Annotated in this window: 42 protein-coding genes and 1 rRNA gene (1 of these 43 cut by a window edge); 26 read left to right on the top strand and 17 right to left on the bottom strand. The window is 68.4% G+C overall.

Annotated elements, in window-relative coordinates; genetic code table 11:
- Positions 1-97: ribosomal RNA gene (rrf, locus tag AC04ME_RS15625) — 5S ribosomal RNA — on the top strand; the annotation flags it as partial.
- A gap of 109 nt (positions 98-206) precedes the next feature.
- On the opposite strand, the gene AC04ME_RS15620 is transcribed toward rrf, so the two are convergent.
- The gene (locus tag AC04ME_RS15620; protein ID WP_311879926.1) at positions 207-983 is read right to left on the bottom strand and encodes an IclR family transcriptional regulator; all 777 of its coding nucleotides are present in this window, start codon (positions 981-983) and stop codon (positions 207-209) included.
- Between the two features lie 52 nt (positions 984-1035).
- Here AC04ME_RS15620 and hutH point away from each other — a divergent pair, with 52 nt between their 5' ends.
- The 4 genes from hutH to AC04ME_RS15600 are packed head-to-tail and all read left to right on the top strand — an operon-like array spanning position 1036 to position 6379.
- Positions 1036-2577, top strand: a complete 1542-nt coding sequence (hutH, locus tag AC04ME_RS15615; protein WP_475435908.1) for a histidine ammonia-lyase — start codon at positions 1036-1038, stop codon at positions 2575-2577.
- Positions 2570-4288 (top strand): urocanate hydratase, encoded by a 1719-nt coding sequence (gene hutU / locus AC04ME_RS15610; RefSeq protein ID WP_475435906.1) that lies wholly within the window; start codon positions 2570-2572, stop codon positions 4286-4288. Before hutH ends, hutU begins: the two co-directional genes overlap by 8 nt.
- Positions 4285-5493 carry an imidazolonepropionase gene (gene hutI, locus AC04ME_RS15605; protein ID WP_475435904.1) on the top strand — a complete coding sequence of 403 codons (1209 nt, stop codon included), beginning with the start codon at positions 4285-4287 and terminating at the stop codon, positions 5491-5493. The genes hutU and hutI overlap by 4 nt, the downstream gene beginning before the upstream one ends.
- Positions 5474-6379, top strand: coding sequence for an arginase family protein (locus AC04ME_RS15600; protein WP_475435902.1), 906 nt, complete (start codon positions 5474-5476; stop codon positions 6377-6379). The genes hutI and AC04ME_RS15600 overlap by 20 nt, the downstream gene beginning before the upstream one ends.
- 60 nt (positions 6380-6439) lie before the next feature.
- Here the strand turns inward: AC04ME_RS15600 and AC04ME_RS15595 are convergent, their stop codons facing one another.
- Together AC04ME_RS15595 and AC04ME_RS15590 are read right to left on the bottom strand one after the other, a co-directional pair.
- Positions 6440-6973 carry a DEAD/DEAH box helicase family protein gene (locus tag AC04ME_RS15595; RefSeq protein WP_475435900.1) on the bottom strand — a complete coding sequence of 178 codons (534 nt, stop codon included), beginning with the start codon at positions 6971-6973 and terminating at the stop codon, positions 6440-6442.
- A 3-nt stretch (positions 6974-6976) separates the two neighbouring features.
- On the bottom strand, positions 6977-8254 hold the full coding sequence (locus AC04ME_RS15590) for a DUF445 domain-containing protein (protein ID WP_475435898.1): 1278 nt from the start codon (positions 8252-8254) through the stop codon (positions 6977-6979).
- 127 nt (positions 8255-8381) lie between these two features.
- Between AC04ME_RS15590 and AC04ME_RS15585 the strand changes: the two genes are divergently transcribed.
- The 3 genes from AC04ME_RS15585 to AC04ME_RS15575 are packed head-to-tail and all read left to right on the top strand — an operon-like array spanning position 8382 to position 9373.
- Positions 8382-8657 (top strand): type II toxin-antitoxin system prevent-host-death family antitoxin, encoded by a 276-nt coding sequence (locus tag AC04ME_RS15585; RefSeq protein ID WP_052492856.1) that lies wholly within the window; start codon positions 8382-8384, stop codon positions 8655-8657.
- A 3-nt stretch (positions 8658-8660) separates the two neighbouring features.
- Positions 8661-9071 carry a type II toxin-antitoxin system VapC family toxin gene (locus AC04ME_RS15580; protein ID WP_079113593.1) on the top strand — a complete coding sequence of 137 codons (411 nt, stop codon included), beginning with the start codon at positions 8661-8663 and terminating at the stop codon, positions 9069-9071.
- A gap of 29 nt (positions 9072-9100) precedes the next feature.
- Positions 9101-9373, top strand: coding sequence for a metal-sensitive transcriptional regulator (locus tag AC04ME_RS15575; RefSeq protein ID WP_042537810.1), 273 nt, complete (start codon positions 9101-9103; stop codon positions 9371-9373).
- Positions 9374-9393: 20 nt separating this feature from the next.
- Here AC04ME_RS15575 and AC04ME_RS15570 read toward each other — a convergent pair whose 3' ends face one another.
- Positions 9394-10941: an amino acid permease gene (locus AC04ME_RS15570; protein WP_042537812.1), complete on the bottom strand. Its 1548-nt coding sequence runs from the start codon at positions 10939-10941 to the stop codon at positions 9394-9396.
- A 156-nt stretch (positions 10942-11097) separates the two neighbouring features.
- On the opposite strand from AC04ME_RS15570, the gene AC04ME_RS15565 reads away from it, so the two are divergent.
- Genes AC04ME_RS15565 through AC04ME_RS15545 form a run of 5 tightly spaced genes read left to right on the top strand, consistent with a single transcriptional unit; the run spans position 11098 to position 16132 of the window.
- Complete coding sequence (locus tag AC04ME_RS15565; RefSeq protein WP_042537814.1) at positions 11098-12453, top strand: glutamine synthetase family protein; 1356 nt, start codon at positions 11098-11100, stop codon at positions 12451-12453.
- Positions 12434-13186: a gamma-glutamyl-gamma-aminobutyrate hydrolase family protein gene (locus AC04ME_RS15560; RefSeq protein WP_082041033.1), complete on the top strand. Its 753-nt coding sequence runs from the start codon at positions 12434-12436 to the stop codon at positions 13184-13186. The genes AC04ME_RS15565 and AC04ME_RS15560 overlap by 20 nt, the downstream gene beginning before the upstream one ends.
- Positions 13183-14544 (top strand): aldehyde dehydrogenase family protein, encoded by a 1362-nt coding sequence (locus tag AC04ME_RS15555; RefSeq protein WP_042537818.1) that lies wholly within the window; start codon positions 13183-13185, stop codon positions 14542-14544. Before AC04ME_RS15560 ends, AC04ME_RS15555 begins: the two co-directional genes overlap by 4 nt.
- A 45-nt stretch (positions 14545-14589) precedes the next feature.
- Positions 14590-15369 carry a 3-oxoacyl-ACP reductase gene (locus AC04ME_RS15550; protein ID WP_042537821.1) on the top strand — a complete coding sequence of 260 codons (780 nt, stop codon included), beginning with the start codon at positions 14590-14592 and terminating at the stop codon, positions 15367-15369.
- A 34-nt stretch (positions 15370-15403) separates the two neighbouring features.
- Positions 15404-16132: a FadR/GntR family transcriptional regulator gene (locus tag AC04ME_RS15545; RefSeq protein WP_042537823.1), complete on the top strand. Its 729-nt coding sequence runs from the start codon at positions 15404-15406 to the stop codon at positions 16130-16132.
- 50 nt (positions 16133-16182) lie between these two features.
- Here AC04ME_RS15545 and AC04ME_RS15540 read toward each other — a convergent pair whose 3' ends face one another.
- Together AC04ME_RS15540 and AC04ME_RS15535 are read right to left on the bottom strand one after the other, a co-directional pair.
- Positions 16183-17571: an aminotransferase class III-fold pyridoxal phosphate-dependent enzyme gene (locus tag AC04ME_RS15540; protein WP_475435894.1), complete on the bottom strand. Its 1389-nt coding sequence runs from the start codon at positions 17569-17571 to the stop codon at positions 16183-16185.
- Positions 17572-17604: 33 nt separating this feature from the next.
- Positions 17605-19089, bottom strand: a complete 1485-nt coding sequence (locus AC04ME_RS15535) for a CoA-acylating methylmalonate-semialdehyde dehydrogenase (RefSeq protein ID WP_475435893.1) — start codon at positions 19087-19089, stop codon at positions 17605-17607.
- 95 nt (positions 19090-19184) lie between these two features.
- On the opposite strand from AC04ME_RS15535, the gene AC04ME_RS15530 reads away from it, so the two are divergent.
- The gene (locus AC04ME_RS15530) at positions 19185-20726 is read left to right on the top strand and encodes a PucR family transcriptional regulator (RefSeq protein ID WP_475435891.1); all 1542 of its coding nucleotides are present in this window, start codon (positions 19185-19187) and stop codon (positions 20724-20726) included.
- A 28-nt stretch (positions 20727-20754) separates the two neighbouring features.
- On the opposite strand, the gene AC04ME_RS15525 is transcribed toward AC04ME_RS15530, so the two are convergent.
- From AC04ME_RS15525 to AC04ME_RS15500, 6 genes are all read right to left on the bottom strand, one after another.
- The gene (locus tag AC04ME_RS15525) at positions 20755-22149 is read right to left on the bottom strand and encodes an aspartate aminotransferase family protein (protein ID WP_475435889.1); all 1395 of its coding nucleotides are present in this window, start codon (positions 22147-22149) and stop codon (positions 20755-20757) included.
- Positions 22146-22613, bottom strand: coding sequence for an Lrp/AsnC family transcriptional regulator (locus AC04ME_RS15520; protein WP_153302254.1), 468 nt, complete (start codon positions 22611-22613; stop codon positions 22146-22148). The genes AC04ME_RS15525 and AC04ME_RS15520 overlap by 4 nt, the downstream gene beginning before the upstream one ends.
- Before the next feature lie 88 nt (positions 22614-22701).
- Positions 22702-23862 carry an acyl-CoA dehydrogenase family protein gene (locus AC04ME_RS15515; protein WP_079113587.1) on the bottom strand — a complete coding sequence of 387 codons (1161 nt, stop codon included), beginning with the start codon at positions 23860-23862 and terminating at the stop codon, positions 22702-22704.
- Positions 23859-24617 (bottom strand): alpha/beta fold hydrolase, encoded by a 759-nt coding sequence (locus tag AC04ME_RS15510; RefSeq protein ID WP_367823924.1) that lies wholly within the window; start codon positions 24615-24617, stop codon positions 23859-23861. The genes AC04ME_RS15515 and AC04ME_RS15510 overlap by 4 nt, the downstream gene beginning before the upstream one ends.
- Positions 24618-24661: 44 nt before the next feature.
- Entirely contained in the window at positions 24662-25576 is a 915-nt protein-coding gene (locus AC04ME_RS15505) for a sugar kinase (protein WP_367823926.1), read from the bottom strand.
- Complete coding sequence (locus AC04ME_RS15500) at positions 25573-26781, bottom strand: MFS transporter (protein ID WP_194285963.1); 1209 nt, start codon at positions 26779-26781, stop codon at positions 25573-25575. Before AC04ME_RS15500 ends, AC04ME_RS15505 begins: the two co-directional genes overlap by 4 nt.
- 389 nt (positions 26782-27170) lie before the next feature.
- Between AC04ME_RS15500 and nrdH the strand changes: the two genes are divergently transcribed.
- The 4 genes from nrdH to nrdF are packed head-to-tail and all read left to right on the top strand — an operon-like array spanning position 27171 to position 31027.
- Entirely contained in the window at positions 27171-27404 is a 234-nt protein-coding gene (gene nrdH, locus AC04ME_RS15495; protein WP_042537838.1) for a glutaredoxin-like protein NrdH, read from the top strand.
- Between the two features lie 6 nt (positions 27405-27410).
- On the top strand, positions 27411-27872 hold the full coding sequence (gene nrdI / locus AC04ME_RS15490; protein WP_475435885.1) for a class Ib ribonucleoside-diphosphate reductase assembly flavoprotein NrdI: 462 nt from the start codon (positions 27411-27413) through the stop codon (positions 27870-27872).
- Positions 27873-27892: 20 nt separating this feature from the next.
- Positions 27893-30013: a class 1b ribonucleoside-diphosphate reductase subunit alpha gene (gene nrdE / locus AC04ME_RS15485; RefSeq protein WP_042537901.1), complete on the top strand. Its 2121-nt coding sequence runs from the start codon at positions 27893-27895 to the stop codon at positions 30011-30013.
- A 33-nt stretch (positions 30014-30046) separates the two neighbouring features.
- Entirely contained in the window at positions 30047-31027 is a 981-nt protein-coding gene (nrdF, locus tag AC04ME_RS15480; RefSeq protein WP_042537843.1) for a class 1b ribonucleoside-diphosphate reductase subunit beta, read from the top strand.
- Positions 31028-31095: 68 nt separating this feature from the next.
- Here the strand turns inward: nrdF and AC04ME_RS15475 are convergent, their stop codons facing one another.
- From AC04ME_RS15475 to AC04ME_RS15460, 4 genes are all read right to left on the bottom strand, one after another.
- Positions 31096-32094: a hypothetical protein gene (locus tag AC04ME_RS15475; RefSeq protein WP_194285962.1), complete on the bottom strand. Its 999-nt coding sequence runs from the start codon at positions 32092-32094 to the stop codon at positions 31096-31098.
- Between the two features lie 113 nt (positions 32095-32207).
- Positions 32208-32636 carry a hypothetical protein gene (locus tag AC04ME_RS15470; protein ID WP_475435882.1) on the bottom strand — a complete coding sequence of 143 codons (429 nt, stop codon included), beginning with the start codon at positions 32634-32636 and terminating at the stop codon, positions 32208-32210.
- Between the two features lie 62 nt (positions 32637-32698).
- Positions 32699-34054: an MFS transporter gene (locus AC04ME_RS15465; protein WP_082041035.1), complete on the bottom strand. Its 1356-nt coding sequence runs from the start codon at positions 34052-34054 to the stop codon at positions 32699-32701.
- Between the two features lie 5 nt (positions 34055-34059).
- The gene (locus AC04ME_RS15460) at positions 34060-34500 is read right to left on the bottom strand and encodes a MarR family winged helix-turn-helix transcriptional regulator (protein WP_042537858.1); all 441 of its coding nucleotides are present in this window, start codon (positions 34498-34500) and stop codon (positions 34060-34062) included.
- 81 nt (positions 34501-34581) lie between these two features.
- Between AC04ME_RS15460 and AC04ME_RS15455 the strand changes: the two genes are divergently transcribed.
- The 8 genes from AC04ME_RS15455 to AC04ME_RS15420 all read left to right on the top strand — a co-directional run bounded on the left by AC04ME_RS15455 (position 34582) and on the right by AC04ME_RS15420 (position 42372).
- Positions 34582-35319: a copper homeostasis protein CutC gene (locus AC04ME_RS15455; RefSeq protein ID WP_042537860.1), complete on the top strand. Its 738-nt coding sequence runs from the start codon at positions 34582-34584 to the stop codon at positions 35317-35319.
- A 78-nt stretch (positions 35320-35397) separates the two neighbouring features.
- Positions 35398-36252, top strand: a complete 855-nt coding sequence (locus AC04ME_RS15450; protein WP_042537862.1) for an alpha/beta fold hydrolase — start codon at positions 35398-35400, stop codon at positions 36250-36252.
- Positions 36253-36521: 269 nt separating this feature from the next.
- On the top strand, positions 36522-37259 hold the full coding sequence (locus AC04ME_RS15445; RefSeq protein ID WP_475435879.1) for a DUF1684 domain-containing protein: 738 nt from the start codon (positions 36522-36524) through the stop codon (positions 37257-37259).
- 49 nt (positions 37260-37308) lie between these two features.
- Positions 37309-38358: a lipoyl protein ligase domain-containing protein gene (locus tag AC04ME_RS15440; protein ID WP_475435877.1), complete on the top strand. Its 1050-nt coding sequence runs from the start codon at positions 37309-37311 to the stop codon at positions 38356-38358.
- Entirely contained in the window at positions 38355-39356 is a 1002-nt protein-coding gene (locus AC04ME_RS15435; RefSeq protein WP_475435875.1) for a DNA-methyltransferase, read from the top strand. The genes AC04ME_RS15440 and AC04ME_RS15435 overlap by 4 nt, the downstream gene beginning before the upstream one ends.
- Before the next feature lie 63 nt (positions 39357-39419).
- Positions 39420-40271: a hypothetical protein gene (locus AC04ME_RS15430; RefSeq protein ID WP_475435873.1), complete on the top strand. Its 852-nt coding sequence runs from the start codon at positions 39420-39422 to the stop codon at positions 40269-40271.
- The gene (locus tag AC04ME_RS15425) at positions 40268-40867 is read left to right on the top strand and encodes a hypothetical protein (RefSeq protein WP_475435871.1); all 600 of its coding nucleotides are present in this window, start codon (positions 40268-40270) and stop codon (positions 40865-40867) included. The genes AC04ME_RS15430 and AC04ME_RS15425 overlap by 4 nt, the downstream gene beginning before the upstream one ends.
- Before the next feature lie 38 nt (positions 40868-40905).
- Positions 40906-42372, top strand: coding sequence for a carboxylesterase/lipase family protein (locus tag AC04ME_RS15420; protein WP_475435869.1), 1467 nt, complete (start codon positions 40906-40908; stop codon positions 42370-42372).
- A gap of 85 nt (positions 42373-42457) precedes the next feature.
- Here AC04ME_RS15420 and AC04ME_RS15415 read toward each other — a convergent pair whose 3' ends face one another.
- Positions 42458-42518, bottom strand: partial view of a hypothetical protein gene (locus tag AC04ME_RS15415; protein ID WP_475435867.1) — the final stretch only. 83 nt of this gene lie beyond the right edge of the window; only the last 61 of its 144 coding nucleotides appear in the window; its start codon lies beyond the right edge, outside the window — the gene reads right to left on this strand; its stop codon occupies positions 42458-42460.

Raw genomic sequence — 42518 nt, 5'->3', positions numbered from 1 at the left:
GGAAACGCCCGGTTACATTCCGAACCCGGAAGCTAAGCCTCACAGCGCCGATGGTACTGCAGGGGGGACCCTGTGGGAGAGTAGGACACCGCCGGACTTCTTTTATACAGAAAAGCCACCCAATGCTGGGTGGCTTTTCTGCGTTAACGTGCATTCGCGATGCGAGTGCCTCGACTGGCGCGGCAATCGCGGCCTTGCGAGATCCGCTATCGCTTGAGCCGTGACTCGAGCACGGATGCAGTCTCGCGGACAGCGGCTGCGAGCATGGTCTCGTCGAGATCCGTCCCGGCCCAGGTCACCGCGACAGCGGCTACGGGCCAGCCCGCGTGATCGCAGACGACCGCGCCGACGCTGCGCAGGCCCTCTGCCACCTCGCTGTCTTCGGTGGCATAACCTCGTGCACGCACCGTGCGCAGCAGCTCGCGCAGTTCGCTCGGCTTCCGAGGCCCGAGTCCGGTGCGGTCGGGAAACGCTGACGCACTCGGGTAGAGAGCTCGCACCTGCTCTCGGGGGAGCGCTGCCAGCATCGCGCGCCCCGACGCGGTCAGGTGGGCAGGGAGCCTCACTCCCACATCCGTGATGAGGGCCTGGCGTCGTGGGGCCCGCTCCTCGACGATGTACAGCACGTCGCCGCCGCTCATCACCGCGAGGTGCGCACTCTCGCCGAGGCGGTCGGAGAGGGCGGCGACGAGTGGGCGCCCCAGACGCGCGAGCGGCTGCTGTCGGGCATACCCGCCGGCGAGCTCGAACGCAGAGGTGCCGAGACCCCATCGTCGGTCCTCGCGGAGGTGAAGGACGAATCCGTGCTCGGCGAGGGTGGCCAGCAGGTGATAGACGGTCGAGCGCGGCAGCTCGAGCTCGCGAGCGATGGCTGATGCGGCGACCGGGGCCGGCCGTCCGGCGAGGTATCGCAGGATCCGCAGCGTGTTGTCGGCCGCCGGGACCTGTGGTGCGGCATCCGCTCTGTCTGGAATCACAGACAAAGGATGCCACGAACCGCTGTCGCCCGCGACCCTGCGGGTGTGGAATCGAGACATGACCGAACTGTCCTCCGTCCTCGTCGGCGATGCCCCACTGAGCCATGCCGATGTCGTCGCGGTCGCCCGCCACGGTGCGCCGGTGGCGATCAGCCCCGCAGCCCTCGCCCGAGTGGCGGACACACGGCGGGTGATCGACGGACTGGCCGCCGATCCGCACCCGCACTACGGCGTCTCCACCGGATTCGGCGCGCTCGCTACGACGTTCATCGCTCCGGATCGCCGGCTGCAGCTGCAGGCCAGTCTGATCCGCTCGCACGCGGCCGGCACCGGCGCGGAGGTCGAGCGCGAGGTCGTGCGCGGTCTGCAGCTGCTGCGCCTGCAGACCTTGACCTCTGGGCGGACGGGCGTTCGCCCGGTCGTCGTCGAAACCTACGCGGGGCTGTTGAACGCGGGCATCACACCCGTCGTTCGCGAGTACGGCTCACTCGGCTGCTCGGGCGACCTTGCTCCCCTCGCGCATATCGCCCTCGCTGCAATGGGCGAGGGCGACGTCCGCGTGGCGGATGGCGAACTCGTTGCGGCATCCGAGGCGCTCTCGGCTGTCGGCATCGAACCGCTCACCCTCGTCGAGAAGGAGGGGCTCGCGCTCATCAACGGCACCGACGGCATGCTCGGGATGCTCGTGCTGGCGCTGCACGACCTCGAGATCCTGCTGCTCACCGCCGACATGGCTGCGGCGATGTCGGTCGAATCGCAGATGGGCACGGATGCCGTGTTCGCGGCCGACCTCATGGCTCTTCGTCCGCAGTCGGGGCAGGCGGAATCGGCCTCGAATCTGCGGTCGTTCCTGCGGGACTCGCCGATCGTGCACAGCCACAAGGGGCCGGAGGACGGCCGCGTGCAGGACGCGTATTCGCTGCGCTGCTCGCCCCAGGTGCACGGGACCGCGCGCGACACGATGGGCTATGCCTCGATGATCGCCGAGCGAGAGCTCGCCAGCGTGATCGACAACCCGGTCATCACTGTCGACGGCCGCATCGAGTCGAACGGCAACTTCCACGGCGCACCCGTCGCTGCCGTCCTGGACTTCCTCGCGATCTCCGTGGCTGACGTCGCGTCGATCTCGGAGCGCCGTACAGACCGGGCGCTCGATCCGGCACGCAACCACGGCCTGCCCCCGTTCCTGGCCGACGAGGTCGGCGTCGACTCGGGACTGATGATCGCTCAGTACGCCTCCGCGGGCATCGTCTCGGAGCTCAAGCGCCTCGCCGTGCCGGCATCCGTCGATTCGATCCCTTCGTCGGCGATGCAGGAGGATCACGTGTCGATGGGATGGGCCGCGGCCCGCAAGCTCCGTCGGGCGATCGACGGGCTCGGCCGTGTCATCGCCATCGAGATCCTCACCGGCGCCCGCGCGCTCGACCTGCGCGCCCCGCTGCAGGCAGGCCCTGCGACCGGTGCCGTGCGCGATCTGGTGCGCACCGTCGCCGCAGGACCAGGACCCGACCGATTCCTCTCCCCAGACATGGAAGCCGTGACCGCACTCGTGCAGTCCGGCGCAATCGCCCGCATCGCAAAGGAGCACGCGCATGACTGACACCACGGCCCCCGACTCGACGACGACGACGAGCACCGCCCCCGACTCGAGGACGACGACCGCGACAGGACCGCGCGTCGTTCGCGCCGCCCGCGGCAACCAGCGCACGGCCAAGAGCTGGGGTGCCGAAGCCGCCAAGCGCATGCTGATGAACAACCTCGACGCCGAGGTGGCCGAGCATCCCGAAGACCTCGTCGTCTACGGCGGCACCGGCAAGGCGGCGCGCAGCTGGGAGGCGTACGACGCGATCGTCCGCACCCTCGACGAGCTCGAGCCGGACGAGACGCTGCTCGTGCAGTCGGGCAAGCCGGTCGGCGTCTTCCGCACGCACGAGTGGGCGCCGCGAGTGCTGATCGCGAACTCGAACCTCGTGGGCGACTGGGCGAACTGGCCCGAGTTCCGCCGGCTCGAGGAGCTGGGGCTGATCATGTACGGGCAGATGACCGCGGGGTCGTGGATCTACATCGGAACCCAGGGCATTCTGCAGGGGACCTACGAGACGTTCTCGGCCGTCGCCCGGTCGCTCGGCAGAGACTCGCTGAAGGGAACGCTGACTCTGACCGGCGGTGCCGGCGGAATGGGTGGCGCGCAGCCGCTGGCGGTCACCCTCAACGACGGTGCCGTGCTCATCGTCGACGTCGACGAATCGCGCCTCGCCCGTCGTGTCGAGCACGGCTACCTCGACGAGTACACGACCGACCTCGACGCGGCGATCGCCCGGGCCGTCGCGGCGAAGGACGCCGGCGAGGCTCTGTCGGTCGGCGTCGTCGGGAACGCGGCGGAGGTCTTCCCCGAGCTGCTGCGCCGCGGTGTGCCGATCGACATCGTCACCGACCAGACCAGTGCGCACGACCCGCTCGCCTACCTGCCCGTCGGCATCGCAGTCGCCGAGTGGAAGGCAGAGGCCGAGCGGGACGCCGAGGAGTTCACCCGCCGCTCGCGCGAATCGATGGCGCAGCACGTCGCCGCGATGGTGGCCTTCCAGGATGCGGGGGCTGCGGTCTTCGACTACGGCAATTCGATCCGGGCCGAGGCCCAGCTCGGTGGCTTCGACCGCGCCTTCGAGTTCCCCGGTTTCGTGCCGGCGTACATCCGCCCGCAGTTCGAAGAGGGCCGTGGGCCCTTCCGCTGGGCCGCTCTCTCGGGAGATCCCGAGGACATCTACAAGACCGATCGCGCGATCGCCGAGCTGTTCCCCGAAGACAAGGCTCTGCATCGCTGGCTCGAGAAGGCCGGTGAGAAGGTGCACTTCGAGGGCCTGCCCGCCCGCATCTGCTGGCTCGGCTACAAGGAGCGTCACCTGGCGGGCCTCAAGTTCAACGAGATGGTGGCCTCCGGCGAGCTCGCCGCCCCGATCGTGATCGGCCGCGACCACCTCGACTCGGGTTCCGTCGCCTCTCCCTATCGCGAGACCGAGGCCATGAAGGACGGGTCGGATGCCATCGCCGACTGGCCGCTGCTGAACGCGCTGCTCAACACGGCATCCGGCGCATCGTGGGTGTCGCTGCACCATGGCGGCGGCGTCGGGATCGGCCGCTCGATCCACGCCGGCCAGGTCACCGTGGCCGACGGCTCGGCGCTCGCGGCCGAGAAGCTCGAGCGCGTGCTCACCAACGACCCCGGCACGGGCGTCATGCGACACGTCGACGCGGGGTACGAGCACGCTCGCGACATCGCCCGCGAGCGCGGCCTGAAGGTGCCGATGCTGTGAGCACCTCGCTGATCACGAACATCGCTGAGCTGACGACCAACGTCGGCTCATCCGACGGCGACCGCTTCGGCACGCTGCACGATGCCGCTGTGCTCATCGACGGCGAGCGGATCGCCTGGGTCGGATCGGCGGATGCCGCACCTGTGGCCGATGAGATCATCGATGCCGGTGGTCGCGCGGTCATCCCCGGGTTCGTCGACAGCCACAGTCACCTCGTGTTCGGCGGAGACCGCGCGGCCGAGTTCGAGGCGCGGATGGCCGGGCAGAAGTACGCCGCGGGTGGCATCCGCTCGACCGTCGCCGCGACACGAGCGGCGAGTGACGATGAACTGCGCGTGCGACTGCAGGGATTCATCGCAGAGATGCGCGCCCAGGGGACCACGACGGTCGAGATCAAGAGCGGATACGGGCTCAGCGTCGCGGATGAAGAGCGGCTCGTGAGACTTGCCGCCGAGATCACGCCGGAGGTCACCTTCCTCGGGGCGCACGTCGTTCCTGCCGAATACACCGACAGCGCCGACGAGTACGTCGACCTGGTGACCGGGCCGATGCTCGACGCCTGTGCACCGCATTCGAAGTGGATCGACGTGTTCTGCGAGACCGGGGCGTTCTCGGTCGAGCAGTCGCGGCGGGTGCTCGACGCCGGCATCGCGAAGGGACTGATGCCGCGCGTGCACGCGAGCCAGCTCGGCCCGGGTGACGGAGTCCGTCTCGCAGTCGAGCTCGGCGCGGCATCCGTCGACCACGGCACCTACCTGACGGACGCCGACACCGCAGCGCTCGCCGGATCCGACACCGTGCTCACCCTGTTGCCCGGGGTGGAGTTCTCGACCAGGCAGCCGTATCCCGACGCCCGCCGACTCATCGACGCGGGAGTCACCGTGGCGATCGCCTGCGACACGAACCCGGGGTCGAGCTTCACCTCCTCCATGCCGTTCTGCATCGCGATCGCCGTGCGCGACATGGGGATGACACCCGCCGAGGCCGTGTGGGCGGCGACCGCCGGGGGAGCGCTGGCACTGCGGCGCGACGACGTCGGCGTCATCGCACCTGGGGCGCGGGCCGACCTCGTGCTGCTGAAGGCTCCCACCCGCATCCACCTGGCCTACCGCCCGGGGGTGCCGCTCGTCGAGCAGGTCTGGAAAGACGGTGTCGCGGTTTTCCACGCTCGCGGAACGGAGGATCATGGCCCTGTCGCACGATGACCTCTGGCCGCGTGCCGGGTCGTGGCCCGCGTTCGCCGCAGGGGATGATGCGGATGCCGTGCTGCTCGGTGTTCCTACGTGGCGCACCTCGCTGTCGCCGACCGGCGCGCACGCGACACCCGCCGCGATCCGGGAGGCGCTCACCCGCTACAGCGCCACCCTGATGGGTCCGCCGGTCGTCGACCTCACCGAGGCGCTGCGCGTGCTCGACGCGGGCGACATGGCCGAACCAGACGGAGAGGACGGCATCGCTGCGACGGTCGCGCGGGTGCGCGAGCTCGCCGATGCCACGCGCCTCGTCATCGCGCTCGGCGGCGACAACGCTCTGACCTACCCGGTCGCGCGGGGCGCTCGGGCCACCGGACTGATCACGATCGACGCCCACTTCGACCTGCGCGACGGGATCTCGAACGGCTCACCCGTGCGGCGGCTCGTCGAGGATGCGCCGGAGGGCGAGCGGATCGATCCGACGCGGATCGTCCAGATCGGCATCGCGGACTTCGCGAACTCCGCCGCGTACGCCGCGCGCGCCGCCGACTGGGGCATCCGCGTGATCACCCTCGACGAGGTGCGCCGAAGGGGCATCGCCGAGGTCATCGCCGAAGCCACGCGCATCGCGGGAGCGGGCGCCGGTGCCCGCATCCACCTCGATGTCGATGTCGACGCCGCCGACAGGGCCGCAGCGCCCGGTTGCCCGGCATCCGTCCCCGGCGGCTTCGCCGCGTGGGAGCTGCGCGCGCTCGTCCGCGCGCTCGTCGCGGATCCGCGGGTCGTCAGTGCGGACATCGCCGAGGTCGACGCGACGGCCGACGCCGATGACATGCGCACGGTGCGCCTCGCCGCGCTGTGCGTGCTCGAGATGCTCGCCGCCCTCGCCACCCGATGACTGCGAGTTCTCTCCGCGCAGCGTCGATGATGCTCGTTCGCGCGGGCGGCGTGCCGAACCTCAGAGGCCGGCAGCCCTCTCCAGCTGCGCGAGCCTCTCCTGCGGGTTCCCGGTGAGCGTCACGATCGGCGGCGCACCACCGGCGCGTTCGAGGTCGTCGAGCGCATCCATAAGAGCGCTCTCCATCGCCTCTCGGAGGGCCGGATCCTCGTCGTCGGGAATGTCGATCGGGTGCCGCAGGTCCAGCGGCACGACGGCGATCAGATCGATGTGGGCCATGGAGGTCTCGACCAGCTCCTGGGCTCGAGAGAGCAGGGCGCCGTCGCCGCGTCCCAGCATCTCCAGCGCGGTGAGGTAGGCGAGGAAGTCGACGGGACCACGTTCCGAGATGACGGAACTCTCTCGCGCCGACTCTCGCAACCGAGAGACCGTCACGCGGAGCTGCGCCACGAAGCTCGCCGCGCCAGTGGGCGCCCCCGACTCGACGTCGTCGAACGGATCGCCGAGCACCGTGTACTCGGGATGTGCCGCGCGGAAGTCTGAGATCAGGGTGCTCTTGCCGCTCGCGTGCGTGCCCGACACGACGATCCGCACGCCTCAGACTCCGGGGATGACCAGGTGCGCGATCGTGAAGATCGCGAGGCCCGCCAGCGCGCCGACGAAGGTGCCGTTCAGGCGGATGTACTGCAGGTCGCGGCCGACCATGAGCTCGATCTTCTCGGTGGTCTCGATCGGGTCCCAGCGCTCGACGGTGTCGGTGATGATCGACGCGATGTCGTGGCGGTAGCGGTCGACGAGGAACACCGCGGCATCCGACACCCACGTGTCGACGCGGTGCTGCAGTGCGGCATCCGTCGTCAGCCTGTCGCCGACTTCCCGCAGAGCCTGAGCCGCACGCACGCGCAGCCCGCTCTCGGGGTCGGCGAGGGCGGTGAGTAGTCCGTTCTTCGCCGTGTTCCACGCCTCGGCGGCGAGGGCGCCCACGCGGGGGCTGTCGAAGAGCGACGACTTGGCGTTCTCGAGCTTGGCGCGCGTCTCCGGGTCGTTCTGGAGGCTGTCGGCGAGGCGGGCGAGGTACCCGTCGACCGCGAGACGGGCCGGATGCTGCGGATCGGCCTGCACGGCGCGGACGAACTTCACGGCCTCGTTGTAGGCCGTGTCGTCGACGAACCGGTGCGCGAGCTTCGGCACCCATCCGGGCAGCCTGCGTGAGATGAGGCCCGAGAACGACTCGGCGTTCGCGTCCAGCCAGCGGCCGATGCTGTCGGCCGCGAGGTCGACGGCGCCGTGATGCGCGCCGGCCTCGACGATCTTCTCGAGCCAGGCGCCGGCGGGCGGGCCCCACTCGGGGGAGACGAGGTGCTCACGGGCCAGGTCTGTGATGAGGTCTCGCACGTCGTCGTCGCTCAGGGCGTTGAGCACGGCGGTCGCGATCGTCGCTCCCTCGGCGCCCACGCGCTCGGCGTGGGCAGGCTCTCGCAGCCACTCGCCCGCGCGCTTCGCGATCGCGGTGCTCGCGAGCTTGGTGCGCACGACGCTCGCCTCGAGGAAGTTCGTCTCGACGAACTCGCCGAGCGTGCGGCCGATCTCGTCCTTGCGGTTCGGGATGATCGCGGTGTGCGGGATCGGCAGGCCGAGTGGACGACGGAACAGCGCGGTCACGGCGAACCAGTCGGCCAGGGCGCCGACCATCCCGCCCTCTGCGGCTGCCCGGACGTAGCCCAGCCACGGCTGCCGTTCCTGGAACGCGAACGCGAAGACGAAGACGACGGCCATGAAGATCAGCGCGCCGAGCGCCACGGCCTTCATTCGTCGGAGAGCGCGAAGTCGCGCCTGGTCTGCGGGCGACAGGAGCGCCATCGGGGTTCGCGGCATGACGTCATCCTTTCACGGGGAGTTCGAGCCGAGTACGGCGTACCGCACCGAGTCCTGTCGTCCGTCGAGAGATCTGGGCTGTGTAGTACCATCACTACATTCGGAATCGAGGTACATCGTGTTCACCATGACCGCTCGAGAATTCAACCAGTCCGTCGCGCGCGCTCAGCGCGTCGCCGACGACCAGCCCGTGATGATCACGAAGCGCGGCGAGCCCGCGTACGTGCTCTTGAGCATCGACGAGTACGAACGGCTAGCCCCGGCCCGGCCCGGGTCGATTCTCGAGTTCCTCGCGATGCCGGAGGAGGACCTCGTGGACGACGACGGCGAGTTCGATCGCATCATCGACGAGATCGTCGCCGACCGGAAGACGGACTTCGGTCGTCCTCCGATCGAGTTCTGACCGATGTATCTGCTCGACACGAACACGTTCTCCGACGCGAGGCGCGGAATCGGAGCCGGCATCGCCGCTCGCACCTGGATGGAGAGCGGGGAGCCCGAGGCTCTTCACATGAGCGCCATCACCGACTACGAGCTGGAACTCGGTGTCCTCGGACTCCAGCGGCGCGACCCGCGTCAGGCGAGAGCACTCCGACGCTGGCTGGACGCGCTCCGACTCGGGCTCGGCTCCCGCATCCTCCCCGTCTCTCCGCAGATCGCGCGGACGTGCGCCGCTCTCAACGTGCCGGATCGTCGTCCGTGGGCTGACGCGCTGATCGCGGCCACAGCGTTGCATCACGGCCTGACTCTCGTGACGCGCAACACGAAGGACTTCGAGATCCCCGGCCTGTCGGTGCTGAACCCGTTCGAGGACTGACAGCGGCAGAGGCCGAGTACCCTCGAAACGTGATCGAAGACATCAAGAAGCGTGCACTGCACCGCACCAGCATCCTCGAAGGTCAGATGCGCGGAGTCGCGCGGATGATCGAGAACGAGGAGTACTGCATGGACATCATCACGCAGTCCCGCGCGATCCAGCGCTCTCTGGAGTCTCTCAACCGTCTGCTGCTCGAGAACCACCTGCGCACGCACGTGACGCACATGTTCGACGAGGGCGGGGAGGAGCGCGACAAGGCCGTCGACGAGCTGCTCAAGGCGTTCGACTTCGACCGCAAGTAGAGCCGCGCTCCTCCTCTCGATCAGCGTCCGCCGCCGAACACCTCGCCCTCCATGGCGTCGTAGCCCTCGGCCTGCGGGTCTCCGTGCGAACCGCCCGACAGCGCGTACTCCTCTTCGGGGGAGAGCACGAGACGGTGCCGGAAGAACAGGCCGAAGCCGAGCAGGATGATCGCATAGACGATCGCGATCGCGATGATCGCCGGGCCGAACGTGGGGTTCAGCAGGAAGCCCACGAAGATCAGTGCCGCGATCACGAGGGCGATGACCGCACCCGGGATGCCCCACGGGCTCACGTACGGGCGGTCGACGTTCGGGAACTTCTTGCGCAGGATGATGAACGACACGAGCTGCAGTCCGTATGCGACGACGGCTCCCCAGACGGCGATGTTCAGGACGATCGCACCGGCGACGGTGCCCGCGCCCTCGGAGTCGACCGCGGTGAGCACGTCGAGCACGATCAGCGCGACGAAGCCGATGGCTGCACCCACCGTGAGGGCGACCCACGGCGTCTGGCGCTTTCCGGTGAGGGAGAGGAAGCGCGGGTAGTACCCGGCGCGTGACAGCGAGTACATGTTGCGTCCGTAGGCGAACATGATGCCCTGCAGTGAGGCGAGCAGGCCGATGAGTGCGAACAGCGCGAGCACGGCGGCGAGCTGGTCGCCCACGATCGCGCGGAAGCCGTCGAGCAGCGGTTCGCCGGCGGTGCCTGTCGCTTCGGCACCGAGCACGCCGGTGTTGAGGAACAGCACCAGGAGGCCCGTGATGATGAGGGTGCCGCGAGCCCAGAACCCCGCCTTGGGGATGTCGCGCGTCGGGTTGTGCGATTCCTCCGCCGCGAGCGGCAGCTCCTCGATGCCGAGGAAGAACCACATCGCGAAGGGCAGTGCGAACAGGATCGGCAGGACGCCGTGGGGGAGGAACGCCGTCTGGCCCTCGTCGGGCACGATGTCCCACAGGGCATCCCACGAGAACGCGCCCGAGAAGAGCGCCATGGCGGAGAAGACCAGGATGATCCCGATCGAGATCACCGACACGATGATCGCGAAGCGGAACGAGATCGCCGCTCCCGCGGAGTTCAGGGCGATGAAGACGATGTAGAGGATGAGGTACCAGACCCATCCCGGCAGCTCGAGGCCCAGCAGCTCACTCGTGATGCCGTTCGCATACGACGCCGAGAAGTAGACGATCACCGCGGTGGTCGCGACGTACTCGATGGTCTCGGCCGCGCCGGTGACGAGGCCGCCCCACGGGCCCATGGCCGATCGGGCGAACGAGTAGGCGCCGCCGGTGTGCGGCATCGCGGCCGCCATCTCGCCGATCGCGAAGATCATGCCGTAGTACATCGCGACGAGGATCGCGAAGGCGATGAGCATCCCGCCGAAGCCCGCGAAGTCGATGCCGAAGTTCCACCCGGAGAAGTCGCCCGAGATCACGGCGGCGACCGCGAGGCCCCACAGGCCCCAGACTCCGGCAGACCTCTTCAGTGTGCGTTTCTCGAAATACTCACTCCCGGCGCGTGTATAGGTCGCTCCGGCGACCTTGCGGGATTCATTGCTCTGCTGGGACATCCGCTCTCCGTTCGCATGCGTGCAGGCGCCGGGTGCACCTTGCGGACGATTGTGACAGTCAATGGTGGTTTCGTCTACCTTTAAACGGCAAGGTGATCTACTCTGAGGGCGAAGCCGGTCGGCCGATCGCTTCACAGCACGAGAACGGAGCGTCAGATGGCGGGCAACCTGAGCATCGACCAGCTGGATGCCGGCATCGCCGCCGGCGAGATCGACACGGTGATCGTGGCCTTCGCCGACGCGCAGGGCCGGCTGGTCGGCAAACGTGTGTCGGCGCGGCTGTTCCAGGAGGACATCCTGGCCCACGGTGCCGAGGCGTGCGACTATCTGCTCTCGGTCGACGTCGACATGAACACCGTCGACGGCTACGCGATGTCGGGCTGGGATCGCGGCTACGGCGACATGGTGCTCAAGCCCGACGTCGAGACGCTGCGCAACATCCCCTGGCTCGACGGCACTGCTCTCGTCATGGCCGACCTCGTCTGGCAGAACGGCGAGCCGGTCGGGCCCTCGCCCCGTGCGATTCTCGACCGTCAGCGCGACCGCCTCGCTGAGCGGGGATGGACCGCCTACTCCGGAACTGAGCTCGAGTTCATCGTCTTCGACAACACGTATCGCGATGCGTGGGCGCGCAAGTACGAAGGTCTGACGCCCGCGACCGATTACAACGTCGACTACAACCTGCTCGCCTCGACCCGTATGGAGCCGCTGCTGCGCGACATCCGCAACAGCATGGACGGGGCAGGGCTCTACTGCGAGGGCGTGAAGGGCGAGTGCAACTTCGGTCAGCAGGAGATCGCGTTCCGCTATGCGGAGGTGCGAGAGACCGCCGACCAGCACGCGATCTACAAGAACGGTGCGAAGGAGATCGCCGAGCAGCACGGGCAGGCGCTCACCTTCATGGCCAAGTTCAACGAGCGCGAGGGCAACAGTTGCCACATCCACCTGTCGCTGCGCGACGAGTCGGGCGCTCCGGTCATGGCGGGCGACGGCGAGCACGGCTTCAGCCCCGTGATGGAGCACTGGATCGCCGGCATCCTCGCCACGCTGCGCGAGTTCACCCTGCTGCTCGCGCCGAACATCAACTCGTACAAGCGCTTCGCGAAGGGCAGCTTCGCGCCGACCGGAGTCGCGTGGGGCATCGACAACCGCACGTGTGCCCTGCGCGTGGTCGGTTCAGGCTCGGGGCTCCGGGTGGAGAACCGGGTGCCCGGGGGAGACGTGAACCCGTACCTCGCGATCTCGGCGATCATCGCGGGCGGGCTGCACGGCATCGAGAACGAGCTGCCGTTGCCCGAGCGGTTCACCGGCAACGCCTATGAGGCCGGGGTCGATCATCTGCCGACGACCCTGCGCGAGGCCGCGAAGCTGTTCAGCGAGTCGACCATCGCGCGCGCGGCGTTCGGCGACGACGTGGTCGAGCACTACCTGAACCAGGCCCGCATCGAGGTGGAAGCCTATGACGCGGCCGTCACCGACTGGGAGCGCATCCGTGGCTTCGAGCGCCTCTGACCTCAGGCCGCTGATCGGCGTCACGACGTACCTGGAGCGCGCGCAGCAGGGGGTGTGGGATGTGCGGGCGGCGTTCCTGCCTGAGCAGTACCTCACGAGCGTGACCTCCGTCGGCGGCATCGCGCTGCTCCTGCCTCCGCAGGATCCGGATGCCGCGGATGCGGCCATCTCGGGCATGGACGGCCTCGTGCTCTCGGGCGGTGCCGATGTGGCACCCGAGCTGTACGGCGAGGACCGGCATCCGCTCACCGACCCCGCCCGCGTCGACCGTGATGCATGGGAGCTCGCCCTGTTCCGGGCGGCGGAGCGCCGTGGCATCCCGGTGCTCGCGATCTGCCGCGGTCTGCAGCTCGTGAACGTCGCCCGCGGCGGCACCCTGCAGCAGCATCTGCCCGAATCGCTCGGCACCGAGAAGTACCGCATCGGCGGCGGCGTCTTCGCCGAGAACGACGTCGAGGTGTCGACCGACACTCCGCTCGCCGAGATCATCGGCGAGACCGAGATGCGCGTGCACAGCTACCACCACCAGGGCGTCGGTCGACTCGGCGACGGTCTCGTGGCGGCTGCGCACTCCGACGACGGACTCGTGCAGGCCTTCGTCGACACCTCGGCCGGCCACATCGTCGGCGTCCAATGGCACCCCGAGGAGAACGCCGAGGATCGGCGGCTCTTCACCGATCTCGTCGCACAGGCCCGCGCGTTCGCCGCGCGGCGGAAGGAGGACGCCCGATGAGCGCGTTCACAGTCATCAACCCGTCGACCGGAGCGGCGATCCGCGAGATCGTTCGCGCCGACATCGGAGAGACGGATGCCGCGATCGCGCGCGCTGTCGTGGCGCAGCGCCGATGGGCCGCGCTCGCCCCGGTCGCTCGGGCCGATGCCCTCCGCGCGTTCGCTCGCACGGTCGAGGCCGCGGCCGAAGAGCTCGCCCAGCTCGAGGTGCTGAACTCCGGGCATCCGATCGGTTCCGCCCGATGGGAGGCGGGTCACGTCGCGCAGGTCCTCAACTACTACTCCGCCGACCCTGAGCGACTGTCCGGCCGGCAGATCCCGGTGGCAGGCGGACTCGATGTCACCTTCCACGACCCCTACGGCGTGGTCGGCGTCATCGTGCCGTGGAACTTCCCGATGACGATCGCCGCCTGGGCGTTCGCGCCGGCGCTCGCCGCAGGGAACGCCGTGGTGCTGAAGCCCGCCGAGCTCACCCCTCTCACGGCCATCCGCCTCGGCGAACTCGCTCTCGAAGCGGGTCTTCCCGAAGGGCTGTTCGAGGTCGTCACCGGGTCGGGTTCCGTCGTCGGGCAGCGGCTCGTCGAGCATCCGGATGTCCGCAAGGTCGTGTTCACCGGCTCGACCGAGGTCGGCATCGAGGTCGCGGCCGGATGCGCGCGAGCGCTCAAGCCCGTCACGCTGGAGCTCGGCGGCAAGAGCGCCAACATCGTCTTCGCCGACGCGGACCTCGAGAAGGCCGTCGCGGCGGTTCCGGGTTCGGTGTTCGACAACGCGGGTCAGGATTGCTGCGCCCGCAGCCGGTTGCTGGTGCAGAGATCGGTGTACGACCGATTCCTCGAACTGCTCGAGCCGGCTGTCGCTGCGTGGCGAGTGGGAGACCCGTCGAGCACCGACACCGACATGGGACCGCTCATCTCGGCCGCACACCGCGACACGGTCTCGGGATTCCTCGACGACGCGAACATCGCCTTCCGCGGCAGCGCACCCGAGGGCGACGGCTTCTGGTTCGCCCCGGCCGTGGTGCTCGCCGATCCGTCCGACCGCATCGCGCAGCAGGAGGTGTTCGGCCCGGTCGTCGCGGTCATGCCGTTCGATGACGAAGCCGATGCGATCCGGCTCGCGAACGACACCGCCTACGGACTCGCCGGCTCGATCTGGACCGAGAACCTCGGCCGCGCCGTGCGCGTCTCGCGGGGTGTTCAGAGCGGCGTGCTGTCGGTCAACTCGCACTCGTCGGTGCGATACGCGACGCCGTTCGGCGGCATGAAGGCCTCGGGTCTCGGGCGTGAGCTCGGGCCCGACGCCGCCGAGCACTTCACCGAGACCAAGAACGTCTTCTTCGCGACCGACGAATCCTGACAGCGACACCCGGCCCGACCCTTTCACTGCAACGGAGAAACACACATGAGCATCGATCTGACCCAGCGCCTCAAGGACCGCGTCGCCATCATCACGGGTGGCGCGAGCGGAATCGGCTTCGCCACAGCCCAGCGCTTCGCCGCCGAGGGCGCGTTCGTCGTCATCGCCGACGTCGACCCCGCCACGGGCGAAGCGGCAGCGGCCGAGGTGGGCGGAGCGTTCCGCATCGTCGACGTGGCCGACGAGGCCATGGTCAACACGCTCTTCGACGGGGTCGCCGCCGAGTTCGGGCGCATCGACATCGCGTTCAACAACGCCGGCATCTCGCCCGCGGACGACGACTCGATCGAGACGACCGAACTGCCGGCCTGGGATCGGGTGCAGGACGTGAACCTCAAGAGCGTGTACCTGTGCAGCCGCGCGGCGCTTCGCCACATGGTTCCGGCAGGTCGAGGCTCGATCATCAACACGGCCTCCTTCGTGGCGCTGCTGGGATCGGCCACCTCGCAGATCAGCTACACCGCATCGAAGGGCGGCGTGCTCGCGATGTCGCGCGAGCTCGGCGTGCAGTTCGCCCGGCAGGGAGTGCGCGTGAACGCCCTGTGCCCGGGACCGGTCAACACCCCGCTGCTGCAGGAGCTCTTCGCAAAAGACCCCGAGCGCGCTCAGCGCCGACTCGTGCATGTGCCGATGGGACGCTTCGCAGAGCCGTCCGAGCTCGCCGCCGCTGTTGCCTTCCTCGCCTCGGACGATTCGTCGTTCATCACCGCGAGCGCCTTCGTCGTCGACGGCGGCATCACCAACGCCTACGTCACCCCGCTGTGAAGCGGGATCATGTCGCTGTGACAGGCTGAGAAGCATGAGCGAGAACCCCTCCGACGGCGATCTCGTCGAGGTGCGCCGGGCGGTCTACCGGCCGCTGCGCCGAGGCAACGCCCTCGAGGATGCGGTCGCTCGCCTCGTGCAGACCATCCGTCTCGGCGTGGTCGCGCCGGGGGAGTCACTGCCGCCCGAGCGCGAGCTCGCGGCATCCTTCGGAGTGAGCCGCGACACCGTGCGCGACGCGATCCGCGAACTCGCGGACACGGGGTACCTGGTGCCGAAGCGCGGTCGATACGGCGGCACGTTCGTCGCGGATCCGCTGCCCCAGCCGTCGGATGCCGGGGCCGTGACCGCCGCCGAGCTCGACGACGTGCTGGGCCTGAGGCGGGTGCTCGAGACCGGGGCGGTGCGCGCGGCCGCGAGTCGTTCGCTGGATGCCGCGACGCGCGCCGACCTGTGGGCGCGGCATGAGGCGGCTCTCCCCGCCGGGCCCGAGGAGTATCGTCGGCTCGACACTTTGCTGCACCTCGCGATCGCCGAGGCCGCCGGCATCCCCTCGCTCGTCGCTCTGCTCGCCGAGAACAGGGCCGATGTCAACGCATGGCTCGACACGTTCCCGTTGATGCCGCGCAACATCCAGCACTCGGGCGAGCAGCACGAACGCATCGTCACCGCGATCCTGGCCGGGCGGCCGGATGTCGCTGAAGCCGCGATGCGCGATCACCTCGCGGGCTCTGAAGCGCTGCTGCGCGGCTTCCTGATCTGAACCCGCGCAGCAGCGGCTGCACCTCACGGCACTGTCAGCTCACGGCGCTGTCAGCTCGTGGCTGCTTCGTCGGCGACGGCGAGAGCCTCGTCGAGCACGGTCAGACCGCGCACCAGGTCTTCTTCGCTGATCACGRGCGGCGGGGCCACGTGCATGCGGTTGAAGTGCGTGAACGGCCAGACGCCGGCTTTCTTGGCGGCGGCGGCGAAGGCGGCGACCGGCGCAGCATCCGCTCCGCTGGCGTTGAACGGCACGAGTGGCTCGCGCGTCTCTTTGTCGCGCACCAGTTCGACGGCCCAGAACAGGCCGCGGCCGCGCACCTCTCCGACGCTCGGGTGGGTGTCGACCCAGCGGCGCAGGGTCGGCTCGACGATGCGCTCGCCGAGATCGCGCACGCGCTCGAGGATGCCGTCGCGACGGAACACCTCGAACGTCGCGACGCCCGCGGCACAGGCGAGCGGGTGGCCCGAGTAGGTGAGTCCGCCGGCGAAGGGCGTGGTGTCGAAGGCGCGCGCGATGCGCTCGGAGATGACGACGCCGCCGAGCGGCACGTAGCCCGAGTTCACACCCTTGGCGAAGGTGATCAGGTCGGGGCGGCCGTCGTACGCATCGATGCCGAACCACTCGCCGAGGCGTCCGAAGCCGACCATGACCTCATCGGCGATGTAGACGATGCCGTAGCGATCGCACAGCTCGCGCACGCCCTGCAGGTACCCGGGCGGCGGCACGAGCACGCCGTTGGTGCCGACGACGGTCTCGATGATGATCGCGGCGATGGTCTGCGGTCCCTCGAGCTGGATCGTCTGCTCGAGGTGGGCGAGTGCGCGCTCGGACTCCTGCTCCGGCGTCTCGGCGTGGAACGGCGAGCGATAGAGGTAGGGCCCGAAGAAGCGCACGGCGCCGGAGTCGGGAGTGCCGTTCGCCCACCGGCGAGGGTCGCCGGTCAGCGAGATCGCGGTCGACGTGGAGCCGTGATAGCTGCGGTACATCGAGAGGACCTTGTGGCGACCGGTCGACTGACGAGCCATGCGCACCGCGTACTCGTTGGCCTCGGCGCCGCCGTTCGTGAAGAACACCTTCTCGAAGCCCTCGGGTGCGACCTCGACGATGAGTCGGGCGAGCTCGCCCCGCACGTCGTTGGCCATCGCCGGCTGGATCGTCGAGAGACGCCCCGCCTGCTGCTGGATCGCCGCGACGAGGTCGGGATGCTGGTGCCCGAGGTTCAGGTTCACCAGCTGGCTCGAGAAGTCGAGGTAGACGTTGCCGGCGTAGTCCCAGAACGTCGAGCCCTCACCCGCAGCGACGGGGAGCGGGTCGATCAGGCCCTGCGCGCTCCACGAGTGGAACACGTGGCCGCGGTCATCCGCGCGCACCTGCGCCTCGGCCTCGGGGGCAGGCAGCGGGTGGGATGCACCATGGCGGTCGGTGAAGTTCGTCATGTCTCGTGTCTCAGTTCTCTGTCTGCTCGGAGCTCAGTGGTTGCTCGGGAAGCCCAGGTCGATCTGCGAGGGCGTGTGGTCGGGCCAGCGGGTGGTGACCACCTTCGACCGAGTGTAGAAGTGCACCGACTCGGGACCGTAGATGTGCGAGTCGCCGAACAGCGAGTCCTTCCAGCCGCCGAACGAGTAGGCGCCGATCGGCACGGGGATCGGCACGTTCACGCCGACCATGCCGACCTCGATGTCGAACTCGTACTGGCGGGCGGTGCCGCCGTCGCGCGTGAAGATCGCGGTGYCGTTGCCGTAGGCGTTCGCGTTGACGAGCTCGACGGCCTCGGCGTAGGTCTCGACGCGCACGACCGAGAGCACAGGACCGAAGATCTCGTCGTCGTACACCTTCATGCCGGGAGCGACCTGGTCGATCAGGCTGACCCCGATGAAGAAGCCCTCCGAGTCGAACTCCTTCGTGGTGCCGTCGACCACGACGGTCGCTCCTTCTGCAGCGGCTCCGGTGACGTAGGAGGCGACGCGGTCGCGGTGCTCGCGGGTGATGAGCGGGCCCATCTCGCTCGCGGCATCCGTGCCCGCACCGATCGTGAGGCCCTCGATGCGCGAGGCGATCGCGGCGACCAGGTCATCGGCGATGTCGCCGACCGCGACCAGCACCGAGACGGCCATGCAGCGCTCGCCGGCCGAGCCGTAGGCGGCCGAGACGGCGGCATCGGCTGCGGCGTCGATGTCGGCATCCGGCATGACGACCATGTGGTTCTTCGCGCCGCCCAGCGCCTGGACGCGCTTGCCCGCAGCCGAGGCGCGCTGGTAGATCGAGCGCGCGATCGGCGTCGAACCGACGAAGCTGATCGCGCTCACGCGTGGCGACTCGAGCAGCGCGTCGACCGCCTCCTTGTCGCCGTGCACGACATTGAGCACTCCATCCGGAAGACCCGCCTCCTGGAAGAGCTTGGCGAGCCAGACCGACGCGGACGGGTCCTTCTCGCTGGGCTTGAGCACGACCGTGTTGCCGCACGCGATCGCCGAGGCCACCATCCACAGCGGCACCATCACCGGGAAGTTGAACGGCGTGATCGCGGCGACGACGCCGACGGGCTGCTTGACCGAGTGCACGTCGACACCACGCGAGACCTGTTCGCTGCGCTCGCCCTTGAGCAGGTGCACGAGTCCGGCGGCGAACTCGACGTTCTCGATGCCGCGCGAGACCTCGCCCGCGGCATCCGAGAGCACCTTGCCGTGCTCCGACGTGACGATCGCGGCGAGCTCGGGCGTGCGCTCCTTGAGCAGCTGGCGCAGCCGGAAGAACACGTCGGCGCGCTTGATGAGGCTCGTCTCGCGCCACGCCGGAAGAGCGGATGCCGCGGCGGCGATCGCCCGGTCGACCTCCGCGGTCGAGGCGAAGGCGACCTGCTTCGAGACCTGTCCGGTGGCGGGATCGAAGACCTGACCCGTGCGCGCCGCCTCGGCGGTCTCTGCTCCATTGATGATGTGACGGACGATGTCCACGGGGCTCCCTCGCAGTGCGTGATCCGCATCGAACACTCTGACCGGGGTTCGATACGCTGGCTTCCTCCCATGATCACAGAGCACGGAGGGCAATCTTGGCGTCAGAACGTAGCGACATCAGGGTTATCCGGACAGACCGTCCGGCGCACAGTGTGTACCTCACGGTCGCCGACGTGCTGGCCGACCCCGCCGTGCAGGCGGGCGAGCCTGACGTGCTCGTCGGGGGTGCGGCGTTGGATGCTGCGGTGCGGTGGGTGCACGTCTCCGACAGCGTCGGCGTCGCGCGTCTGCTCGACGGAGGAGAGCTGCTGCTGACGACGGGTGCAGGGTGGCCGTTCGACGACGGAGAGCTGCGCGCCTTCGCGTCGAGGCTGCATCGAGCGGGCATCGCCGGAATCGTCTTCGAGCTCGGGACAGCCCGCGATGCCGTGCCGCAGCCGGTCGTGGATGTCTGCGCGACGGTGGGCCTCGCGCTCGTCGCCCTCACCCGCGAGGTGAAGTTCGTCGCCGTGACCGAGGCCGTGCACCACGCCCTGATCGCCGCGCAGACGCACGCGCTGCGGGAGCGGCAGCATCTGCACGAGCTCTTCACCGCGCTGAGCCTGCAGGGGGCGCCGGCCGACGTCGTGGTGGCCGAGACCGCCCGCGCCCTCGGCGCCCCGGTGGTGCTCGAGAACCTGGCACGCGAGGTGATCGCGGCCGAAGGGCTCGGGATGCCGATCGCCGAGGTGCTCGACGGTCGAGGGGGTGCCGAGCAGGTGCCCGTGCAGGCGAGAGGAGTGCGCTGGGGCACGCTTCTCGCGCTGCCCGGCCCGGCACACCCCGCCGGCCGCGTCACCGTGCTCGAACAGGGTGCGACGGCGCTCGCGTTCGGCTGCATCGCCGACGGCGGTGACGCGGAATGGTCGCTGCTGGCGCAGCGCGCCGTCATCGATGACCTCCTCGGTGCGCGGTTCGCCAGGGCGGACGACATCGATGCTCGGCTGCGCGCAGGGGGCTTCGCGCTCGCCGAACGCCAGTGTCACGGGATCGTCGCCCGCGGCTCGGCGTCCATCAGCGAGCTCGCCTATCGGGCGCGGCAGGCAGGCTTCGCGGTCGTGGCCGCCCGCGTCGACGACGACGATGTCGCGCTGCTCTCGCTGCCGGCATCCGCGGTGCTGTCCGACGAGGTGCTGCTGCGCATCGCCGGCCCCGACCGCGCCGTCTTCGTGGGGCCGGTCTCCGACGACGTGCTCGGTCTGCTCGGCTCTCTGCGCGCCGCGCGCGACCTCGCCGACAGCGACAGGGCTGAGGCCGGGGCGAGGGTGCGCCGCGTCGACGACCGCCCGCTCGAGCGGCTCGTCGCCACTCTGCGTGACGACCACCGGCTGCACGAGCACAGCGAGCGGATGCTGGCGCCGCTCATCCGTCACGATCAGGAGCGGAGAGGCGATCTGCTCGACGTGCTCGCCGCTCTCGTCGCGCACCCGGGAAACCGCTCGGCGGCCGCGGCGGCGAGCCACCTGTCGCGATCGGTGTTCTATCAGCGGATCACGCTGATCGGGGACCTCCTGGGCGCCGACCTCGACGACGGCGAGACGATCGCGGCGCTCCACCTCGCACTTCTCGCGAGGCGGCGCACCGCGGCATCGGCCTGAGCCGTCTCCGGAGCCCCTGAAGCGAGCGTCAGAGAACCGACTGCGCGTCGGTGAGCACGCTCCGCAGGATCTGCTCGATCTCACGGAACTCGGCCGGGCCGACCGTGAGCGGCGGCGCGAGCTGGATCACGGGGTCGCCGCGGTCATCGGCGCGGCAGTAGAGCCCGGCCTCGAACAGCGCGGGCGACAGGAAGCCGCGCAGCAGCCGCTCGGATTCGTCGTCGTCGAACGTCTCGCGCGTCGCCTTGTCCTTCACGAGCTCGATGCCGAAGAAGTAGCCGTCGCCGCGCACGTCGCCGACGATGGGCAGGTCGAGGAGCTTCTCGAGCTCGGCGCGGAACAGGGGCGAGTTCTCGCGCACCCGCTCGTTGAGCCCCTCCTCGTCGAAGATCGCGAGGTTCTCGAGCGCCACGGCTGCCGAGACGGGGTGGCCGCCGAACGTGTAGCCGTGCGGGAACGACACGTCGCCCTTCGAGAACGGCTCGTAGATCCGGTCGCTCACGATGGTGGCGCCGATCGGCGAGTAACCGCTCGTCATGCCCTTTGCACACGTGATCATGTCGGGCACGTAGCCGAGGCCGGTGCAGGCGAAGGTGTGTCCGAGGCGGCCGAACGCGCAGATGACCTCATCCGAGACGAGCAGCACGTCGTGGCGGTCGCAGATCTCGCGCACCCTGGCGAAGTAGCCGGGAGGGGGCGGGAAGCATCCGCCCGAGTTCTGCACCGGCTCGAGGAAGACGGCGGCGACGGTGTCTGCCCCCTCGAACAGGATCATCTCCTCGATGCGGTCGGCGGCCCAGCGTCCGAAGGCCTCGAGGTCGTCGCTCGGGCCGCCCATCTCGGCCGCTCGGTAGAAGTTGGTGTTGGGCACCCGGAAGCCACCGGGCGTGACGGGTTCGAACATCGACTTCATCGCCGGGATGCCGGTGATCGCGAGGGCGCCCTGCGGGGTGCCGTGGTAGGCGACCGAGCGCGAGATGACCTTGTGCTTGGTGGGCTTGCCCATCAGCTTCCAGTAGTGCTTCGCGAGCTTGAAGGCCGTCTCGACCGCCTCGCCGCCTCCGGTCGAGAAGAACACGCGATTGAGATCGCCGGGTGCCTCATCGGCCAGGCGATCGGCGAGCTCGATGGCCGCCGGGTGCGCATACGACCACAGCGGGAAGAATGACAGTTCGGATGCCTGCTTCGCCGCGGCCTCGGCGAGGCGGCGGCGTCCGTGCCCGGCGTTGACGACGAAGAGACCCGAGAGGCCGTCGAAGTAGTCCTTGCCCTTCGAGTCCCAGATGCGGTGGCCGTCGCCCTTGACGATGATCGGCACGCCGCTCTTGTCCATGGTCGACTGCCGTGTGAAGTGCATCCACAGGTGGTCTTTGGCCATGGCCTGGAGTTCGGCCTCGGACGGAGTCGTGCGTTGCGTGCTCATCTGGTCCCCCAGTTGTAGAGCTGCTTCTGCAGCTTGGCGTAGATGAAGGTCTCGGTCGACAGCACCCCGTCGATCGGGCGGATGTGGTCGTTGATCAGCGCGAGGAGGTCTTCGTCGTCCTCGCAGACGACCTCGGCGAGGATGTCGAAGGATCCGACCGTGATCACCACGTAGTCGATCGCGGCGATCTCGGCGATGGCCTCTGCGACGACGCGAGTGTCGCCCGAGACGCGGATGCCGATCATCGCCTGCCGAGGAAAGCCCAGTTGCATCGGATCGGTCACGGCGACGATCTGCATCACGCCGGACTCGGTGAGACGCTGCACGCGCTGGCGCACGGCGGCCTCGCTCAGGCCGACCTCACGCCCGATGTCGGAGTACGAGCGCCGGCCGTCCTCCTGCAGCAGCTCGATGATCGTCTTGGCCACACCGTCCAGTGGCGGATGCTTCTTCGAGGACATCATGATGCGATCCTCGCACCGCAGCGGGCTGTCTTCAACCGATTCCGCAGAATCGGCGGAGCTGCAGCGGGTAAACCGCAGAATATCGCGGTCAGGACTCGAGCGGGCCCAGCCAGGCGCTCGCCGCGGTGGAATGCGCAGACTCGGGGTCGGAGGGGTGGAATGCCCCCGCCAGGACGTCACGATAGAGCCGCGACAGCTCGTTCGACGAGAAGTACGAGCCGCCGCCGGCGACCAGCATCGCCTGGTCGACGACGTGCTTCGACATCGTGATCGCCCGGTGCTTGACCCCCGAGAGCAGCGTGAACCACCGGGCGCCGTTGTCGACCTTCTCGTCGACATCGCGCGCGAGGACGGCGATCTGCGGCGGAAGGGCGTCGTACGCGAGGCCCATGTCGGCGATGCGCCAGCGGATGTCGGGATCCTGGCTGTACGCGGCACCTGTCTTCTTCGAGCGGCGCTTCTGCGCGGTGAGCACGGCCAGGTCGAGCGCACGGCGCGCGATGCCCGTGTAGACCGAGGCGAGGAGGATCTCGAAGACCGAGAAGATCCCGAAGACGATCGGGTCGGGGTTCGGACCCGGATCGATGCGGCGCACCACGTGCGCCGCATCCGCCGCGGCTCCGTCGAGTCGGGTCGTGCGGCTCTGTGTGCCCCGCATGCCGAGAGTGTCCCAGTCGTCGCCCGTCACGACCGCATCGGTGCGGTCGACGAACGCGAAGACGAGCTTCGGGGCGTCGGCGCTCGTCGTGTCGAGTCCGTGCAGCCCGAGCTTCGTCCACACGGGCGCGAGCGAGGTGAAGATCTTGGTGCCGGTGAACGCGTAGCCGCCGTCGGCGGTGGGTGCGGCCTCGGTGTCGCTGCCGAACAGCACCAGGTCGTTGCCGCCCTCGCTGATGCCGAAGGCGAAGACCTCGCCGGCGACCGCGCCGTTCTGCACGAACTCGAGGCCGGGCACGCCGCGGTCGGAGAAGACCTTGGCGACCCCGGTCCAGACGAGGTGCATGTTGATCGCGAGCGCCGTGGCCGGGGCGGCGGTCGCGAGGCGCTGCTGGAGGATCGCGGCCTCGGCGAGTCCGAGACCCGCGCCTCCACGGTCGGCGGGCACGAGGATCGACAGGTAGCCGGCGTCGCGCAGCTCGGCGAGGTCCTGTTCGGGGAACGTGTTCTCGCGGTCGTGGATGGGAGCCCGCTCGCGGATGCGCTCGAGCAGGTCGTCGGGAAGATACGCGGTCGGGTCGAACGTGCTCACGCGAGGGCCTCTCTCAGCTGTCGGACGGTCTCTTCGGGCTTGTCGCGGTGCAGCGAATGCCCGGATCCCTCGACGACCGACATCGTGACGAGAGGGTTCGAGGCGAGAACGGAGGCTGCGACATCGCCGGTGAAGATGCTGTAGACCGCCGGATCAGAGGCGATCACATGGGTGGGGACGGTCAACCGCGCGGCATCAGCCGTGACATCCCACGGGGTGTTCTGCGCACTCGTCTGCTCGACCGCCCACGCACTCGCTCGGTGCACGGCATCGACCTTGAGCTCCCAGTCCTGCGGATGCCAGTGCGGATGCTCCTGCTGCACCAGCTCCACCCTGTTGTCGGCGAAGGCACGCTCCTGGCTGCGGCGCACGATCGCGGCATCGCGGCCGTCGACGAGGATCGCCGGGTCGAGCAGCACCAGGCGGCGGGTCCACTCCGGAGCGGATGCTGCGGCCGCCGTGCCGGCGGCGCCGCCGAGAGAGTGGCCGACCACGGCATCCCACGCTCCACCGCCATCGGGCTCGGTCGCGACGAGATCTGCCGCATAGGCGGCGACCGAGTAGTCGAGGGCCCTCGGGGCGTCGCCGTGACCGCGCAGGTCGACGGCGGTCGCATGCCATCCGGCGTCGGCGAGGGCGGTGCCCACCCGCCACATGAGAGCAGCGGAGGAGCCGAGGCCGTGCACGAGGAGCACTCGGCGATCGGAGGCCGGATCACCCCAGGAGATGCGGGGCAGCGTGAGCGGTGCGGGCATGCAGCAAGCCTACGACCGGGTCGTACGGGGGAGGCGTGCGGAGTTCAGGGCAGCGGTGGCAGATCGCCGTGCGTGGTCAGCACCCGCGCGGCTGCGGTGTGTCCGGCAGAGAGTCGCTCGGCGAGCTCTGCGCCGTCGAGCGTCGCGGCGAGGAACCCGGCCGCGAAGGCATCGCCGGCGCCGACCGGCTCGACGACCTCGACCCGCGGCGCGGGCACGAACACCGGCTCGTCGTCGCCGAGGAACGCGGTCGCGCCGACGTCGCCGTCCTTCACGATGAGCAGCCCGCAGTTCGGAAGGTGTGCGCGGATCTCGACGGCGGTGGCGGTGCCCCAGACGCGCTCGGCCTCGTCTCGACCGACGAAGGCGATGTCCGCGGCATCCGCGAGCCGGGTCAGCGTCTCGGCCGCATCCTGCATCGTCCACAGCGCCCTGCGGTCGTTCACGTCGAACGACACGAGCGCGCCGGCTGTGCGCGCGTCGACGAACAGCTGATCGACCATCGCGCGGCAGGAGGGGGAGAGCGCCGGGGTGATGCCGGTCGTGTGCACGATGCGGACACCGGCGAGCTGCGGGGCGTCGAGGAACCCGGGCGCCATCAGCGACGCCGCCGATCCGCGTCGGTAGTAGTAGACGGACGACGACTCGGTGCCCGGATCCTTGAACATGACGCCGGTGGGCGCATCCGCATCCGTCGTCACCCAGAGGTCGACGCCGCGGCGCGCGAGCTCGGTCGAGATGCGCACGCCGATCGGATCGTCGCCCAGGCGCGAGGCCCAGGCGGCCCGATGCCCTGCCGAGACGAGTCCGACGGCGACGTTGCCCTCTGCTCCGGCGAGCCCCAGTGCTGCCGTCTCGGTCTCGGCGAGCGGTGCGCCCAGAGCGGTGACGAGTCCCATGGACTCGCCGATGCAGACCACCTCGGGGGCGATGGATGCGGGGGAGGACGCAGAGCTCATGAAGGGGTGACCGCCAGGGGTTCGGTATCGGGGTGGGGACTCGCATCGCGATGACGCAGATCGGGGAAGGAGCGGACGAAGACGATCGAGACGACGAGTCCGGCTGCGGCGAAGAGCGTCGCCGCGAGGTAGGCGCCGCGGGGATCCGTCGCATCGACGAGGAAGCCCGCGACGGCAGAGCCGGCCGCGGCGCCGATCAGCTGACCGGTGCCGGCCCAGCCGAAGGCCTCGGCCGTCTCGCTGAACTTGACGCTCGCGGTCGTGATGGCGAACAGCACGGCGAGAGCCGGCGCGACGCCGATGCCGGCGACGATCAGGGTGCCGCCGAGCCAGAACTCGTTGAGGGAGAACATGGTGAGTGCGAGGCCGACCGTGACGATGGTGAGGCGGCGGGCCATCGCCCAGGGCCCGATGGGGATGTGTCCGAACGAGAGGCCTCCGGCGAGGCTGCCGACGGCGAACACCGCGAGCACGAGGCCGGCCGCCAGGCTGCCGTGCTCGAACGTCGCGACGACACCGACCTCGACCGCGGAGCACGCGCCGATGAGCAGGAATCCGATGATGGTGGCGAGCAGCACCGGCGGTTTGAGCACGACCTTGCCGAGGGCGCTGCGACTTCGCGGGATGCGCACGCGGCCGACCTCGGGAGAGAGGATGAACCACGCTCCGCCGCCGACCAGCACGACCGCCACGAGCAGCAGCCCCACGGCCGTGCCGATCTGCGTCGACACGAGCGTGATCACGACGGGGGCGAGCACCCAGATGATCTCCTGCAGCGAGGCGTCGAGAGAGAAGAGCGGGGTGAGCTGTGTCGAGTTCACGAGCTTCGGATAGATGGTGCGCACGGCGGCCTGCACCGGCGGGGTCGAGAGGCCGGCGATCATGCCGAGCGCCATGTATCCGGGGACGTTCAGGGGGAGCAGTGCCAAGCCCAGCACGGCGACCACGCACACGCTGAGCGTGAGGGCGAGCACGCGGCGCATGCCCCAGGCGCCCATCCATCGACTCGTGATCGGGCCGGCGACGGCCTGCCCGACGCTGGTCGCGGCGAGCACCAGGCCCGCCGAGCCGTATGAGCCGGTCTGCTGTTCGACGTGCAGCAGGATCGCGAGCGAGGTCATCCCGTTGGGGAAGCGAGCGGTCAGCTGTGCAGCGATCATGCGCGCCACTCCGGGCGTGCGAAGAAGGTCACGATATCCCGCCACGGGTCAACGCTACCGGGAGGCGCGGACGCCGGTCGAAGCGGCTCATCCGCGACACGCCGCGACACGCCCAAACCGAGTTTCCACAGAAAATCCGATGTCAGAGGTGAGGCGTACGGTCCGACCTGTGGATGGATCTCTCACAGGTCGTTCCCAGCCGCGATTTCTCGCGGTTCGGAGCTGCTCCCGAGGTGCCCGAGCCTGTGGAAGAAACGGTGGAGAACCTGTGTTGTAACAGTGGAGAGCGGTGGAAAACTACACGTATGTAACTACTACCCCTAGTGGTCACCCTGAATGTCCGTACCTATATGTAGTATTGAGATCCCGGTGAGGGTCTACCGGAAAACAGCCTGATACAGATGCAGGCCAGAGATTTGAGGGGAAGCGAAAAGATGTCGATCACGGTCTACACGAAGCCGTCCTGCGTTCAGTGCAACGCCACCTACCGCGCGCTCGACGCCAAGGGCATCGAGTACGAAATCCTCGACCTGTCGGAAGACGCGACCGCACTCGAGCAGGTCAAGGCGCTGGGCTACATGCAGGCGCCGGTCGTCGTCACCGACGAGGGCCACTGGTCGGGCTTCCGTCCCGACAAGATCGACGAGCTCGCCTCGCGTCTGGCGTGATCCGCCGTGAGCGCCGTCGCGACCGCCGCGCCGCTCCTGGTCTACTTCTCGAGCGCCTCGGGTAACACCGCGCGCTTCGTCGAGAAGCTCGGGCTCCCGGCCCGACGCATTCCCCTTCTCCGGCAGCAGGAAGATCTCGTCGTCGACGAGCCCTTCGTGCTGGTCACCCCCACCTACGGCGGGGGTGAGGGGCGCGGCGTCGAACGAGGCGCGGTGCCCAAGCAGGTCATCCGGTTCCTCAACGACGAGCGCAACCGGAATCACATCCGCGGAGTCATCTCCGMGGGCAACACCAACTTCGGCGACTCCTTCTGTCTCGCCGGTGACATCATCAGCCGCAAGTGCAACGTGCCTCACTTGTATCGGCTCGAGATCTTCGGCACACAAGACGATGTAGATCGCGTGAGCGACGGATTGGAGCGACGGTGGGTACCGCAGTTGACGAGCAGGCAGGAACCGACTCAGTGACGGACACGGTGGCGTTCAAGATGAACCCGACCTACGAGGGCCTGGACTATCACGCCCTCAACGCGATGCTGAACCTGTACGACGCGAACGGGAAGATCCAGTTCGACGCCGACAAGCGGGCGGCACGCGAGTACTTCCTGCAGCACGTCAACCAGAACACGGTGTTCTTCCACTCACTCAAGGAGCGTCTCGACTACCTGGTCGAGAAGGAGTACTACGAGCCCGCCGTGATCGAGCAGTACTCGCTCGAGTTCATCCAGAAGCTCAATGACCTCGCCTACAGCAAGAAGTTCCGGTTCGAAACGTTCCTCGGCGCCTTCAAGTACTACACGAGCTACACGCTCAAGACGTTCGACGGCAAGCGCTACCTCGAGCGCTTCGAAGACCGCGTCGTGATGACGGCCCTCGGCCTCGCCGGCGGCGACGAGAACCTCGCAGTCGCCCTGGTCGAGGAGATCATCTCCGGCCGTTTCCAGCCCGCGACGCCGACCTTCCTCAACTCGGGCAAGGCCCAGCGCGGCGAGCTCGTCAGCTGCTTCCTGCTGCGCATCGAAGACAACATGGAGTCGATCGCCCGCGGCATCAACTCCGCTCTCCAGCTCTCCAAGCGCGGCGGCGGCGTCGCTCTGCTGCTCTCGAACATCCGTGAGGCCGGCGCTCCGATCAAGCAGATCGAGAACCAGTCCTCGGGCATCATCCCCGTGATGAAGCTCCTCGAAGACAGCTTCAGCTACGCCAACCAGCTCGGCGCCCGTCAGGGTGCCGGAGCGGTGTACCTCAACGCGCACCACCCCGACATCATGCGCTTCCTCGACACCAAGCGCGAGAACGCCGACGAGAAGATCCGCATCAAGACGCTGTCGCTCGGCGTCGTGGTTCCCGACATCACGTTCGAGCTCGCCAAGAACGGCGAGGACATGTACCTCTTCTCGCCGTACGACGTCGAGAAGGTCTACGGAGTTCCCTTCGGCGACATCTCGGTCACCGAGAAGTACCGCGAGATGGTCGACAACCCGCGCATCAAGAAGACCAAGATCAACGCGCGCGAGTTCTTCCAGACGATCGCCGAGATCCAGTTCGAGTCGGGCTACCCGTACATCATGTTCGAGGACACGGTGAACAAGGCCAACCCGATCAAGGGCCGCATCAACATGTCGAACCTCTGCAGCGAGATCCTGCAGGTGAACACGCCGACCACGTACAACGACGACCTGTCGTACGACCAGATCGGCAAGGACATCTCCTGCAACCTCGGCTCGATGAACATCGCGCTGTCGATGGATGCCGATGACCTGGGCCAGACGGTCGAGACGGCGATCCGCGCGCTGAGCGCGGTGAGCGACCAGAGCCACATCCGCTCGGTCCGCTCGATCGAAGACGGCAACGACCGTTCGCACGCGATCGGCCTCGGTCAGATGAACCTGCACGGCTTCCTCGCTCGCGAGCACGTCCACTACGGGTCCGAAGAGGGCATCGACTTCACGAACATCTACTTCTACACGGTGCTGTTCCACGCGCTGCGCGCCTCGAACAACATCGCGATCGAGCGCAAGCAGGCCTTCGACGGCTTCGAGGACTCGACGTACGCGTCGGGGGAGTTCTTCGACAAGTACATCGAGCGCGCCTGGGTGCCCGAGACCGAGAAGGTCAAGGAGCTCTTCGCGGGCAAGCACATCCCGACGCAGGCCGACTGGGTGGCGCTGAAGTCGTCGATCCAGGAGCACGGCATCTACAACCAGAACCTGCAGGCGGTGCCCCCGACCGGTTCGATCTCGTACATCAACAACTCGACGTCGTCGATCCACCCGATCGCCTCGAAGATCGAGATCCGCAAGGAAGGCAAGCTCGGCCGCGTCTACTACCCGGCGCCGTTCATGACGAACGACAACCTGGAGTACTACCAGGACGCATACGAGATCGGCTACGAGAAGGTCATCGACACCTACGCCGCCGCCACCCAGCACGTCGACCAGGGCCTGTCGCTGACGCTGTTCTTCAAGGACACCGCCACGACGCGTGACATCAACAAGGCTCAGATCTACGCATGGCGCAAGGGCATCAAGACGATCTACTACATCCGTCTGCGTCAGATGGCGCTCGAGGGCACCGACATGACCGAGTGCGTCTCGTGCATGCTCTGATCCGGCTCTGACCACAAGAAACGACGAAGAACAATGACTCCTCACCCCCCGCTCAAGCTGGTCGACAGCGTTCAGGCGATCAACTGGAACCGCATCCAGGACGACAAGGACCTCGAGGTCTGGAACCGTCTGGTGAACAACTTCTGGCTGCCCGAGAAGGTGCCGCTGTCGAACGACGTCCAGTCGTGGAACACGCTGACGCCCGACGAGCAGCTGCTCACCATGCGCGTCTTCACCGGTCTGACTCTGCTCGACACGATCCAGGGCACGGTCGGCGCCGTCTCGCTGATCCCCGACGCGATCACCCCTCACGAAGAGGCGGTCTACACGAACATCGCGTTCATGGAGTCGGTGCACGCGAAGAGCTACTCCTCGATCTTCTCGACGCTCGCGTCGACGAAGGAGATCGATGAGGCCTTCCGCTGGTCCACGGAGAACCCGAACCTTCAGAAGAAGGCTCAGATCATCATGGACTACTACCAGGGTGACGACCCGCTCAAGCGCAAGGTCGCCTCGACCCTGCTCGAGTCGTTCCTGTTCTACTCGGGCTTCTACCTGCCGATCTACTGGTCGTCCAAGGCGAAGCTCACGAACACGGCCGACCTGATCCGCCTCATCATCCGCGACGAGGCCGTGCACGGGTACTACATCGGCTACAAGTTCCAGAAGGGTCTCGAGAACGAGACCGAAGAGCGCCGCCAGGAGCTGAAGGACTACACCTTCAACCTGCTGTTCGAGCTCTACGACAACGAGGTGCAGTACACGCAGGATCTCTACGACGGCGTCGGTCTGACCGAGGACGTCAAGAAGTTCCTGCACTACAACGCCAACAAGGCGCTGATGAACCTCGGCTACGAAGCGATGTTCCCCTCGACCGTGACGAACGTGAACCCGGCGATCCTGTCGGCGCTCTCGCCGAACGCCGACGAGAACCACGACTTCTTCTCGGGGTCCGGCTCCTCCTACGTCATCGGCAAGGCCGAGGCCACGGAAGACGACGACTGGGACTTCTGAGTCACACATTGAGCATGATGAAGGGGCGGATGCTGCGGCATCCGCCCCTTCATCGTGTGGTCGCCGCCTCAGGCGCGCTCGTCCGCCAGGCGGGCGCGTCGCTCCTCCTCGCGCTTCGAGTAGGTGGCGGCGCGGATCGCATCGTCGGACTCCAGACCCGTGCCCAAAGCCCCGCCGAGCGTCGCCGCTGACGCGACGAACCAGGTGAGCACGAACAGATCGCCGACTTCGACGGTTCGGCCGAGGGACTCGCTCATCACCGACGTGTCGAGCACGAAGAGCGCCCAGGCCAGATTCACGACGTACAGCGCCAGATAACAGATGACGATGCCGATGGTCAGGGTCAGCAGCGTCGAGGTGTTGTAGAGACGGGATCTCTCACGGGCCTGGAGTGAGTCGTCGTCTGGACGGTCCCAGAGCCTGCCGTCGATCACGATCCACGCGATGATGATCGTGATGGAGGCCACGGTCGCCGCCACCAGGCGCCAGCCCGACAGTGAGCTGGCGAGCGACCACACGGTCGGCTCGATCGTCGCCACCGCGCCGGTCGCCAGCGCTGCGACCAGCGCGGACTTGAGCCCGGCGGCGAGCAGCCACGGACGGTTGGCCAGCACCATCCCCAGAAGCACGCGCCCGCGGGCACTGAGTCCGGGCAGCGGCAGGCGCTGCTCCTCCGGCGAGGCGGGCTCGGCCATCCCGTCGACGAGTCCCCGCACCGCGTGGCGGGCGCGGCTCTGCACCCGGAACCCGCCCAGGGCGGGCAGCGACAGCACCGCGGACTGGCGGCGAGGATCGATCGCCGCCAGCAGGTAGCGGCCGTCGTCGTCGCGAAGCGGAAGCTCGGTGACGCCGATGACGAGATCCCACCCGTTCTGCTCGGCATGCGCACGCAGCCGCTCGAGGGCGACGTCGACGTCTTCAGACCCGAGGGTGAACGGCTCGCTGACGAGTTCGACGATCCAGCTGTCGGCCGCAGCGGCGAGCGGTGGCGTGAGGTCGGTCATCCGACGCGCGACGGTAGTGGGCGAAGCCGGGTCGGCTACGAGGCCCACTCGGATCGGCTCCATCTCCGCAACCTACACCCGCCTCGCATCGGCCGCATCGGCTTCTTCTCTTCGCCGAACAGGATGGGAGAGGGCGGATGCCGCAGCATCCGCCCTCTCCCGCATGTGCCCACCGCTCAGGCGGGTGTGTCGTTCGGGTCGAGCGAACGCAGAGCGTCTTCCTCGACCTCATTGTCGGCGGTCAGCTGCTGTTCGGTGTTCTCGTCGCCGCCGAGGGCCGCGTCGCGGTCGGGGCTGGCGTCGCCCTGAATGGCGCCGCGAGGCGATTCTCCGTGCGAGCTGTCGCCCTGGATCGCGCCACCCTGGGCTGCGCCCTGAGCGTTCTCTTCGTCGGCGTCGCCCTGAATGGCTCCGCGCGGGGAGTCGCCGTGCGAGCTGTCGCCCTGGATGGCACCGCCCTGGGTCGAGCCCTGGGCGTTGCCGTGGAGCTCGTCGCGCTCGACGGACGACTGCCCATCGGGCGCGGTGTTGTGCTGAGGGTTCTGCTCAGGAGAACCTTCGGCGGGCTCTTCGGCGTGCGGGGTGCGTCCTGTGTTCTGGTCCATGCGGCGAACGTACGTCCGCCCCGCCCGCACGTGGAGGGCATTGACAAACCGCAGTCACCCGCTCAGAACTCCGGGTCGTCCTTCTTCGAGGTGCGGATCGGCGTCGTGACGGCCGCTTCATCGCTGAACTCGACCGGGTCTGCCTTCTCGACGATGTCGGCGCGGTCGACGACGTTCAGCGGCCTGGTCTCGTCGAGCGTCATCAGGAACCGGCTGTCCTCCGAGCGGTGCAGTCGGCCGGAGGTGAAGATCCAGATCGCGCCGATCGCACAGGCGACGAAGCCCGCGGTGCCACCGAGCATGATCGCCACGCGCGGGCCGAACGTGTCGGCCACCCACCCGGCGATGGGAGCGCCGACCGGAGTCGAGCCCATGATCACGGCCATGTACAGCGCGAGCACGCGCCCTCGCAGCGCCGGGGCCGTGGTCATCTGCACGTATCCGTTTGCCGTCGTGAGCAGCGTCACGATCATGAATCCGGTGAATGTCAGCGTGATCGCGTACGACAGATACGTCGGCATGGATGCGGAGATGAAGGCCGCGACACCGAAACCGCCCGCCGCGAAGACCACGACGCGCACGCGAGCGCGGTCACGCCTGGCCGCCAGCAGTGCCCCGGCGAGCGAGCCGATCGCGAGCACCGAGCTCAGCACTCCGTAGCCGTCGGCCCCGGCCCCGAACTCGATCGCCATGGTCGAGGCGAAGATCGGGAAGTTCATGCCGAACGCGCCGATCAGGAACACCGTCACGAAGACGACCCGCAGGTCGCTGCGACCCCAGACATAGCGGAAGCCCTCGGCGAGGCCGCCGGTCCGGCGGTTCTTGAGACGCGGCGCCAACTGCCCGGTGCGCAGCAGCATCAGCGCGACGAGCATCGCGAGGAACGTCACGGCGTTCGCGATGAACACCCACCCCGAGCCGATCGCCACGATCAGCAGGCCGCCGACGGCCGGGCCGATCATGCGGGCCAGGTTGAAGGATGCCGAGTTGAGGGCGACCGCGTTCGACGTGTCGCCGGCCGAGACCATGTCGGAGACGAACGCCTGCCGCGCGGGTGCGTCGAAGGCGTTGACGACACCGAACGCGGCGGCGAAGCAGAACATCATCGGCAGGGTCATCACGCCGTTGAGCAGCAGGACGCCCACGGCGATCGCGAGAAGCAGCAGTGCGCTCTGAGTGGCGAGCAGGATGCGTCGGCGCTCGAAGCGGTCGGCGACCCATCCGGTGAGGCTCACCAGCACCAGCGGCGGACCGAACTGCAGCGCCATCGTGAACCCCATGGCCGCGGCGTCGTTGTCGGTGAGCTCGGTGAGCACGACCCAGTCCTGCGCGGTCGCCTGCATCCAGCCACCGATGTTCGAGACGAGGGCGCCGGCGAACCAGATGCGGTAGTTGATGTTCGAGAACGAACGGAACATCGCGCTCATCGGTCGACCACCTTTCGCATCAGGGCGCTCGCTTCTCGCAGCGTCGTCAGTTCCTGCTCGGTGAAGTCCAGTTCGCCGAGCATCTCGGCCAGCAGCTCGTCGCGGCGCTTGATGGTCTGCGCGACGATCTCGGTGCCCGCCTCGGTGATGTCGACCTGCACGCGACGGCGGTCTTCGGCATCCGGGGTGCGGATCACGAAACCCTGCTCCTCGAGTCCGTTGATCATGCTCGTCATCGACGGTGCAGTGACCCGCTCGCGCTCTGCCAGGGCCGTGATCGTGCGCCGGCCGTGCATGCGCAGCGTCGCGAGCACCGCGAGCTGCGCGTCGCTCATCGCGTCGACGGCACGGGCCGAGCGCAGGCGCCGTGCGAGTCGGAACGTCGCCATGCGCAGGTCTGTCGCGGTGAGTTGGAGGGAATCATCGGTCGCAGACATTACTTAGACAGTCTAAGTAATTTTGCTGACGATGGGAAGCGGGCGTCGGATCGGCCGCCGCCGACAGGCCAGAATGGACGCATGACCCGATCCGTTGCTCTCGAGCTCGCCGTGCAGGACCCGACCGGAGTGCGCATCGCCGGCGCGGTCGGCGCCGTGCGCGTCGAGCTCGCTCAGGCTCTGCCTCTCGGCGGCCTCACCCCGTCGCCGGCGACCCTCGACCTGTCGATCGACGCGGCACGAGCCGTCGGGGTCGAAGTGCATGTGCTCGTCCGGCCCCGAGCCGGCGGTTTCACCTATTCCGCCGACGAGATCGCGATCGCAGAGAGCGACGTCCGCCGTGCGATCGAGGCGGGCGCCGACGGTGTCGTGATCGGTGCGCTCGACGAAGAGGGGCTGCTCGACATCCCCGCCATGCGGCGACTGCGCGACGCCGCCGGCGGAGCATCCGTCACCCTGCATCGCGCGATCGACGTGACTCCCGACCCCGTGGCGACGCTCGTCGCCGCCAGGGATCTCGGCCTTCGCCGTGTGCTCACCTCGGGTGGCGCCTCGGTCGCGATCGACGGCATCGACACCCTGCGCGCGCTCGTCGCCGAGGCGGCCGGAGAGATCGAGATCATGGCGGGCAGCGGAGTGGATGCCGCCAGCGCTCCCGCCCTCGTCGCAGCGGGCGTCGACGCTCTGCACTTCTCCGCCAAGCGCATGGTGCACGAAGACGGCGGAGTGCGCATGGGGTCGGCATCGGACGGCGTCGGTGGATACGAGGTCACCGACCTCGCGATCGCCCAGGGCGTCATCGCCGCGCTGTCGAACTGAGCCGCATCGCGCGGTCGAGCTGAGGCTCGTCCCGCAGTCGCCCTGACGCATGTCGCGCACCCTCAGTAGGGTGGGGGCGTGACCGATACGCGCGAATTCACGGATGCCGACGGCATCGCCATCGTCTACGACGTGCACCCGGCGGTGGGCGATGCGCGGGGAGTCGTGCAGCTGCTGCACGGTGTGGGCGAGCACGCCGGGCGCTACGGGGCGCTGATCGCCGCGCTGACCGAGGCCGGCTTCATCGTCTACGCCGACGATCACCGAGGGCACGGTCGCACCGGCATCCGCCAGCACGGAGGCCCCGCCAAGCTCGGCCGCCTCGGCAAGGGCGGACTGCGCGCGGCGCAGGCGGCGATCTGGCAGCTCACCGGCATCATCAAGGACGAGCACCCCGACCTGCCGCTCGTGCTGCTCGGACACTCGTGGGGATCGTTCCTCGCGCAGATGCTCGTGAACGACCACCCCGAGGCGTGGGATGCCGTGATCCTCTCGGGGTCGGCTCTGCGCACACCCGGATCGCTCAACGCGGCACCGCTCAACGCCCGCTGGGCGGCGGACGACGCCACCGGCCTCGAATGGCTGAGTCGCGACCCCGCCGTGTGGACCTCGTTCGATGAGGATCCGCTCACCACGGATCAGCCGCTTCTGAAACTGTTCGGCCCGGTCGAGGCGGCCAAGCTCTACGGTCGCCCGCGCAAGGACCTCGGCCGCGACATCCCGCTGCTGCTGCTCGTCGGCCGCGACGACCCGGTCGGCGGCCCCCGCAGCGTGCACAAGCTCGCCGACGAGTACCGCACGCGATCGGGGCTCACCGACATCACGACGCTGGTCTACCCCGACGCGCGTCACGAGATCTTCAACGAGCTGCAGCAGGACGAGGTGCGGGCCGACATCCTGTCGTGGCTCGACACCCGCATCCCTCCGCGCTGAGCCGTCGCGCGGCGGAGCGGGCTTCTGTCCGGTCGTTGAGCGAGCAGCGAAGCAGCGAGACGAAACGTGGCGAGTGCACGCAATCGGCTCACTGCGTTTCGTCTCGGTCGGCTTCGCCGTCCTCTCTCAACGACCGGGGTCGGGCGCCTTTTCGCGCGTCCGAGTGTTACGCCCGATGAACCCCCGTTACAGCGGGTGAATCCGCGTGACGTCATCCCGGCATACCGGTCTTCCCTCCGCATAGATTCGCGGCGAGAGGCAGGTGTGGGGTGGGTTTCGAAGACGAGTGGCGTGCGTGGCATGACTCGCGGGAGCGCTATGCCGGCGCCGAGTACGGCCCGGCCGCGCTCGAGTCGACGAACTGGCTCATCACCGAGCCCGCTGCCGTCGAGGGGGTGCCCGGGCTCTGGGCGCTCACGGGAGACGGAGGGATCCGCGGCAGCGATCTCGGCACCACCGGGTCGGTCGTCACGCTGAGGGGCCGTGACACGCTGCGGCTCGGACGCCGCGAGCTGCGCGTCTTCGACAGGCGGGGGGAGGTGGCGCTGCGGGTGTTCAACCCGAGGCGGCCGGAGCGGGAGCGGTTCAGCGCGATCGACGCGTATCCGCCTCGGAAGGGATGGCGGATCGCCGCGGTGTTCGAGCCGACGCCCGGCGAGACGATCACCGTCACCTCGGTGGACGGTCGCTCGCACGAGTCCGACCTCGCCGGTCGGCTGCGGTTCACGCTCGACGGCGTCGCGGTGGCGCTCGCCGCGACCCGCACGCCCCAGGGCGGCCTGAGCGCGATCTTCGCCGACGGCACCAACGGCACCGAGACGTATCGCTTCCGCTTCCTGCCGATCGAAGAACCGGCATCCGACGGTTCCGTGGTCATCGACTTCAACCGCGCATACCTGCCTCCGTGCGCCTTCTCCGATCAATACGTGTGCCCGCAGCCGCCGCCGGGCAATCGCTTATCGGCGCCGATCCGCGCGGGCGAGCGGGCTGTCGTGCTCGGGCGGTGAATCCGCGGCGGACCGCGCCCCAGCGACGGCCTCGCCTTAAGCTGTAATCGTGCACGGTGAATTCAAGGTTCCAGGAGGAAAGCTCGTCGTCGTCGACCTCGAGGTCGAAGACGGCAGGATCACTCGCTTCCGGCTCGCCGGCGACTTCTTCCTCGAACCCGACACGGCACTCGACGACATCGACCGGGCGGTCACCGGACTGCCGGTCGAGACGGATGCCACGGCCATCGCCGCGGCGGTGCGCGGTGCGCTGCCCGAGGGTGCGCAGCTGCTCGGGTTCACTCCCGAAGCCGTCGGCACGGCCGTGCGTCGAGCACTCGTCACGGCACCGGGGTGGAACGACTTCGACTGGGAGATCGTGCACGAGAAGGCGGTCTCGCCGCGCATGAACCTCGCGCTCGACGAGGTGCTCACCTCTCGGGTCGGTGAGGGGCGCCGTCGTCCGACGCTGCGCATCTGGGAGTGGGACCAGTCGGCCGTCGTCATCGGCTCGTTCCAGTCGTACCGCAACGAGGTCGACCCCGAAGGTGCTGCCCGCCACGGATTCGACGTCGTTCGCCGCATCTCGGGCGGTGGCGCGATGCTCATGGCCGCGGGGCAGATCATCACCTACTCGCTCTACGTGCCGGCATCCCTCGTGCAGGGCATGACCTTCGCCGACTCCTACGCCTTTCTCGACGACTGGGTGCTGCAGGCGCTGCGCTCGCTCGGCATCGACGCGATCTACCAGCCGCTCAACGACATCGCCAGCTCCTCGGGCAAGATCGGCGGAGCCGCGCAGAAGCGCCTCGCCAACGGGGGAGTGCTGCACCACGCGACCCTCTCGTACGACATCGACGGCCAGACGATGACCGAGGTGCTGCGCATCGGCCGCGAGAAGCTCAGCGACAAGGGAACCACCTCGGCGGCGAAGCGGGTGGATCCGCTGCGCAGCCAGACCGGGCTCTCGCGGGCCGAGATCATCGAGCGCTTCAAGGACACGTTCCGCTCGCTCACCTCGGCGGAAGACGGCGCGATCAGTGCCGATGAGTATGCGGACGCCGAGGCGCTGGTCGAGTCGAAGTTCGCCACGGACACGTGGCTGCATCGGGTTCCGTGACCGACCCCTCGCCTGCACCTGCGTCTGATCCGGCGACGCCTGCCCCCGTCGTCCGCGGCGACGTCTCGATCATCCAGGGCGACAATCTCGCGGTCACGGCGACCCTGCCGTCGGCATCCTTCACGCTCGTCTACCTCGACCCGCCGTTCAACACGGGGCGCACGCAGGAGCGCCAGGTCGTCACGGCCCGTCGCACGTTCACAACTCAGCACGAAACGGGCGCCGACGGCGTCGCAGCCACGGAATCCCGCGGGTCGGATGCCGCAGCCGACCCGATTCTGCTGAATACTGAACCGGCGGGGCCCGGGGCCGAGGTGCGACACGGGTTCCACGGCCACGCGTACGAGCGGGTGCGCGGCATGCTGCGCACCTATGACGACCGCTTCGACGACTACGGCGCTTTCCTGATGCCGCGGCTCGAGGAGGCCTGGCGGCTGCTCGCCGACGACGGCACGCTCTATCTGCACCTCGACTACCGCGAGGCGCACTACGCCAAGGTCATGCTCGATGCGGTGTTCGGCCGTGACTGCTTTCTCAACGAGCTCATCTGGGCCTACGACTACGGCGCGAAGTCGCGCCGCCGCTGGCCGACCAAGCACGACACGATCCTCGTCTACGTCAAGAACCCGCGCGAGTACGTGTTCAACGCCGACGACATCGATCGAGAGCCCTACATGGCGCCCGGTCTCGTCACGCCCGAGAAGGCCGCACGCGGCAAGCTGCCCACCGATGTCTGGTGGCACACGATCGTGCCGACGACCGGACGTGAGAAGACGGGGTATCCGACGCAGAAGCCCGAGGGAATCCTGCGGCGCATCGTGCGGGCATCCAGCCGTCCCGGCGACCGCGTGCTCGACCTCTTCGCCGGCAGCGGCACGACCGGAGCCGTGGCTTCGGCCCTCGGGCGCGACGCCGTGCTCGTCGACGACAATCCCGTGGCGGTGCGCGTGATGACCGAGCGGATGCCGCACGCCGTGGTGTCGCGCGTCGGGGAGTAGGACCCTGATCCGACGGTGCCCGGGTGCGCTCGTACCCTCAACCCTGCGGGATAGGGTCGAAGCATGCGATACATCCGGGGGGTTGTCGTCATCGCGCTCGTGGTGACATTGGCGGGCTGTGCGGGGCAAGAGGGGGAGCAGGATCCTGCTTCCGTCGCTGCGATGCTCGAAGTCGAGAAAGTTCCTGGCGTCCTCGTCGCGCCGTACGAGAACCTCGTGCAGATCGACCCGGACGCGCCGGAGGACGACATCGTGACGACGGCGCTGGCGGTGCGCGACATCGTCGACGGGATGGGCGAGGGCCGTCCGCGCGAACTCGCCATCGTGGCCGTGTATCCGGGCGACCCCTATGTGCAGACGAAGTTCAGTACGACGACCTACGACGACGCCGATCGCTTCGCGGACGACGTTCGCCTGTGGGCGGGACTCCTCGACGCCGGGTTCACCGAGGTCAGCTACGTCACCGCGACGGAAGGTGTGGGCCCCGGAACCCTGGCGGTGTTCTCGGAGGATCCGGGCGACGCCGGAAAGACGATGGCCGAGGCCTACGATGCGCTCGAGCAGGCCGTGAGCGAGCCACCCTATTCCGATGCTCCGCCGTCGCTGTACGCGTCCGTCGATCGCGCCTCGATCTCGAACAAGTCGGGTCGCGTGGAACTGGGCGAGGGATGGATCGAACTGAGCGAGGATCTGGCGAGTCTCGACTACCTGTCGAGCGCCCGGATACGACTCAATCCTGATGTGACCTGGGTCTCTCTCACCGGCGTCACCGATCTCACTTCCGAGCAGACGGCGCAGATCATGGCTGCGCTCACGAACAGAGCGGTGCTGGGGCCTGCCGTGAACGTGATCTACACCAACGTCACGGCACTGCCGAAAGACGGCAAGACCACGCTGTACGGAGTTGCCGAATGAACCGGCGTATCGCGGTTGTCGCCGCCGCTGTCGCCATCGCCACGCTGCTGCTCACGGGATGTGTGCCCCAGTATGCGACGCCGGACGAACGCTCGGAGTCCTTTGCCGAGCCTGTGTCAGATGCGGTCAACGAGCTCGACTCCGCCCCTGACGACGTGCGGGTCAGATCGTCTTCCGACGGAATCACGCTCGAAGCCATCCTGGGTGACATGTCGTACGCCGAGACGCGAGCATTCATCGAGGAGGCGCTGCCGATCGTCGAGCAGTCGCCGCTGGGCACCCTGCCGGTGCGCCTGCTTCTGAGACACGAGCAGGACGGGCCGGACTCACGGTCAGGAACGCTCGAGTGGCTGGGCTATGACGCCGACCGATCCGATCGCTACTTCGCGGCGGTGCAGGTGTGGCTCGACACTCTGGCAGATCCCGGGGTGCAGTTCGACGAGCCGTTCCAGGTGCAGGCGGTCGCCGTCTTCGGCGAGATCAGCGTGCTCGACGACCGTGACGTCGACGCCTACAGTGCCGAGGTCGCAGTGCAGCTGGAGCAGGCCGGATACGTGGAGCCGAGGATCGTCGTCGCCGCGATGCCCACGCCGTAGTTTCGGCAGGGGAGTCTCGTGGTGACAGGGTGAGAGTCATGACCGAGTACGTCGAGGTGCAGACCGCCGCGGGGCGGGTTCGAGGGTGCTGGCGCCCGACGACGGGAGGGCGAGGGGCTCCGCGATCGGCCGCGTTCCTCGGCATCCCGTTCGCCGAGCCGCCGATCGGCGAACTCCGATTCCAGGCACCGGTTCCGAGGGCGCCGTGGGAGGGCGTGCGCGACGCACTCGAGTTCGGCGCGACCGCGCAGCGCGGTGACCCCGGTGTGACCTTGATCCCCGAGCCGAGCGTCGAGGGCGACTCGACGCTGAACGTCAACGTGTTCACGCCCGACCCCACGGCATCCGGGCTGCCCGTTGTCGTCTGGATCCATGGCGGCGGATACTTCGCCGGTTCGCCGGCGAGCCCCTGGTATGACGGCCGCAACTTCAACCGCGACGGCGTCGTCACCGTGTCGATCTCATACCGGCTCGGCTTCGACGGCTTCGGCTGGATCGAGGATGCGCCGTCGAACCGCGGCGTGCGCGATTGGCTGCTCGCGCTCGAATGGGTGCAGCAGAACATCGCCGCCTTCGGAGGAGACCCGGACCGCGTGACGATCGCCGGGCAGTCCGCCGGCGGCGGCGCGGTGCTGACGTTGCTCGGGATGGAGCAGGCGCAGCGCCTGTTCCGTGGCGTCTATGCGATCTCTGGGGCTCTCGGAGACGTATCGGCGTCCCGGGCCGAGAAACTCGGGCGGGCGCTCGCTGCCTCAGAGGGAGTGGCCCCGACCGTGGCCGGTCTGTCGACGGTGAGCGAGGACCGTCTGCTCGCGCTGCAGAAGAAGGCGACCCAGCTCGGTCCGTCGTCGATGACGACGATGATCGAGGAAGGACTGCCGCTGGGCCCCGTCGTCGACGGCGATCTGATCGTGAGGCCGACACGAGAATCCCTGCGTGCCGGCGTCGGTGCCGACAAGCCGCTCGTGCTCGGTGCCACCGATGACGAGTTCACGATGGTCTTCGGCGGTGCCGCCGCGAAAGCGCTGCGATGGGTTCCGCGCACCGTGCTGCTCAACCGCCTCGGGCTGCCGAAGAGCACCCGTGCCGAGTATCTCGCGGCGAACGCCGACATCGTGAGGCTCGGAAAGTCGCGCCTCGCCGGCCGCGTGCTCACCGACCGGATGTTCCGGGTCGGCGTGCTGCGCGTCGCGGCCGACCGCGGCGAGGCGCCGACCTGGGTGTACCGGTTCGCGTGGCCCTCGGGGCGCTTCGGGTTCGCCGAGCACTGCCTCGATGTGCCGTTCTTCTTCGACTGCCTCGATGGCACGGCTATGGAAGCTCTCGCGGGGCCGAACCCGCCCCAGGAACTCGCTGACGACGTGCACGGCTCCGCGGTCGCGTTCAGCACCACCGGCGATCCGGGGTGGGGCAGGCACGACGGGGGTGCCGGTGTCGTGCGTGTCTACGACCGGCCCACCCGTGACGTCGCCGACGCGTATGCGTCGGTGCGGGCGCTGCTCTGAGCCGGGCGGCAGGTCGGGGGCGCGCCGCGTGTCGGAGCAGCCGCTGGTGCCCTGCCGAACACGCTGATGCAGCAGTTTCGGTGAATCAGGTTTCGGCAGGGAATTTCGTTGGATCGTTTGACGGCGTGTCGTGCGCCTGGTCGTCG

Source organism: Microbacterium sp. LjRoot205, assembly GCF_056175745.1.
The sequence above is the reverse complement of the archived record's forward strand: the minus strand, read 5'-3'. Positions and strand labels throughout refer to the sequence as shown.

What these genes read in the sequence shown, in the direction of transcription:
- hutH (WP_475435908.1), top strand. Translation starts at nt 1,036, where the DNA reads ATGACCGAACTGTCCTCCGTCCTCGTCGGCGATGCCCCACTGAGCCAT.
- hutU (WP_475435906.1), top strand. Translation starts at nt 2,570, where the DNA reads ATGACTGACACCACGGCCCCCGACTCGACGACGACGACGAGCACCGCC.
- AC04ME_RS15600 (WP_475435902.1), top strand. Translation starts at nt 5,474, where the DNA reads ATGGCCCTGTCGCACGATGACCTCTGGCCGCGTGCCGGGTCGTGGCCC.
- AC04ME_RS15590 (WP_475435898.1), bottom strand. Translation starts at nt 8,254, where the DNA reads ATGCCGCGAACCCCGATGGCGCTCCTGTCGCCCGCAGACCAGGCGCGA.
- AC04ME_RS15585 (WP_052492856.1), top strand. Translation starts at nt 8,382, where the DNA reads ATGACCGCTCGAGAATTCAACCAGTCCGTCGCGCGCGCTCAGCGCGTC.
- AC04ME_RS15580 (WP_079113593.1), top strand. Translation starts at nt 8,661, where the DNA reads ATGTATCTGCTCGACACGAACACGTTCTCCGACGCGAGGCGCGGAATC.
- AC04ME_RS15570 (WP_042537812.1), bottom strand. Translation starts at nt 10,941, where the DNA reads ATGTCCCAGCAGAGCAATGAATCCCGCAAGGTCGCCGGAGCGACCTAT.
- AC04ME_RS15565 (WP_042537814.1), top strand. Translation starts at nt 11,098, where the DNA reads ATGGCGGGCAACCTGAGCATCGACCAGCTGGATGCCGGCATCGCCGCC.
- AC04ME_RS15555 (WP_042537818.1), top strand. Translation starts at nt 13,183, where the DNA reads ATGAGCGCGTTCACAGTCATCAACCCGTCGACCGGAGCGGCGATCCGC.
- AC04ME_RS15550 (WP_042537821.1), top strand. Translation starts at nt 14,590, where the DNA reads ATGAGCATCGATCTGACCCAGCGCCTCAAGGACCGCGTCGCCATCATC.
- AC04ME_RS15545 (WP_042537823.1), top strand. Translation starts at nt 15,404, where the DNA reads ATGAGCGAGAACCCCTCCGACGGCGATCTCGTCGAGGTGCGCCGGGCG.
- AC04ME_RS15525 (WP_475435889.1), bottom strand. Translation starts at nt 22,149, where the DNA reads ATGAGCACGCAACGCACGACTCCGTCCGAGGCCGAACTCCAGGCCATG.
- AC04ME_RS15520 (WP_153302254.1), bottom strand. Translation starts at nt 22,613, where the DNA reads ATGATGTCCTCGAAGAAGCATCCGCCACTGGACGGTGTGGCCAAGACG.
- AC04ME_RS15510 (WP_367823924.1), bottom strand. Translation starts at nt 24,617, where the DNA reads ATGCCCGCACCGCTCACGCTGCCCCGCATCTCCTGGGGTGATCCGGCC.
- AC04ME_RS15505 (WP_367823926.1), bottom strand. Translation starts at nt 25,576, where the DNA reads ATGAGCTCTGCGTCCTCCCCCGCATCCATCGCCCCCGAGGTGGTCTGC.
- nrdH (WP_042537838.1), top strand. Translation starts at nt 27,171, where the DNA reads ATGTCGATCACGGTCTACACGAAGCCGTCCTGCGTTCAGTGCAACGCC.
- nrdE (WP_042537901.1), top strand. Translation starts at nt 27,893, where the DNA reads ATGAACCCGACCTACGAGGGCCTGGACTATCACGCCCTCAACGCGATG.
- nrdF (WP_042537843.1), top strand. Translation starts at nt 30,047, where the DNA reads ATGACTCCTCACCCCCCGCTCAAGCTGGTCGACAGCGTTCAGGCGATC.
- AC04ME_RS15475 (WP_194285962.1), bottom strand. Translation starts at nt 32,094, where the DNA reads ATGGAGCCGATCCGAGTGGGCCTCGTAGCCGACCCGGCTTCGCCCACT.
- AC04ME_RS15470 (WP_475435882.1), bottom strand. Translation starts at nt 32,636, where the DNA reads ATGGACCAGAACACAGGACGCACCCCGCACGCCGAAGAGCCCGCCGAA.
- AC04ME_RS15465 (WP_082041035.1), bottom strand. Translation starts at nt 34,054, where the DNA reads ATGTTCCGTTCGTTCTCGAACATCAACTACCGCATCTGGTTCGCCGGC.
- AC04ME_RS15460 (WP_042537858.1), bottom strand. Translation starts at nt 34,500, where the DNA reads ATGTCTGCGACCGATGATTCCCTCCAACTCACCGCGACAGACCTGCGC.
- AC04ME_RS15455 (WP_042537860.1), top strand. Translation starts at nt 34,582, where the DNA reads ATGACCCGATCCGTTGCTCTCGAGCTCGCCGTGCAGGACCCGACCGGA.
- AC04ME_RS15430 (WP_475435873.1), top strand. Translation starts at nt 39,420, where the DNA reads ATGCGATACATCCGGGGGGTTGTCGTCATCGCGCTCGTGGTGACATTG.
- AC04ME_RS15425 (WP_475435871.1), top strand. Translation starts at nt 40,268, where the DNA reads ATGAACCGGCGTATCGCGGTTGTCGCCGCCGCTGTCGCCATCGCCACG.
- AC04ME_RS15420 (WP_475435869.1), top strand. Translation starts at nt 40,906, where the DNA reads ATGACCGAGTACGTCGAGGTGCAGACCGCCGCGGGGCGGGTTCGAGGG.